At 43.1% G+C, this 57,671-nt stretch carries 50 protein-coding genes and 3 tRNA genes (2 of these 53 cut by a window edge); 10 read left to right on the top strand and 43 right to left on the bottom strand.

All coding sequences use genetic code 11. The annotated features are described in order from the left end of the window. A protein-coding gene (locus tag ACIGBM_RS04290; RefSeq protein ID WP_397476878.1) for an endonuclease/exonuclease/phosphatase family protein crosses the window boundary here: on the bottom strand, positions 1-802 show its 5' portion. It extends 329 nt beyond the left edge of the window; 802 of the gene's 1,131 nt are visible here — the first part of the coding sequence; the start codon lies at positions 800-802; the stop codon falls past the left edge of the window. A gap of 413 nt (positions 803-1,215) precedes the next feature. On the opposite strand from ACIGBM_RS04290, the gene asd reads away from it, so the two are divergent. Beyond that, positions 1,216-2,349 (top strand): aspartate-semialdehyde dehydrogenase, encoded by a 1,134-nt coding sequence (asd, locus tag ACIGBM_RS04285; RefSeq protein ID WP_397476877.1) that lies wholly within the window; start codon positions 1,216-1,218, stop codon positions 2,347-2,349. A gap of 64 nt (positions 2,350-2,413) precedes the next feature. Here the strand turns inward: asd and ACIGBM_RS04280 are convergent, their stop codons facing one another. After that, positions 2,414-3,007: an SOUL family heme-binding protein gene (locus ACIGBM_RS04280; protein WP_397476876.1), complete on the bottom strand. Its 594-nt coding sequence runs from the start codon at positions 3,005-3,007 to the stop codon at positions 2,414-2,416. Between the two features lie 417 nt (positions 3,008-3,424). Between ACIGBM_RS04280 and tgt the strand changes: the two genes are divergently transcribed. Beyond that, positions 3,425-4,576 (top strand): tRNA guanosine(34) transglycosylase Tgt, encoded by a 1,152-nt coding sequence (gene tgt, locus ACIGBM_RS04275; protein WP_057759140.1) that lies wholly within the window; start codon positions 3,425-3,427, stop codon positions 4,574-4,576. A gap of 142 nt (positions 4,577-4,718) precedes the next feature. Here the strand turns inward: tgt and ACIGBM_RS04270 are convergent, their stop codons facing one another. The 12 genes from ACIGBM_RS04270 to rimO form a co-directional block, all read right to left on the bottom strand. Beyond that, positions 4,719-6,071, bottom strand: coding sequence for a sodium-dependent transporter (locus tag ACIGBM_RS04270; RefSeq protein WP_397476875.1), 1,353 nt, complete (start codon positions 6,069-6,071; stop codon positions 4,719-4,721). A 301-nt stretch (positions 6,072-6,372) separates the two neighbouring features. Continuing rightward, positions 6,373-7,152 (bottom strand): acyl-ACP--UDP-N-acetylglucosamine O-acyltransferase, encoded by a 780-nt coding sequence (lpxA, locus tag ACIGBM_RS04265; RefSeq protein ID WP_057759135.1) that lies wholly within the window; start codon positions 7,150-7,152, stop codon positions 6,373-6,375. 173 nt (positions 7,153-7,325) lie between these two features. Further along, positions 7,326-7,862: a 3-hydroxyacyl-ACP dehydratase FabZ gene (fabZ, locus tag ACIGBM_RS04260; RefSeq protein ID WP_238068215.1), complete on the bottom strand. Its 537-nt coding sequence runs from the start codon at positions 7,860-7,862 to the stop codon at positions 7,326-7,328. Between the two features lie 52 nt (positions 7,863-7,914). Then, positions 7,915-8,931 (bottom strand): UDP-3-O-(3-hydroxymyristoyl)glucosamine N-acyltransferase, encoded by a 1,017-nt coding sequence (gene lpxD, locus ACIGBM_RS04255; protein WP_397476874.1) that lies wholly within the window; start codon positions 8,929-8,931, stop codon positions 7,915-7,917. A gap of 146 nt (positions 8,932-9,077) precedes the next feature. Continuing rightward, positions 9,078-11,477, bottom strand: a complete 2,400-nt coding sequence (gene bamA / locus ACIGBM_RS04250; RefSeq protein ID WP_296207503.1) for an outer membrane protein assembly factor BamA — start codon at positions 11,475-11,477, stop codon at positions 9,078-9,080. Positions 11,478-11,739: 262 nt separating this feature from the next. After that, complete coding sequence (gene rseP, locus ACIGBM_RS04245) at positions 11,740-13,116, bottom strand: RIP metalloprotease RseP (protein WP_397476873.1); 1,377 nt, start codon at positions 13,114-13,116, stop codon at positions 11,740-11,742. Positions 13,117-13,212: 96 nt separating this feature from the next. After that, on the bottom strand, positions 13,213-14,421 hold the full coding sequence (ispC, locus tag ACIGBM_RS04240) for a 1-deoxy-D-xylulose-5-phosphate reductoisomerase (protein ID WP_397476872.1): 1,209 nt from the start codon (positions 14,419-14,421) through the stop codon (positions 13,213-13,215). A 176-nt stretch (positions 14,422-14,597) separates the two neighbouring features. After that, positions 14,598-15,407 (bottom strand): phosphatidate cytidylyltransferase, encoded by an 810-nt coding sequence (locus ACIGBM_RS04235; RefSeq protein WP_397476871.1) that lies wholly within the window; start codon positions 15,405-15,407, stop codon positions 14,598-14,600. Positions 15,408-15,596: 189 nt separating this feature from the next. After that, a complete protein-coding gene (gene uppS, locus ACIGBM_RS04230; protein ID WP_397476870.1) occupies positions 15,597-16,355 on the bottom strand; it encodes a polyprenyl diphosphate synthase in 759 nt (252 codons plus the stop codon). Between the two features lie 389 nt (positions 16,356-16,744). Then, the gene (gene frr / locus ACIGBM_RS04225; RefSeq protein ID WP_057759123.1) at positions 16,745-17,299 is read right to left on the bottom strand and encodes a ribosome recycling factor; all 555 of its coding nucleotides are present in this window, start codon (positions 17,297-17,299) and stop codon (positions 16,745-16,747) included. 112 nt (positions 17,300-17,411) lie between these two features. Next, complete coding sequence (gene pyrH / locus ACIGBM_RS04220; protein WP_057759121.1) at positions 17,412-18,137, bottom strand: UMP kinase; 726 nt, start codon at positions 18,135-18,137, stop codon at positions 17,412-17,414. A gap of 172 nt (positions 18,138-18,309) precedes the next feature. Next, positions 18,310-19,896, bottom strand: a complete 1,587-nt coding sequence (gene rimO, locus ACIGBM_RS04215; protein WP_397476869.1) for a 30S ribosomal protein S12 methylthiotransferase RimO — start codon at positions 19,894-19,896, stop codon at positions 18,310-18,312. Positions 19,897-20,031: 135 nt separating this feature from the next. Between rimO and ACIGBM_RS04210 the strand changes: the two genes are divergently transcribed. The 3 genes from ACIGBM_RS04210 to ACIGBM_RS04200 all read left to right on the top strand — a co-directional run bounded on the left by ACIGBM_RS04210 (position 20,032) and on the right by ACIGBM_RS04200 (position 23,580). Beyond that, entirely contained in the window at positions 20,032-21,396 is a 1,365-nt protein-coding gene (locus ACIGBM_RS04210; RefSeq protein ID WP_397476868.1) for a nitrogen regulation protein NR(II), read from the top strand. Between the two features lie 99 nt (positions 21,397-21,495). Beyond that, positions 21,496-23,277 (top strand): sigma 54-interacting transcriptional regulator, encoded by a 1,782-nt coding sequence (locus ACIGBM_RS04205; RefSeq protein WP_397476867.1) that lies wholly within the window; start codon positions 21,496-21,498, stop codon positions 23,275-23,277. Positions 23,278-23,495: 218 nt separating this feature from the next. Continuing rightward, positions 23,496-23,580, top strand: a tRNA-Leu gene (locus ACIGBM_RS04200). Between the two features lie 212 nt (positions 23,581-23,792). Here the strand turns inward: ACIGBM_RS04200 and ACIGBM_RS04195 are convergent. The 3 genes from ACIGBM_RS04195 to ACIGBM_RS04185 form a co-directional block, all read right to left on the bottom strand. Further along, the gene (locus tag ACIGBM_RS04195) at positions 23,793-24,191 is read right to left on the bottom strand and encodes a ribbon-helix-helix domain-containing protein (RefSeq protein WP_341608875.1); all 399 of its coding nucleotides are present in this window, start codon (positions 24,189-24,191) and stop codon (positions 23,793-23,795) included. A gap of 30 nt (positions 24,192-24,221) precedes the next feature. Beyond that, on the bottom strand, positions 24,222-24,782 hold the full coding sequence (locus ACIGBM_RS04190; protein WP_397477113.1) for a DJ-1/PfpI family protein: 561 nt from the start codon (positions 24,780-24,782) through the stop codon (positions 24,222-24,224). Positions 24,783-24,950: 168 nt separating this feature from the next. Then, positions 24,951-25,976: a serine/threonine protein kinase gene (locus ACIGBM_RS04185; protein WP_397476866.1), complete on the bottom strand. Its 1,026-nt coding sequence runs from the start codon at positions 25,974-25,976 to the stop codon at positions 24,951-24,953. A 207-nt stretch (positions 25,977-26,183) separates the two neighbouring features. Between ACIGBM_RS04185 and ACIGBM_RS04180 the strand changes: the two genes are divergently transcribed. Beyond that, on the top strand, positions 26,184-27,155 hold the full coding sequence (locus tag ACIGBM_RS04180) for an ATP-binding protein (protein WP_397476865.1): 972 nt from the start codon (positions 26,184-26,186) through the stop codon (positions 27,153-27,155). 40 nt (positions 27,156-27,195) lie between these two features. Here ACIGBM_RS04180 and ACIGBM_RS04175 read toward each other — a convergent pair whose 3' ends face one another. The 7 genes from ACIGBM_RS04175 to ACIGBM_RS04145 form a co-directional block, all read right to left on the bottom strand. Then, positions 27,196-28,332 (bottom strand): ribonuclease Z, encoded by a 1,137-nt coding sequence (locus ACIGBM_RS04175; RefSeq protein WP_397476864.1) that lies wholly within the window; start codon positions 28,330-28,332, stop codon positions 27,196-27,198. A 102-nt stretch (positions 28,333-28,434) separates the two neighbouring features. Continuing rightward, entirely contained in the window at positions 28,435-28,746 is a 312-nt protein-coding gene (locus tag ACIGBM_RS04170) for a hypothetical protein (protein WP_397476863.1), read from the bottom strand. Between the two features lie 94 nt (positions 28,747-28,840). Further along, positions 28,841-29,509, bottom strand: coding sequence for a glutathione S-transferase (locus ACIGBM_RS04165; protein ID WP_102094352.1), 669 nt, complete (start codon positions 29,507-29,509; stop codon positions 28,841-28,843). A gap of 193 nt (positions 29,510-29,702) precedes the next feature. Further along, positions 29,703-30,773, bottom strand: coding sequence for an EamA family transporter RarD (gene rarD, locus ACIGBM_RS04160; RefSeq protein ID WP_397476862.1), 1,071 nt, complete (start codon positions 30,771-30,773; stop codon positions 29,703-29,705). A gap of 240 nt (positions 30,774-31,013) precedes the next feature. Next, positions 31,014-32,084: an EamA family transporter RarD gene (gene rarD / locus ACIGBM_RS04155; RefSeq protein ID WP_397476861.1), complete on the bottom strand. Its 1,071-nt coding sequence runs from the start codon at positions 32,082-32,084 to the stop codon at positions 31,014-31,016. Between the two features lie 176 nt (positions 32,085-32,260). Continuing rightward, entirely contained in the window at positions 32,261-35,053 is a 2,793-nt protein-coding gene (gyrA, locus tag ACIGBM_RS04150) for a DNA gyrase subunit A (RefSeq protein ID WP_397476860.1), read from the bottom strand. 304 nt (positions 35,054-35,357) lie between these two features. Then, a complete protein-coding gene (locus ACIGBM_RS04145) occupies positions 35,358-35,537 on the bottom strand; it encodes a hypothetical protein (RefSeq protein ID WP_397476859.1) in 180 nt (59 codons plus the stop codon). Between the two features lie 470 nt (positions 35,538-36,007). Here ACIGBM_RS04145 and ACIGBM_RS04140 point away from each other — a divergent pair, with 470 nt between their 5' ends. Next, positions 36,008-36,289, top strand: a complete 282-nt coding sequence (locus tag ACIGBM_RS04140; protein WP_101206189.1) for a hypothetical protein — start codon at positions 36,008-36,010, stop codon at positions 36,287-36,289. Positions 36,290-36,449: 160 nt separating this feature from the next. Beyond that, complete coding sequence (locus ACIGBM_RS04135; RefSeq protein ID WP_397476858.1) at positions 36,450-37,313, top strand: methyltransferase domain-containing protein; 864 nt, start codon at positions 36,450-36,452, stop codon at positions 37,311-37,313. 33 nt (positions 37,314-37,346) lie between these two features. Here ACIGBM_RS04135 and ACIGBM_RS04130 read toward each other — a convergent pair whose 3' ends face one another. The 7 genes from ACIGBM_RS04130 to ACIGBM_RS04100 form a co-directional block, all read right to left on the bottom strand. Beyond that, entirely contained in the window at positions 37,347-38,609 is a 1,263-nt protein-coding gene (locus tag ACIGBM_RS04130; RefSeq protein ID WP_397476857.1) for an ABC transporter ATP-binding protein, read from the bottom strand. A gap of 187 nt (positions 38,610-38,796) precedes the next feature. Further along, positions 38,797-40,473, bottom strand: coding sequence for an ABC transporter permease (locus tag ACIGBM_RS04125; protein WP_397476856.1), 1,677 nt, complete (start codon positions 40,471-40,473; stop codon positions 38,797-38,799). Between the two features lie 184 nt (positions 40,474-40,657). Next, entirely contained in the window at positions 40,658-41,782 is a 1,125-nt protein-coding gene (locus tag ACIGBM_RS04120; protein WP_397476855.1) for an extracellular solute-binding protein, read from the bottom strand. 264 nt (positions 41,783-42,046) lie between these two features. Beyond that, positions 42,047-42,769 (bottom strand): 16S rRNA (uracil(1498)-N(3))-methyltransferase, encoded by a 723-nt coding sequence (locus ACIGBM_RS04115; RefSeq protein WP_397476854.1) that lies wholly within the window; start codon positions 42,767-42,769, stop codon positions 42,047-42,049. Then, positions 42,766-44,322 (bottom strand): 3-deoxy-D-manno-octulosonic acid transferase, encoded by a 1,557-nt coding sequence (locus ACIGBM_RS04110; protein WP_397476853.1) that lies wholly within the window; start codon positions 44,320-44,322, stop codon positions 42,766-42,768. The genes ACIGBM_RS04115 and ACIGBM_RS04110 overlap by 4 nt, the downstream gene beginning before the upstream one ends. Positions 44,323-44,454: 132 nt before the next feature. Beyond that, positions 44,455-45,954 carry a tetratricopeptide repeat protein gene (locus ACIGBM_RS04105; protein ID WP_397476852.1) on the bottom strand — a complete coding sequence of 500 codons (1,500 nt, stop codon included), beginning with the start codon at positions 45,952-45,954 and terminating at the stop codon, positions 44,455-44,457. Between the two features lie 116 nt (positions 45,955-46,070). Continuing rightward, positions 46,071-47,708 (bottom strand): cardiolipin synthase, encoded by a 1,638-nt coding sequence (locus ACIGBM_RS04100; protein WP_397476851.1) that lies wholly within the window; start codon positions 47,706-47,708, stop codon positions 46,071-46,073. Positions 47,709-47,991: 283 nt separating this feature from the next. On the opposite strand from ACIGBM_RS04100, the gene ACIGBM_RS04095 reads away from it, so the two are divergent. Beyond that, positions 47,992-48,067 (top strand) — tRNA-Val (locus tag ACIGBM_RS04095). 37 nt (positions 48,068-48,104) lie between these two features. Continuing rightward, positions 48,105-48,181 (top strand) — tRNA-Asp (locus ACIGBM_RS04090). A 354-nt stretch (positions 48,182-48,535) separates the two neighbouring features. Here the strand turns inward: ACIGBM_RS04090 and ACIGBM_RS04085 are convergent. The 12 genes from ACIGBM_RS04085 to ACIGBM_RS04030 all read right to left on the bottom strand — a co-directional run. Continuing rightward, positions 48,536-49,042 carry a hypothetical protein gene (locus tag ACIGBM_RS04085; RefSeq protein WP_397476850.1) on the bottom strand — a complete coding sequence of 169 codons (507 nt, stop codon included), beginning with the start codon at positions 49,040-49,042 and terminating at the stop codon, positions 48,536-48,538. Positions 49,043-49,051: 9 nt separating this feature from the next. Further along, positions 49,052-49,282: a hypothetical protein gene (locus ACIGBM_RS04080; protein WP_201567075.1), complete on the bottom strand. Its 231-nt coding sequence runs from the start codon at positions 49,280-49,282 to the stop codon at positions 49,052-49,054. 54 nt (positions 49,283-49,336) lie between these two features. After that, entirely contained in the window at positions 49,337-50,038 is a 702-nt protein-coding gene (modB, locus tag ACIGBM_RS04075; protein ID WP_201567084.1) for a molybdate ABC transporter permease subunit, read from the bottom strand. A gap of 46 nt (positions 50,039-50,084) precedes the next feature. Continuing rightward, positions 50,085-50,957: a molybdate ABC transporter substrate-binding protein gene (gene modA / locus ACIGBM_RS04070; RefSeq protein WP_397476849.1), complete on the bottom strand. Its 873-nt coding sequence runs from the start codon at positions 50,955-50,957 to the stop codon at positions 50,085-50,087. Then, positions 50,950-51,441: a molybdenum cofactor biosynthesis protein MoaE gene (locus ACIGBM_RS04065; RefSeq protein ID WP_114700768.1), complete on the bottom strand. Its 492-nt coding sequence runs from the start codon at positions 51,439-51,441 to the stop codon at positions 50,950-50,952. Before ACIGBM_RS04065 ends, modA begins: the two co-directional genes overlap by 8 nt. Positions 51,442-51,518: 77 nt before the next feature. Beyond that, positions 51,519-51,800, bottom strand: a complete 282-nt coding sequence (locus tag ACIGBM_RS04060) for a MoaD/ThiS family protein (RefSeq protein ID WP_397476848.1) — start codon at positions 51,798-51,800, stop codon at positions 51,519-51,521. 93 nt (positions 51,801-51,893) lie between these two features. Next, the gene (gene moaC, locus ACIGBM_RS04055; RefSeq protein WP_397476847.1) at positions 51,894-52,400 is read right to left on the bottom strand and encodes a cyclic pyranopterin monophosphate synthase MoaC; all 507 of its coding nucleotides are present in this window, start codon (positions 52,398-52,400) and stop codon (positions 51,894-51,896) included. Between the two features lie 30 nt (positions 52,401-52,430). Further along, positions 52,431-53,183, bottom strand: coding sequence for a molybdenum cofactor guanylyltransferase (locus ACIGBM_RS04050; RefSeq protein ID WP_397476846.1), 753 nt, complete (start codon positions 53,181-53,183; stop codon positions 52,431-52,433). Between the two features lie 33 nt (positions 53,184-53,216). After that, a complete protein-coding gene (gene moaB / locus ACIGBM_RS04045) occupies positions 53,217-53,747 on the bottom strand; it encodes a molybdenum cofactor biosynthesis protein B (protein WP_114700764.1) in 531 nt (176 codons plus the stop codon). A 129-nt stretch (positions 53,748-53,876) separates the two neighbouring features. Further along, positions 53,877-54,989 (bottom strand): GTP 3',8-cyclase MoaA, encoded by a 1,113-nt coding sequence (gene moaA / locus ACIGBM_RS04040; RefSeq protein WP_397476845.1) that lies wholly within the window; start codon positions 54,987-54,989, stop codon positions 53,877-53,879. A 130-nt stretch (positions 54,990-55,119) separates the two neighbouring features. Further along, positions 55,120-56,415: a gephyrin-like molybdotransferase Glp gene (gene glp / locus ACIGBM_RS04035; protein WP_397476844.1), complete on the bottom strand. Its 1,296-nt coding sequence runs from the start codon at positions 56,413-56,415 to the stop codon at positions 55,120-55,122. A gap of 436 nt (positions 56,416-56,851) precedes the next feature. Then, positions 56,852-57,671, bottom strand: the 3' portion of a protein-coding gene (locus ACIGBM_RS04030) for a lytic murein transglycosylase (protein ID WP_397476843.1). The gene runs 479 nt beyond the window's last position; 820 of the gene's 1,299 nt are visible here — the last part of the coding sequence; its start codon lies off the right edge, out of view; its stop codon occupies positions 56,852-56,854.

The following is a 57,671-nucleotide window of genomic DNA, read 5'->3' as shown; positions in this document are numbered from 1 at the left end:
AGATACGTTGGAAACGACGAGTGGTTTTTGACCATGCGACATCATTGAGGTCACCTGCCAGTATCGCCGTTTGGTCGTTTTCTTTTATATGTTTACCCACCATGAGCAGCTCAGCATCACGCGTGGTGGACTTATCAGCTTCAGTTGGGCTAGGCGGCATTGGATGCAAGCAATATAACCAAATGACGCGGCCTCCTTGCAAACGTAACTGTGTATGGATAGAAGGTATATCATCTATCATCAAATACTTAACTTCAGGATCGATTAGCTCAAGCTTAGAATACAAGTGCATACCATATAGATTATCTAGTGGCACTTTCACGGTGTAGGGATAGTCAGACTCGACTTGCTGTAAGGCTTGCTCCCATTTCTTGTCACTCTCTAATGTAATTAAGATATCCGGCTGCTTTTGCTTAACCAAATCGACCAGTTTTTGCGTTTCATCATTGGGCGTCAATACGTTTGAGACCATGATTTTTATTTGATGCGCTTGCCCTTCTGGCTTATCTTTTGCCTTTTGAACTTCTTTTTTCCATAGCTTAGTATATGGCAGCACCATTCTCAGCTGAAATGCTAACGTACCACTCAGCACAACAAACAATATCCACTGCCCTAACTCCCACTTTGAGGAAAACACTAACATGCCAAACCAAGCGAGAATACCAAGCACCATTATTTGAATGCGTGGAAACTCAACACCGCGCACCCACCAGTTATCTAGCGGCAACCAGCCCCAGATTGTGACAAAGGCGATGAATCCTGCTAGACCTTGTAAGACGTAATATAATAGTGAGAGATCCATAAGTAGGTACTAACCGTTGATTAAAGTGTCGATAGAGCTGATGATGTATATTGGTTAAGCTGTAACTCACCTGACATCAAATAACTAACGTCGAGTAATTGCGTTTGAGACTTACTTTAGCATTTCAGAGGATTCTCGCCTACTGGTGAGTCTCAATTATGCGACAACTATCATAAAACGTTACAATATTGGCTCACTCAATGTAATGAGTGCTTTATTAAACATTATATTTTTGAGGTCGTCAGATAGCCAAGTACCTCTTCAATAGTAATAACTTAAAGTTATAGCCGACATAGTTAATAGTGTATGGAAAACGACCAAATAATAGCCGAAACGCCTTGCTTTTTCGCGCCATTCACGGCATTGTTATCGGTTGACGATGCAACAAATAATTGTAAATAGGATTGAACTTCATGAGTGATTTAACAGTAGGTTTGGTAGGCTGGCGCGGTATGGTAGGGTCAGTATTGATACAACGTATGCAGGAAGAAAATGACTTCAACGGTATCACACCGGTGTTTTTTTCTACCAGTAATGCTGGTGGTGATGCACCAAAATTCGATGGTATTGAAACCGGCCAACTAAAAGACGCTCATGATATTGAAGCACTTGCTGCCTGTGATGTCGTTATTACTTGCCAAGGTGGTGACTATACGTCAAAGGTCCATCAACCATTGCGTGATAGCGGTTGGAACGGCTATTGGGTTGATGCGGCAAGTACGCTGCGAATGAAAGATGACAGCATCATCATTCTTGATCCAGTCAATCGTAACGTTATTGATAGTGCCCTAGCCAATGGCAAAAAAGACTTTATCGGTGGTAACTGTACCGTATCATTGATGCTTATGGCTATCGGTGAGCTGTTTAATAAAGGTTGGGTCGAATGGGTCAGCGCGATGACATATCAAGCCGCTAGTGGCTCTGGCGCAAACAATATGCGCGAGCTCATCAATGGCATGGGTGTGTTACGTGATGCCGTCCAAGACGAATTGGCTGATCCTGCTAGTGCTATTCTTGAGATTGATAAAAAAATCGCTCAGACTCAGCGCTCAGCAGACTTCCCTACACAATACTTCGGTGTACCACTGGCAGGTAGCTTGATTCCTTACATCGATGCGCAGCTAGAAAACAAACAGTCAAAAGAGGAATGGAAAGGCGGCGTCGAGACCAATAAGATCTTGGGTAATGATGAAGCCAGTACGATTCCCATCGATGGTATGTGTGTACGCGTCGGCGCTATGCGTTGTCATGCGCAAGGCCTAACGATCAAGCTAAAAAAAGACATTCCATTAGAAGAAATCGAAGCCGCACTCAAAAACAGTGGCAACGAGTGGTTGGATTTGGTCGAAGATGACAAAGAAGCTACCATGAATCGCCTAACTCCAGTGGCAGTGACTGGCACCTTAACTGTTGCCCTAGGTCGCTTACGTAAGCTTAATATGGGCCCTGAGTATCTAGGTGCTTTTACCGTTGGTGATCAGTTGTTATGGGGCGCAGCAGAACCATTACGTCGTATGCTTAATATCATCCGTGAGCAAAACGTCTAACTCAGATACCTTAAATGAAGCACAAAAAAGACAGCGATTGCTGTCTTTTTTTATGGATCGATTACTAGTTAGATTGATACGCAATCATCACCTCATTACGACGTAAAAATGGTAGCGTCCAAGGCGGGTTATATCGTGCCAATTCAGGCTCACCTATAGGCGTCAAATTCTGGTCTTGCATCCATGTTTGCAGCGCTTCGGTTTTTTCCGCTACTTTGTCCTCTCCTGCGAGCCAAGAGAACTTAATCACACCGTACGTCTGTGCAGGCACTTCTATAATCTCAACGTTTAGATTGTTTGGCTTAGGCAACGTTTGCATTGTATATTTACTAGGCATCGTAAATTGTACGCGCCACTTACCATCGTCTTGTTGCATACTGACTGGTGCTGTCATGGCAATTTTTTGTGACTCATTATCACTTTCTTTGTTATCAGCTTGCATCGTGACAGGTGCCGTCATACTAATTTTACTACTGTCTCCACTTGGTGCTGTGTTATTACCAAAAATATAGTCCGCTAAAACCTTAAATCCTTCACGACTTGCTGAGTCTTGGTCACCACTCACCCACGTTTGCGCCACTAGCTGCTCATCATAACGACGCAACTCAAAGTCATCTACTTGGGTCAACACCGTATATTTCGGCTCTTCGGTAGCCATAGCCCCTCCTGATATCAATAATGAACCACTCAATAATAAGTAAGCTGTCTTTTTCATGTCATATCTCCAGCATCTAAAAGCATGATGTGGCAATGATTATTACCTCACCTGTATAACTTCTACTGTATCAACAGACCTTTAGTATTGTCTGTGTCTTTTGGCGTGCTATCTGTATTTTTTGGTTATGGTAAAGCGGTATTTACCAAAGTGTATATAGAGCGTATATCGATGACATCTAATAACTATAGTTAAAGAACGCTAAAATGTATGTGAGGCAGCCGATTGAAAATTGTACAAGTAGTACATTTAGGGAGAGTAACGCCGTAGCAGTTCAGTGATTCTCTGACTATATGTCCAAAAAACTGCTAACAATGCTATAATTAGCGCCATTTTCATAGCTTAAATAGCGGTTATCATATGCAATTTGTCTTACATAAAACGGCTAGCGGTGCAACGCGTGCACGCCGTGGTACGGTTCATCTCAATCATGGCGACGTGCAAACGCCTGCTTTTATGCCTGTTGGTACTTATGGTACGGTCAAAGGCATGCTGCCACGTGATATCGAAGCCATCGGTGCTGATATTATTCTAGGCAATACCTTCCACCTCTGGTTACGTCCGGGTACCGAAGTTATTGATAAATTTGGTGGCTTGCATAAGTTTATGCATTGGGACAAGCCTATCTTGACCGATTCGGGCGGTTTCCAAGTATTTAGCCTTGGCGCAATGCGTAAAATTACCGAAGAAGGCGTCAATTTTAAATCTCCTATCGATGGCGCAAAGGTATTTCTCTCACCAGAAAAATCTATGCAGATTCAGTACAGCTTGAACTCAGACATCGTCATGCAGTTTGATGAGTGTACGCCGTATCCAGCCACTCATGATGAAGCGAAAAAGTCGTTAGAGCTATCGTTACGTTGGGGACAGCGCTGTATCGATGAGCACAACAGACTGGGCAGTACCAACGCATTGTTCGGTATCGTGCAAGGCAGTATGTACCCTGATTTGCGTCAGCAATCACTCGAAGGCCTGTTAGAGATTGGCTTCGATGGTTACGCTATTGGTGGTCTTTCAGTTGGCGAACCTAAAGAAGAGATGATAGACGTCCTAGACTACCTGCCTGATGATATGCCAGCAGATAAGCCACGCTATCTTATGGGTGTTGGTAAGCCTGAGGATTTAGTTGAAGGCGTACGTCGCGGCGTAGATATGTTCGACTGTGTGATGCCAACGCGTAACGCGCGTAACGGCCATTACTTTGTGACGGGCGATGCAGATAATGCTGGTGTGGTACGTATCCGTAATAGCCAATATCGCAATGATGAAGGCCCATTAGATCCTGAATGTGACTGCTATACTTGCCAAAACTTTAGCCGTGCTTATCTGTACCATCTTAATAAGTGCAAAGAGATGCTAGGTGCTCAGTTAGCGACCATTCATAATTTGCGCTATTACCAACGTTTGATGCAAGGTATCAGAGATGCTATCGAGCAAGATAAATTTGATGAGTTTGTCAGCGAGTTTTATGCCAAACGCGGTCAAACGGTTCCTGAGTTAAACTTGCGTTAATCCTGTTTAATATTCACGACCATATAACGATATCTGTTGAAATAAAAAAGGGCTTAAGAATAATCTTAAGCCTTTTTTTCTGTGCTGCTTTTATCACTCAATGATTATCACTTAATGATTCAAATAGAATCTATTTTGACTACTATCCCATCAATGACGTCACAAATACTACAATAACAGCGATTGGTGCGATGAATTTCGCAACGATTTGCCACAGCTGCCATGTACCATTAGATAAACCAAGCTCTTGCTGAATGTTACGTTGATCCATTTTCCAACCAACAAATACAATTGCAGCCAGACCTGTTAGAGGCAATAGGAACTTACTAGTAAGCTTATCTAATGCATCAAAGATACCATTACCCATGATAGTAAAGTCAGACCATAGATTGAACGATAGCAATGCTGCAATACCTAACAACCAGATTACTGTACTTGCCACGATAGTCGATACAGTACGACTCATCGACGTACGCTCTTCTAACAGCTCAACGGTTGGCTCAAGTAACGAGATAGATGAAGTAATAGCGGCAAAGGTAATAAGCAAGAAGAACAATGCACCAATGATAGTACCCGCACCCATGCTACCGAAAGCAATTGGCAAGCTTACAAAGATAAGACCAGGACCTGATGCAGGATCTAGACCATTGCTAAAGATGATTGGGAAGATGGCAAGACCAGCAGCCAACGCAATAACCGTATCCAAAATAACAACGGTACGTGCTGTTTTTAGCAAGTTTACTTCACGGCCCAAGTAAGAGCCATAAGCGACCATGATACCCATACCAATTGATAGGGTGAAGAATGCATGGCCTAATGCTGCAAGCATAACATCAGCCGTTAGTTTGCTAAGATCTGGCGTAAATAGGTAAGCAACTGCTTCACCGAATCCACCGTTTATTACGTTGTAACCAACGATAACGAACAGAATCACACCCAATAATGGCATTAAAATCTTAGCTGTTTTTTCGATACCACTTGTCACACCAATACCAACGATGACAGCGGTTAAAATCATAAATACCGTATGCCAGATCGTCAATGTACCAGCTGATGCAAGCATAGCATCAAAGGTTGCAGCAACAGAGTCACTGTCTTGACCAGCAAAGCTACCTGTTGCAACTTTAGTGATATAGTTAAGCGCCCAACCACCGATCACACTATAGAACGATAGAATTAAGAAGCCACCCAAAACACCAGTAGCACCAATAATACCCCAACTACGTGACTTACCTTCATTCGCTGCTACGTCTGAAAAAGTATTGACTGGGTTTTTTTGACCACGTCGACCAATTAACCATTCAGCAACTAATATCGGAAAACCGACCAGCGCGATACAGAACAAATAAGCAATAACGAAAGCTGAACCACCGCTTTCGCCAACCATGTATGGAAATTTCCATATGTTTCCTAAACCAACTGCTGAGCCTACTGCTGCCAATACGAAGCCAAAGCTTGAGCTCCATTGGGCATGTTCTTGTTTATTGATAGCCATTTTTTCCGTCCTCGTGCTTCAATTAACGTTACTGATAATCTTCCCTGATCAACATAAATAGTCAGCCTTACCGTTAGACTATTTAGTAAACGCTTCGATGTGAAACGCCCAGCAACATTAAGAAAGAATTGATTACAATATCGTAAACGCTCAGTTTCTGCTAAGCGACCAAAAAAGTCAAGTGCTCATAAATATAAAAAGCCATAACAAATAGTTATGGCTTTCATCTAATTCGCCTTCATTCCATAAGAATTTATCTGATTAAAAGTATCAAACTCATCATTAATCGAGTTGTATTTTTTTAGCGCACAACACCGCGGCTGCTATTTTGTAAGGAATCAATAAGTAGCTGAATTTTTGGCTCTTTAGCCAATAGCTCACTATGTAGGACTTCCAACGCTTGTGCAGTAGTCAAACCTGATCTAAAAATCGTACGATACGCTTGACGTAATACATTAATAGTTTCTTTTGACCAACCTTTACGGCGCATGCCTTCGATATTGAGTCCATGAGCCTTTGCTGGATTGCCAGATACCATTGTAAATGCAGCCACATCTTTCAAAATAAGGCTGGCTCCGCCAATTAAGCTATAGTCATCTACTGTACAAAACTGATGTATACCTGAGTTACCACCGATGATGGTATGGTCGCCAATAGTCACATGCCCTGCCACACCAACATTGTTAGCCAGTACGTTATGATCCCCAATGACACAATCGTGTGCGACATGGGTGTTTACCATCAGTAGATTATGACTGCCGATTTTAGTCAGCTCGCCATCTTGCGCTGTACCGCGATGTAAGCTACAGGCTTCGCGAATCGTATTATGATCGCCGATTTCAAGCCAAGTACGCTCACCTGCATATTTCAAATCTTGAGGATCTTCACCAATACTTGCAAATTGATAAAACTCATTGTGTTGGCCAATACGAGTCAGCTTAGTCACTACGACATGTCTATGCAAGACGGTATGCGCACCAATTGATACTTCATCACCAACGATACAATAGGGCCCGATAATAGCAGTCTCGTCAATCTGCGCGGACGGTGAGATGAGTGCTGTAGGATGAATCTGACTCATAAGATGGGCCCTTGTATCATTTGATGCGAGTAAATAATAAAAAAGTATCGCTATTTCAGTCTTACTAACGAAGCTAATACCAGTTGCGTTGTTGAGTTTACATATAGCTGTTTATTGCAGTGATAGTGAGCGATTTCAATATCGCTCTTTGTACAGTATGGCTTATTAAAAACTTAAGCACCCTTCACATTAGCAGGTTTTTGCTGCTCTTGACGTGCAATCATAATTTGCGCACTAGCCGCCAATTCATCTTCGACATGGACAGTACAATCAAACTTATAGATACCATGTCTTTGCATCACGGTCTTTGCACGAATGATAAGCTGATCACCAGGAATCACACGGCGTTTAAAACGGACTTTATCCACACCTGCAAACAGATAGAGGTAACCGTCTTCTGCCGTTAGCCCTGCACTGATAAAACCAAGCACACCTGACACCTGTGCCATTGACTCCACCATCAATACCCCTGGCATAATCGGCTCATCAGGAAAGTGACCGTTAAAAAACTCTTCATTAATAGTCACGTTTTTGATACCAGTAATACACTCGCCTGGGGTACAAGCTACAATACGATCTACCAGCATAAAAGGGTAACGATGCGGTAAATAATGCTTAATCGTATGATACGTCAATGGTAGCGTAAGACCTTGCTCAGCCAAGCTTTTAACGTCTTCATCAGTTGGGATATCTATATTGTTATTGCTCATAATGACGCTTCCTTGCTGTGTTTTGAATATCTATTATTTGTTTGTGTTTGCATTAGTTATTGCCTAGCTGACGAAAACGTACAGCAGCACGTCGCCAATTAGCAGTTGGCATTGCAGCCGTACCAGATGAATATGAACCAGCGGTTTTAATGGATTTGGTGACCATGGTCATGCCAGACAAAACGACATCGTCTGTAATCTCAATATGCCCTGTGATACCGACAGCGCCGCCTATTATACAGCGCTTCCCTATCGTAGTACTACCCGCAATACCCGTTTGAGCAGCAATAGCAGTACCATCACCGATACGGACGTTATGGGCAACTTGTACCAAATTATCAATAATCACGTGATTACCAATAACAGTATCATCGATAGCGCCACGATCGATACACGTCTGGCTACCAACTCGCACATAATCACCAATAATGACACGGCCTAACTGGGCAATGCGCTCCCAACCTGTGTTACTAGGATCTTTAGTAGGAGCGAACCCGAACCCTTCAGATCCGATGCTTACCCCTGCATGCAATCTAACGTGATTGCCAATGACACACTCAGGCCCGACAACGACTTGCGACTTAATGACACAATCGGTACCGATACTAGTATTGGCCTCAACCACGACATGAGCATCAAGTGAGCTACGCGCCTCTATTTGTACATTGTCACCAATCACGCAAAAAGGGCCGATATTGACTTGCTCGCCAATAACAGCACTGTCTGCAATCACAGCACTAGGATGAATCCCGTTAGATAAAGAATGACGCGCAAACAGCTGACTGGCACTGGCATAAGCCAAATATGGATTTGAGACGACTAGCGCTATCGCTGAGGTAGGTACTTGATCACGATATGCTTCAATCACCAACACCGCACCTGCCTCACTGCTAGCCAAGCTAGAGATGTAGTGAGGATCTGCCAAAAAACTTAACTGCTGCTGACTGGCTGTCGTCAAACTACCGACGCTACTGAATGGTTGACACAATTGCTCAGTATCAATCTCAGCCTTATTAATAATAGGCTGACGCTGCTCAATTCGAGTAATGAGTTGCTCAATCGTTATCATAATGACTATTAATAAAATATGGTTATAAATGAAACGGTCGCCAAAATAACAATGCGTTTTGACGACCTACTAAGCTCTAATGATATTTCCGTCTATTTGAGACAATCTTTAAAACTGCTCAAATATATGAGAAAAATATCACTAATTTAGAATGTGTTACCAATCTGGAACTGGACTTTTTCAGTCTCATCACCCTCTTTGTCACCAAATGGTACCGCGTAGCTAAGTGAGATTGGACCAATTGGCGTATACCAAGTGATACCGGCACCAGCACTGTAGCGGAAGTCATTATCTTGAGTCAGTAATGGAACATCTGAATCATTAAAAGTGCGATCTTCTTTATCAGAGGTGTCAAAGACCTGACCACCTTCAGCAAACAATACTGGGCGTACTTGATCTGCCCAATCACCTTTAAACGGCATTGGTAAAATTAATTCAGCACCAAACGTTGCTAGCGCATTACCACCAACCTCTTCTGCAGTGAAGGTTTGGTTGTCTGGATCATTGACTGCATCAAGATAAACTTGTGATTTAGGTCCTAGAGTAGATGATTCATAACCACGTACTGAGCCATAACCACCAGCATAGAAGTTTTCATAGAACGGCAAATCATTACCATAACCAAGCTTAGTATAACCACGCGCGATCACGTCTTTATAAATAGGGTAATATATATTGCCGCTATAAGTTAGCTTTTGGTAGTTGGCATCGCCAAGACCAATGGTTGCATCAATCGCATGGCTCATCCCTTTGGTAGGAAATACTGGACGGTCTAGAGTGCTGTAGTCCCAACCAAATAATAGATTGTAAGTCTGATAATCATTCTTGAAGGTGGCAACACCATCAGTATCTACTTCCGGTGTTTTCGTACCGCCCTCGTCTAGAATCTCTTGAACATTAGATATCCCTAAGTAACGACCACCACGAACCTTTGTGTTGTCTACATTTAGACCCGCACTAAGACGTTTGGTTTCATCAATAGGATAACTATAGTTCAGCGTCGCACCATATGAATCTGTCACATAGTTACTAACGTTGTCGTCATCATATTTAGTTTTGCGATAATAACCACTGATACCTTGAGAGACACCGTTTTCTGTAAAGTACGGATCGGTATAACCTAGGCTATAAGAGTCCCGTGTTTCTGAACGAGAAAGCGCAGCCTTTACGCGGTTACCTGTACCCATAAAGTTGTTTTGGGTCAGATCCAATTGGAAAGTCACACCACCACTTTGTGAGTAACCCGCTGCAATCGTTGAGCTACCAGAAGGCTGCTCTTCAACCACATAATTTACATCAACTTGATCTGGCTGGTTGGGTACTGGCTTAACATCGACAGTAACATTTTTAAAGAAGCCAGTACGCATCAAACGCGTGCGGGATAACTGAATTTTGTCATTAGAAGACAGCGTACCTTCTAACTGACGCATCTCACGACGTAATACTTCGTCTTGCGTTTTGATATTACCCGTAAAGTTGATACGGCGAACATAAATAGGACGTGCAGGGTCGATATAATAATCGACATCGACCATTTTCGTATCGTCATTGATACGTGGTACTGGTCTGATTTGAGCTAGATAATAGCCTTCGTTACCATAGCGTCTTTTAAGAGAAGCAGTGGTTTCGTCCAGTTTTGCTTGCGAGTATTTTTCATTAGATGCAAAGCTAACCAGCTCTTTTAGCTCACTATTTTCAAAGGTGGGTTTACCTAAAAAGTTCACTTCGCCAAACTGATATTGCTCGCCTTCGCTTAGGCTAACTTCGATAAACACACTGCTCTTGTCTTCACTGATGTTCAGTACAGCATTATCGACTGAAAAACGCACATAACCATCGTTCTGATATAGCGCCTTTAAACTCTCTAAACTGGCGGCCAGTTTTTCTTGAGCGTAACGATCAGACTTAGATAATAGACGCGTCCATGAAGATTCTTTTACCGCGAAAACGTCTTTAATCTCTTCATCACTAAAGTGTTTGTTACCAATGATATTGATATCAACAACTTTAGCAGGCTTGCCTTCTACAAAGCGCACATCAAGTTTTACGCGGTTACCATCAAGGACCGTTTGATCTACTTCGATATTACTATTGTAGTAACCTTGGCTAATATATTGCTGTTGTAGCTCATTGGCCACGCCTTGCAAAGTAGACTGCTTAAGCACGTCACCAGCAGAGAGTCCAGCATTCTTCAGTCCCTGCTCAAGCCCTTCTTTTGGAATGAGCTTGTTACCTTCAAAGGTAACTTCAGCGATCGTTGGACGCTCAATGACGTCAAACCTTAGCTTGCCACCTTCGACACGGCTTTGAATATCAGCAAAGTTCTCAGTTGCATATAGCGCCTTAATACTGGCAGCTAAGCTACTATCATTCACCGTATCGCCTACCGTAACAGGTAAGACCGGATAGAGGCTATCAGGGGTTAGGCGTTGTAAGCCATTAAAACCGATGTCAGTTACTACAAATTCTGCAGCCTGTACTGGCATACTCATCATCGCTACAACTAACGGCAACCCAGCCGCGCTCATAATTAAAGGCGTACGCATAAACACTATCCGTCAATAAAAAAATTGCTTAAGTTAAGTTAAAAGGCACGTATTGTCTAACCCGTGCGCATAAGGTTATAAACCCATGCAAGGGTAACTCAGAACACTTTATATAAATTGCATCACAAAATAAACTAAAAATTACGATTAGTACAGAGGACACGACACAGAGTAGCATGCCTATCATAACAATAATCAGCCTATAATAGGCGTAAAACCATTAGTATATCGTGCTTTATCAGCCATATTGCTCATAAACCGATTAAAATAGCCGGCTGATGTCATTACCAATTGCTAACACCATGAAACCTGCCAGCAAGAGTAAACCGATATTTAGACCAACCATTTGCACACCTTCAGACAGTGGCTTACCACGAATCAACTCAATAAAGTGATAAACAATATGACCACCATCTAATACTGGAATCGGCAAAAGGTTTAAGACGGCAAGACTCAAGCTAATTAGCGCCGCTGTCGACAATACCATCTGCCAACTGATATCAAAGCTTTGTTTGGCGACTTTGGCAATGGTAATTGGCCCTGATAGATTGTCTAAACCAATCATACCTGACAGCATTTTTCCCATCGAACTTACGGTCATTACCGCGAGCTGCTCAGTCTTTTCAAATGACTTCACTAACGACTCACTAGGACCATAGACCACGGTGGTCTTATAATCATCAGGAATAACAATCTCAGTCTGATCCACCATTGCACCAATCTGTCCGTAATCATTGCCCAAGTTGTCTTTTTTGCCTTGAGGCATAATCTGCAACTGTACTGACTTAACATCACGCAACACCGTAAAGTTCAATAGCGTTTCAGGATTATCACGAATGATACGCGTGGCAGTAATCCAATCTTCGATTGACTCATTATTAATAGCAGCAATGCGGTCGCCAACCTTTAGACCTTGGCGGATAGCGGCACCATCGGGAGCCAAACCACCTACAATCGGAGCAATCTGCGGCTGCCACGGCAACATACCAAAGCTGGTCAATGCGTCTTTGCCTTGAGCCTCGCCTTGCATAAACTGCGTAACTGGTGCTTGATAGGTTTTAGTCGACTGATCGGTTTGGGCATCTGACTGCAAGGTGATGCTGACATTATCCGTCTCACCCATACGTCCTGCAAGGCGATAGTTAATACCTTCCCATGTCTGCACATCATGTCCATCAATCGCAACAATCTTATCACCGACTGGCAGCTGTGCCATCGCAGCAGGCGTATCTGGTAGTACCTGTCCAATCTTAGTCGCCAACTGCTCAGATGGGGTCATAAATAGTACCCAAAATAGCGCGATAGCGATGACAAAATTCATGATAGGGCCAGCTGCAACGATAGCAATTTTCTTGAGCGGATGTTGCCGATTAAACGCAAGGTGCTGCTCATCTTTTGCGACATTACCTTCACGCTCATCCAGCATCTTTACATAACCGCCAAGTGGCAATGCTGAGATACGATAGTCGATGCCGCTCTTTTTACTGGTCCAACCAAAAACTTTAGGACCAAAACCGATAGAGTACGTTAGCACTTTGACACCGCAAAGCCGCGCCACAATATAATGTCCCCACTCGTGTAAGGCAATAAGCGGGCCCAAGACAAATATGGCGGCAAGAAGTGTTAGTAAAAACGTCATGATTTTTTCTCAGTATTGTCTCTCAGCATTTTTATTAACATCTTCTCTAATATCGTTTATCAATGTTATATATCAGCTCAGAGACGCTTGCTACGATTATGTTAGCTTTGCTACCAACTTATCAGTCAAGTGGCGTGCAATCTTATCGATTGCCAATATGTCTTCTATGTCAGCGGTTTTGTTCAATGGTGGCAGCTGTATGTCATTTAAGGCCTGTTCGTTAATATTAGCAATGTCCGTCAAACGAATTTTACCATCGAGGAACGCCGCCACTGCAATTTCGTTTGCCGCATTGAGCACAATTGTGGCTTGCGTCCCTGCTTGCATAGCTTGGCGAGCCAAACGCAAACAGGCAAACTTTTGCAGATCTGGCTCGATAAACTCCAAACCACTAAGTGCAAATAAATCTAATGGCTGCGAGCCACTATCAATGCGATCAGGGTAGCTCAGCGCGTGCGCAATGGGCGTTTTCATGTCTGGACTGCCCAGCTGTGCTAAAAAGCTACCATCGCTATATTCTACCATCGAGTGAATGATACTTTGTGGATGAATAACCACATTTATCTTATCTTCAGGCAAATCAAATAAGTGGCAGGCTTCTATCAGCTCAAGCCCCTTGTTCATCATCGTGGCCGAATCGACAGATATCTTTTGACCCATTGACCAATTAGGGTGTTTGACCGCTTCTGCGACGCTTGCCTGCTGCATCTGCTCAAACGACTGCTGCAAAAATGGCCCACCAGAAGCTGTCAACCATAGTTTACGGACACCATGATTTGGCTGGTGAATTTGCGTATTGTCTTGCTGAATAGCGAGTGGCAAGCATTGAAAAATGGCATTGTGTTCAGAGTCTAGCGGCAGCAAAGTGGCTTTGTGCGTCTTGACCGCATCGATCATGACTTTACCTGCCATGACTAAGGCTTCTTTGTTTGCCAATAAAATACGTTTGCCTGCACGTGCTGCTGCCAATGTAGACGGCAACCCTGCCGCACCTACAATCGCTGCTACAACCGTATCAGTCTGTGAGTCAGTGGCAATATCTACCAATCCTGCCTCGCCCCCTACAACATCACTATCAATCCCTGCTGCTTTAAGCCTGTGAGCAAAATCATCTACGGCTGACGTCGGCACACTGACGCGTTTCGGCAAAAACTGCTGACAGAGCGCAAATAGCTTATCTAAGCGATGATAGCCTGACAAAGCATAGACTTCGTAGGTGTGCGGTTGCGCCGCTAATATTGCTAGAGTGCTATCGCCAATCGAGCCTGTCGCGCCTAGTACGGCGATGCGTTGCGTCATAACCATCAATGCCCATGATACTTAAAAGTAATAAAAATAGAATATCGTCTGTTAACTATAAAGCCACTGCTCTGATAACTTCACTTGTCATACCAATGCATTGCTCGCTGTCTGACTTATACCAATATTATGGTGGACTGACTACAGAACAGGTTTAAATAGAAAAGTGCTGCTATATAACCTTATACCACTATCAAACCAAGCTGCTGTATCGCCCAAAAACCAAGTGCAAATATCGGTGTTGCAGACAATAGTGAATCGATACGGTCAAGGATACCACCGTGACCGGGCAAGATAGTGCCTGAATCTTTTACATCAGCACGACGTTTGAGCATCGACTCAAACAAATCTCCAAGTACAGAGGCAAGAATAGTGATGGCCGATAACGCTACAAATGCGATTAACGGTATACCGGTCAGCTGTAATTTGAAGACGCTAATAGTTATCACAACTAGCAATCCTGTGACGAGGCCACCAGCCAACCCTTCCATGCTCTTATTGGGTGAGACATTGGGTGCCATTTTTCGGCGACCAAGCTTGCGTCCAACGAAATATGCGCCACTATCTGCACACCATACTAATAAGAACACATACAGCAGCCACCATGCCGACAGTTGCCAGAGATAGAACATCGCCGTGATAGATGCCGTCAAAATAACTGCGCCCATCATTGCCAATTGGTTGCCGTACCACCTTGTTTGTGTTGGGAAAACTCGAACCCAAGACAGTGCCATCAGCCATATTACTAATGAAGCCACCCACCAGAACAACCAAGTTACCTTGAACATCAGTGAGAATATAGTAAGCGCTAAAATCAATAGAACGAATACCACAGGCTGGCGCCATTTAGGCATCAATTTAGCCCACTCATGAGCGGCGATAATGACCCCAATGGCCAACAGTGGTGCAAATAAAATAGGTGTTTGGCTCGCAAACATTGCAATACCAACGATAATAACGAGAACAATTGCCGTCTTAATTCGTTGCCACATACTTATCGAGCCTTATAATAATGAAGAACAGATGGTCAAAAAATGCATTATAGCAGCTAACTAACGATGGCCTAGTGATAGCATTCAATACTAATTCAAGCCGTTTATCATTGCATAAACCAACCCTATTGACCAGTTATACAATACTAACTGAACTGAGCCGACTAAACTTATCTATCAACTCACTGCTCAGTGACCTTGCTGCTCTATCACTACCTGCTCGCTGGTTTTGCCAAAGCGACGTTGACGTTTTGCAAACTCTGCGATCATCGAAGCTAGCTCTTCTGCTGCAAAATTTGGCCATAATGTAGGAGTGAAAAACAGCTCAGCATAAGCGGATTGCCACAATAAGAAATTAGAAATACGATACTCGCCGCCCGTACGCACCAGCATATCTACTGCTGGGGTATCGGCTAATTGTACGTAGTTACCTAACAACTCTTCGCTGACATCTTCAGCTTTTAATTCGCCAGCTTGCACTTGCTGAGCCAGCTGTTGTGCTGCATTTGCAATATCCCACTGCCCACCGTAACTAATCGCAATCACTAGCGTCATCGCATCAAACTTCGCCGTTTTTTCTTCTGCGTCAGCCATTAGCGTTTGCAATGACTCACTAAGCTGGCTGCGATCACCAATGAAACGCAAGCGAATACGATACTCATTCATGCGCGGCATTTGCTCATAGATCGTCGATGTGAGCAGCTGCATCAACAGTGCCACTTCACTAGGCGGTCTCTGCCAATTTTCGCTAGAAAACGCAAATACGGTCAGCACTTCAATGCCTGTATTGACACAATACTCAACGATAGGATCGAGCGCGTCTTTGCCAGCCACATGCCCTTGACCGTGGCCCAAATCATTGGCCTTACCATAGCGATTATTACCATCCATAATGATGGCGATATGACGAGGAAGAATAGCGGGCGCCAAAACGGCTAAAGTGGACATAGGCGAACTTGCTTATTGTTGAGGTAAAATAATAATAACGTGTGCAACAGCGATTAAAAAGCGCCATTTATATAATTCACTAACTTATCATAATTGCGTCGTTAGTTTTTAGTGCTCAGAATGCGATGAATCCAGTTCAATCAATCGCACCTTTTGCGTACATTAGATATGGCTTCATATAGTTGATTCAGTTTAAAAGAGATACAGGCCAACCGAGTGCAGATGTAACTGTGATACTTCAAGCGAGGTTAACGTTGGCACTCTTTTATAAAGGACTGACTATATCAGTCTACACAATAATAAACAGCCAATAGCTATAAAGTATTGGCTGCTCAATTACAGATAATCTACCGAACTGATTCTTGCTACAAATAGCAAGTATATCAGTATTAAACTTCCATCAAATCGCTTTCTTTCTTACTCAAGCGAGCATCGATCGTTTCGATATATTTGTCAGTGATTTTTTGAATATCATCACTAGCACGGCGCTCGTCATCTTCTGAGATTTCTTTTTCTTTTGCCAAGTCTTTGATGTCATTCATCATGTCACGGCGAATATTACGGATAGAAACTCGGCTGCTCTCAGCTTCACCACGTGCAAGCTTTTGCATATCGCGACGAGTATCTTCTGTCAATGCTGGCATCGGCACACGAATCACATCAGCAGACATTGGGTTTAGACCCAAATCTGCTTCACGAATAGCCTTGTCTACTGCTTGTACCATCGTACGGTCAAACGGTTGAACCAGCAAGGTACGTGAATCTTCAACGTTCACGCTTGCCACTTGGTTCAATGGTGTATCAGAACCGTAGTAGCTGACCATCACACCTGACAACATACCTGGATGCGCACGACCAGTACGAACTTTACTGAAAGTGCTTTCAAGCGCTTCCAATGTTTTTTGCATGCGTGCTTCGCCGTCTTGCTTAATCTCTTTAATCATTGTGTATCCTTATTTATCGTTACCGACAAATTTTTTATTTGCTATTGGGATATTAATTATTTATTGCTAATCGTTAGCTATTTACTGACGTTAGTTGCCAGTATCGCATCAATTAATGAAAAACTCGTGTGCCTTCATTTTCACCCATGATGACATTCAATAATGCATTAGGCTTAGTCATGTCAAACACTTGCAGCGGTACGTTATGCTCACGGCACAGTGCAATAGCCGTTAGATCCATGACGCCTAGCTTTTGTTCTAGTACTTCATCAAAAGTCAGACCGTCATATTTGACTGCATCATCATGTAGACTCGGGTCTTTGTCATAAACGCCATCGACCTTAGTCGCTTTTAAAATCAAACCAGCTTCGATCTCGATACCGCGCAAACAAGCAGCGGTGTCAGTGGTGAAGAATGGGTTACCCGTACCTGCCACAAAGATACAAACTTCGCCATTTTTAAGGTAACGAATGGCATTACGACTGCTATAGCTTTCGGTGACTTCACCAATCGGTAACGCTGACATCAAGCGCGTTTTGATATTGCGACGCTCAAGCGCATCACGCATTGCCAGTCCGTTCATAACGGTCGCTAACATGCCCATCTGATCACCAGTAACACGACCAACGAGACCTTCTTTTTGTAACTGCGCACCGCGATATAAGTTACCACCGCCGACTACGATACCAACTTGGACACCAAGTCCACGCAAGTGAGCGATAGACAAGCTCATTTTATCAAGCACTTCGGTATCGATACCCATGTCTTTACTACCAGCTAAGGCTTCACCGGAGAGTTTCAGCAAGATACGAGCGTAACGCGGGTTTTTGTCAGACATGAGGTCACCTTGTTATCATGAAATTATAAAGAAAATTATCGGTAAAATACAAATCGAGTTTGCCCACAACGCTACACTTACAGCTAAGCGTATTAAAAAGGCTAAATTGCGCTAATTGTAGCAAAAACTGCCCGCCATTGGGCAATTTTCACTCGCATATCTTATTGGATATCTAGCCTTGGTAACTGGCGAATAGATCATATTCACTAGCATCATCGATAGTCACTGTTAAGAACTGCCCTACTTTGACTTGAGCGTTGATGTCATCAACATAGACATGACCATCAATTTCAGGTGCATCAGCATAGCTACGGCAAATAGCAATATTTTCATCGCTATCAATTTCATCGACCAATACCGTTAAGGTTTTGCCGACTTTTTCTTGTAGCTTTTGCGCTGAAATATCTTGCTGTAGCGCCATTAAACGCTCATAGCGAGACTGCTTAACGTCTTCAGGCACATGATCAGGCAAGTCATTAGCAACTGCGCCTTCTACTTCTGAATAAGTAAATGCACCCACGCGATCAAGACGTGCTTCAACTAACCAATCAAGCAAACACTGAAAATCTTCTTCTGTTTCGCCAGGGAAGCCAACCACAAAGGTTGAACGAATCACGATATCAGGACAGATATCACGCCACGCTTTGATACGGGCCAAGGTGTTTTCGCTATGCGCAGGGCGTTTCATCGCCTTTAGGATGCGATGACTGGCATGCTGGAACGGAATGTCTAGATAAGGCAGTAGTTTCTTTTCACCCATTAACTCAACGACTTTGTCTACATGTGGATACGGATAGACATAATGCAAGCGAACCCAAATGCCCAAATCGTTCAGTGCTTGGCATAAGTCATAAAACTTAGACTTGAGAGGCATGCCATTCCAAAAGCTGGTCTTGTACTTTAGGTCAAGGCCATATGCCGAGGTATCCTGCGAGATGATAAGCAATTCTTTCACGCCAGCTTTTTTGAGCGCCAGTGCTTCGTTCATTACATTGTCAATCGGGCGCGATACCAAATCACCGCGCAAGCTTGGGATAATGCAGAACGTACAACGGTGATTACAGCCTTCTGATATTTTTAGATAAGCATAATGGCTTGGGGTCAGTTTGATACCCGCTTCATTAATCAAATCTATTTTTGGATCATAGTTGGCGTCCTGACTGCGATTTGGTTTAGGCACATGCTGCGCTACTGCCGTAATCACTTCGTCATAGGCATGCGCGCCTGTCACTGCTAGTACAGCTGGATGCATCTCACGGATTTTGTCCGCTTCTTTGCCCAAACAGCCAGTGACAATTACTTTACCGTTTTTGCTAATGGCCTCGCCGATCGCATCAAGTGACTCTTGTACTGCTGATTCAATAAAGCCGCAAGTGTTTACCACGACCAAGTCGGCACCGTCATAATCACTGGCTACTTGATAGCCATCACGGCTTAGCTCAGTGATAATACGCTCACTATCCACCAATGCTTTTGGACAACCTAGTGACACAAAACCAATCTTTGGCGCTGCACTAACTGGCATCGTAGCAGTGGCATTGGCAGTCGTTACATCGCTGCTTTGGGCTACACTACGGTTCTGGTTGTGGTTGGCTTTATGATGGTAAGGCTGTTTAGTATCTGTTTGATTGGAATCTGCCTGACTCTGCGCTTCTACTATGGTAGGCGCGGCAGGATTGAAGATAGTGGCAGTGTCTTTTACGGCAGATAGAGGAGCTGCTGCTGTCGTATTCACTGACTCGGTAGAAGTTTTGGACATGGCTGACCTTGCTAGAGATAAATTGGCTGAGCGCATTGTACGTTTTTTTTGCAAAAATCACCAGTTTTGCCGCTCTATAGTCTTGATTTGTGGTTAAATATTATCTCAAGCATCTGACTTTTTTGGGCCCTACTGATGAACGCTGATTTTATAACCGCCAAAACAACCCCTGACCTCGCATTTATATCTCAGCATTTATTCACCGCTATTTTATGGGTCAACGATGAGCTATCAATCACACGGTTGAATGCTCAAGCCGAGCAGCTACTTGCCATTAGTAGCGGCAGACTGATCAATCAATCCATCTTGACACTACTAGCACCTGATGAGTTGAAGACTAAAGATACTGCATTGATCGATAATGATAGTGGTGATATAAATGAAAACGAGGCTTCGAGCGAGCCAGCATATTCGTTGACCGAGCGCTTTGTGCAAGCGCAGAACTATCAGCAGCCTTTTATCGATCATGACCACATCATAAAAACACCGCTAAATGGTAGTTTATCATTGTCAGTCGACTATAGTGTCACACCAGTCATCTATGAACAGCAGCCTTATTTTATTATCGAGATGTGGGGCAAAGATCGGCAAAGTCGTATCTCTGAGGAACAGCGCCAACAACAGCAGTATACAGTGGCCCGTCATATGCTACGCTCAGTGGCGCATGAAATAAAAAACCCTCTTGCTGGTATTCGCGGGGCAGCACAGCTGTTGCAACGGCAGTTTATTAAATTCAGTGACGCATCTACTACTAGCACCTCTAGTGTTGATAATGCTTTGACAACTACTAACATTGATACGCAGCATGATTTGCAAAAAATGAATCAAAAACTGCGCAATTATACGGACATTATTATTTCAGAAACTGATCGATTGACTCATCTTATTGGGCAGCTTCTGGGTTCCAATCAACTGCCAAACTGGCAAACGCTCAATATCCATGAGCCTTTAGAGCATGTCTTAACCTTAGTGACCAATCAGTATCCACAGGTAGTGTTACAGCGTGATTATGATTTATCATTGCCAGAGTTGTGTGCAGATAAGGATCAGCTGATTCAAGTGTTTTTAAACCTTATTAATAATGCTTGTGAATCGATGACTGAGTTCGAACAAACGCTACAACAGAATAAAATCTCAGAGTCTCAAGAATTCCCACAATCTGCCATACAAACTGAGGGCAATTCTGACTATCAACCGACATTGCATATCCAAACGCGGGTTGCTTTTCAGCATACGATTGTCGGGCAGCAGCACAAGCAAGTGATGCAAATTACTATTACTGATAATGGCTCAGGTATTGATCCAGCCTTGATTGGTCAAATATTTTTCCCAATGGTCACTAGCCGTGCAGCCGGTACAGGTCTTGGATTATCCATCGTCCAAGATATTATCAGTCATCATCATGGTATGATTGATGTGAGCTCGACAAAAGAACAAGAGGACAAGCAAACCCGATTTACGCTATACCTACCATTTACTCAACCCATCACTGAGACATAAAACAAATTATGAATTTATGAATTAAAGGCTGCTAAGTTTCCTAATGCCCAACTCCCAATCCCCAACTTACTATCAATAATTGCTGATTAGGCCCAATACATGACTGAATATAGCGACGACCTCCAACCTAAAAGCGATGATCAATCAACACAAACACAAATAGTAACTGTGAATAATGCACCCAGCGACCACCCTGCAACATTGTGGTTAATCGATGACGATGCAGCCCTACGTATGGTGTTGGCAGACACGTTTGAAGATGCTGGATTGACCGTTATCAGTTTTACTCAGGCACAAGCAGCATGGACTCGCCTTAATGATGTTTTAAAACAGCAAGAGTCAGCCGAGCAATTACCAGACGTTATATTGACCGATATTCGTATGCCAATGATGGATGGATTGTCTTTTAGTGACTGGGTTCATCAGCATTTCCCTAAAATGCCAATCGTAATTATGACGGCACATTCAGACCTGACCTCTGCTATCAATAGCTATCAGACTGGTGCTTTTGAATATCTACCCAAGCCTTTTGACTTAGATGATGCGGTTGCAACGATTTATAAAGCCATCAATTATCAGCCTAATTTAGAAACAACGACTGTTTCCCTTTTAGATGAATCCAATACCAATACAACGTCTGACACTTCCACCGAAGACCTGATGAAACCTAAAGCAGCACCTGCCAGTAAGCCAACCAAAGACAATAAGAACAAAGGTGCCGGCGAAGGCAAAAGTAATGGTAACCCTAGCGGCATCATTGGACAGTCACCAGCCATGCAAACGGTGTTTCGCGCTATTGGTAGGCTGGCACAATCTCCCATTTCCGTCTTAATTACTGGTGAGTCTGGAACAGGTAAAGAATTGGTTGCCAGTGCTTTACATCAACACTCCCCGCGTAAACAGCAACCGTTTATTGCGCTTAATATGGCAGCCATACCGCATGACTTGATCGAGTCTGAGCTATTCGGTCACGAAAAAGGCGCGTTCACTGGTGCAACGACAATGCGTCAAGGCCGTTTTGAGCAGGCAGATGGCGGTACTCTATTTTTAGACGAAATCGGTGACATGCCTTTTAGCACTCAGACACGGCTGTTACGCGTCCTAGCCAATGGTGAGTTTTATCGTGTTGGTGGTCAGCAGCCCATAAAGGTCGATGTACGTATCATCGCAGCCACTCATCAAAACTTAGAAGAGCTGGTAAAACAGAGCCGATTCCGCGAAGATTTGTTTTATCGCCTCAATGTTATTCGGTTACCCCTACCACCACTACGTACACGCCCTGAAGACATTCCTGCATTAGCCCTTTACTTTATGCAGTCTGCCGCAGAGCAAATGAGTACCACTCCGAAGCATCTCCATCCTGCCGCATTGCAAATCATGCAGACATTCGACTGGCGCGGTAATGTACGTCAATTAGAAAACGTCTGCTTGTGGCTCACGGTGATGGCCACTGGTGATACGGTGATGGCGACAGACTTGCCACCAGAGCTACTTGAAAACATCTCACCTAATACGGTGCTTTATGAAGAGCACGTCGCAGCAGAAGAAGAGGCTCAAAAGCATTTGGTACAAAATGGCGATGTATTAAATGGCAGTTCGTTAAACAGTCATCAAAATGGGCAAAGTAGCCCGTTGCCTAAAAACCAAAGTTGGCAGCAAGCATTGGCTGATTGGGCTGAGCAGTCGTTAAGCACGGGTGAAACTGATATTTTGCAAACAGCAACCCCTGAGTTTGAGCGCGTTTTATTAACAGCAGCACTCAATCATAGCGGCGGCAAAAAGATAGAGGCAGCGAGCTTACTTGGTTGGGGACGCAATACTCTGACGCGCAAATTGCAGCAGTTGGATATTTCTGCCCCTAGAGTACCAACTAAAGAATAAAGAAACGCATAAAACACGATAATAAATTATTATTAATATCAATTACTTAAAATTAATATCGAAAATAAATGATAAATAATTAAAAATAATTGCAAATAGGGGTTGCCAAACAATTAAAACTCTATATAATAGCCAACCACTGAGACGCACTACCGAATCAGTTAACTGTCTAGATAGCGTTTGAGTTTAATCGCTTTTGATGATAGAGTAACGAAAATGGGGCTGTGGCGGAATTGGTAGACGCACCAGATTTAGGTTCTGGCGCCGCAAGGTGTGAGAGTTCGAGTCTCTCCAGCCCCACCATTTTCGGATAGTACATCTTAGACCAAACATCAAAACCTGCTTATAGCAGGTTTTTTTACGTCTGGAATTTGATATTAAAACTATAAAATAACTCGCCAGATGTATTAATCTACTTTTATAACCTTTCTAAATCCTTCAATACTTCATCCATACTCTGATAGCGCCTCTCTACCCGCTGCATCTATGCTTTCATACACTTGCTATAGGCATAACTAATGAACAGAAGGATTTTTCTCACTATCATTGAATAATGCACTACGTTGATTTTTACGGAGAGTTTCACGTTGAATTATATTTTTTGCATCGACTTTTTCTAAAGGTAATCTTGTTTCGCGAGAAAGATCCCCATCAGCTATTAAAGATAAATAACGAGAACAACAGACTCTTAAAAAAGAGGTGAAATTACCAATGTCATGATCAGCATCGAGAGATTCAAGGTATAGCTTAGTGATCAGCTGATTAACCGTCATTTGATCCCGAAATGACAACTCTTCTAATATATCCCAAAAAAACACTTCTAAACGAATTGAGGTGACAACTCCCTGAATTCGAAGTGATTTGGTTTTAGAGCTCCACAAGCTGTCGTCAGCCCTGATAAAAAGTTGGCACATATAATATCCTCTCTCGATACTAATTTAAGCTTATAGCAAGGCAACAAATTGCTTCAGCATAGCTGGATGTGCAGGCCATGCAGGAGCCGTTACTAGTTGGCCATCTGTAATAGCGCCATCCATAGGTAACTCGACATACTCAGCGCCAGCCATTTCTATTTCTGGCTGACACGCAGGATAAGCAGATACTTTTTTACCTTTCAATACGCCAGCAGCCGTCAGCATTTGTGGCCCATGGCAAACTGAGGCAATCGGTTTATCAGTATTTGCGAAATGCTGAATCATTGCAATGACCTTAGCATTCAAGCGCAAGTATTCTGGCGCACGTCCACCTGGTAAATACAAGGCATCGTAATCTTCTACATTGATATCAGCAAAAGACGCATTAAGAACAAAGTTATGACCGCGTTTTTCGGTATAAGTTTGATCACCTTCGAAGTCGTGTATTGAGGTAGCAATGCTATCACCTGCCACTCTATCTGGGCAGACCGCATCAACGTCATGCCCCATCGCTAGTAGCGCTTGGAACGGAACCATGTTTTCATAGTCTTCAACAAAATCACCAGTTATGATAAGTACTTTAGCCATGATATTCTCACTGTATTGTAATAAAACACTGTAATGAAATACGGGAACCCAAATTAGTTTATAGCGACTTCGCTTAAAATGAGCCTGAATATCCATTCAAACATAAAAAACAACGACTGGGTAATATGTGAATACTACAAACAATCACTTTTTGAAAATAAAATCATAAACTTAGTGATTGTCTAATAACCTTAAATCTATCAATACCTTATCCAAATCTTGATACCGTCTCTCTACCCGCTTTGCCAAGGCCTTATCGACAATAGGTTGATAGCGACTATATTCTGATGACAACTTTGGAATCGGCTGTTGGCAGTGCTTGATTGCCCATGCTTTTAATTTATCATTGCTGTTGACGCTTACCTGAAACGGTCGCCTTCCCGCCAATATCTCAACTATCATTATCCCAAACGCATAGATATCACTGTGCACCGTTGCACCCTGACCTTGCCAACGCTCAGGTGCAAGATATGCCGGTGTACCAGCAGGACTTCCCTCTTTTATCTCATTAAAACGCTCTGCCAACGCAAAATCAGTCAATAATGGATGAGGCATTATGCTGCTATTATCCGCACTATTTGACAAGGAGCTATCGCAAGAAGTATCCAGCAGAATATTGCTAGGCTTAATATCATTGTGTAGCCAGCCAGCCTGATGCAAATTGCCTATCAAGTATGCAGACTTCATGATGAAATGATGCTTTTGTAACGCTATCAATGACAGATGTTTTGAAGCGGTCAGCTGACTCGCCAAGCTACCATTAGTGTAATAAGGCATGACCACTATAACTAGGTGTTGCAACTGCTTTAGTATTTGAACGTCCACGCAATGATGAGCCAATAGTGGCGGTGCGATAGCATTATCTTTGATTTTCGATGAAGCATTTACAGTAGCTAAAATATCCGCTTCATGAGTTAAATCGGAAACAATAGGATAAGCGCCATCACTCAACTGCCATTTAATCATCACGCTACCAAATTGTGGATGCTGGGCACGTGTTAAACCTTGAAAGTAAGTATTTTCGATATGTTGCGTTTTGACATCTTGCGTTTGTTCTATGCTTTGCTGAGCAATACGTTGATGCACTATCTCACTAAAATGCTGTGCATCCAGTTCTTGGGTAATAATGGGCAATAGCTGCATCGCCTGCGCTTGCAAAGCTTGCGTAATAGACGGATTACTGGCACTATTTTCCATGGTATTGTCTCTCATAATATAGTGAGATTATTGCCTTCCCATTCGTATCATTTCCAAAGATAATAATAACGCGAATAATGATTACAAGTACTACGATTAATAGGCACTAAGATTGTAGGCACTAAGATTGTAGGCACTGAAATTTCAGCAGCGTTAATTGTATTTTTGGGTATGGTATTAAAGACAACCTTAACTGCTAGAGCCACTATGTCACAACCAACTATCCCGACCATGCCATCTGATCAACCTACTTATGCCCTACCCGCACCTTTGTTAGACTTACTCAGTCAGTACTTACAAGAACGAGTCACACCAACTATTGAAATCGATCCGAGGCAGCTTGCTTATCGCTGGGTTGGTGGACGCACTGGTCACCTGCAGCCTTTGTCGGTCAACCTGTTTTTGAGCTTAGATGACTTGCATGGTATCGATACGCAAAAGTCGAAACTGGTACAGAATACCCGTCAGTTTATTAAAGGTTATCCTGCCAACCATGTATTGATGTCAGGCACCCGCGGTGCTGGTAAGTCATCATTGATTCGTGCCTTGCTACAAGCCCATCATAGTGAAGGCTTGCGTATTATTGAGGTTGCGCGCGATGATCTGCAAGTATTGGATAAGATTCGTGCTGCCATTAATGCCCTACCAACAGATTGTAATTGCCGCTATATCGTATACTGTGACGACCTCGCTTTTAATGGTCAAGACGAAAGCTATCGTGCGCTAAAGAGCGTGCTCGATGGCTCGCTAGACTCTGAGCAAGACAAACTACTGGTCTACGCCACCAGTAATCGCCGTCGCTTGCTACCGCAGATGATGAAAGACAATGTTGATATCTATAATGGGCAGACGGATGAAGTCAATCCCTATGAGGCCATTGATGAAACCGTATCATTATCAGATCGATTCGGTTTGTCCCTCACCTTCCATCCTATGGATCAGCAGACTTATCTGCATATTGTTCAACACTATCTAAATTTAGAGCAGCAAAAAATCTCAGCTGATATGGATAGTGATGCTAAGGACATTTTGGACAGTCAGTCTATGCCTGATAAGATTAGAAAGGATGCGCTACGTTGGGCCTCTGAACGTGGCGGTCGCTCAGGACGAGTTGCTTATCAATTTAGCCGATTTTGGAGTGGTGAAATACAATTGGCTATCGAAGACAGTAAGCGCTAGGTCATATTTAACGCTAAATCATATCTAAGCTTAACCATGTCTAATCACTGCGTGCAGAGCCTATATACTGCACGCGACTCTCTTCTTGACTGCCCTCTTGATTGCTTACCGACTCAATTGCACCATCAACCATATATTGGTCAAAATCTGCCGCCAGCCAGAGATTGCCTTTATAAATATTCTCAGCATCTAAACGAATATTTGCCATGTTTGGTGTCTTGCTATTAGGATTATCAAAACCCTGATAGCGAGCGCTAAAGTGCGTCAAAATTAGATTTTTGAGTCCAGCCGCTTGGGCAAATTCGCCGAGCAATTGGGCGCTACTATGCATCGGATCATAGTCTGGGTTTTTGGCTCGAATCTTAGTCAGTACCTCATGCGTATACGTCGCTTCATGCACCAATAAATCCGTATCTATAACGGCTTTGCGCAAACAGTTTGGCGTATCATTGTCTCCTGCCACCACCACTCGCGTCCGCTGTATCTCATCGTCGACATAGTCTACTGATTGCAATTGTCTACTATCCTCAGTCGTGACATCTTCGCCTTGCTGTAACTTGCCCCACAATGCACTGGCTGGAATACCATCTGCCACAAGCTTATCTGTATTAAGGATGCGGCGGCTAATAGTCTGAGTAATACCAAAGGCATGGGAAGCAACCCGATGTGATAGCCGCGTGATATCAATATCAAGCTGATGTTGGTCGCTTAAGCTAATACTGACCTTATTCATATCACCTTGCTCAGCTAACACCCCTTCAATCGCTATAAAATTGAGATCAAAGGGTAGATATAGCTCTGTAGTGGCAGTAATGGCTTCGAGCAATTTGGCAATCGCTTTTGGTGCAATCAAAGTTAATGGCTCACGGCGCCCTGACATAGCAGCGCTTGCTAATAGCCCTAGTAGACCGTAGCAATGGTCACCATGCACATGTGTGATGCAAATAGCAGCTAACTGATGTAATGAAAGCTTAGTATGTAGCAATTGCTGCTGCGTGCCTTCACCGCAATCAATCAGCACCCATGGACGAGATTTCTTACTCTGAGTGTTCTGTTGACGACCTCCTTGCTGTACGCCAAAGGTATGTGGATTCAGACACTCTATGGCCAATGCGGTCACATTACGCTGTTTGGTCGGTACACCTGCAGAGGTACCCAAAAAGGTTAGCTTTAGCATAACGATGCCTTTTATTTATCAGGAGTGCTTTCTGAGAAGTACGAGAGCATCTCTTCATCCTAAAACGATAACAGAAATCAAATAAACGAAGAGTATGCCTAGCTACGACAGTTGGCATATCATGGTCTTTTGACCTTCAACCATTTGTCCACCATTGGCGGTGCACTCATTTACCATATTTGACTCGTAAGATTTCCAGCCACCATAAAAGCTCGCTGCACATAGAATTACCACTAGAATTTTCTGTGACCACGATTTGATAGAGACTTGCTGGCTATTAATCTGTTGTCTATTATTTTCTTGCATACTAGTATCTTGCTTATTAAGTGATGTTTGAGTTGCTGACTGATTGTCATCTTTGTCTAGGCTACCTTGCTTCAAATGGTCTTTATTCGAGGTGTTTAGATCTGTCATAGTATTATCCTAAAAAAGGCTTTGTTTATTCATAAACAAAGCCTTTGGTCTATATGGCTACTTAAGCGTTGAGAGATGATTATACCAGTATCCTCTAAAAATTCAGACGGCCACCCTTTTTTTCTGCTCGCTTAAAGGCATCTCGTTCTTCGCAGCGTTTGAGCCAGTTCAAAAGATTGGTATATTTACTCTGATCTAAACCTGCACCAGCATTGGCACCCAAGACCGCAAGATGCATTTGAATATCAGCGGCGCTAAATTCACTGCCTGCAAACCAATGGTTTTCATGTAGATGACGCTCCATCATATCTAGCATCTTCTCCAAACCACTACTGATCATGTTCTTTTCAATCTGACCTTGGATTTTTTTGCTGATAGGTTTGATTAGCATTGGCGACTGAGACACCACTTTTGTGAATACCAAGCGCATGACCAACAGTGGCATCAATGAAGCCTCTGCAAAGTGTAGCCAAAACGTATAGGCTTCCCATGCTGCTTCGTTATTATCGTCAGGTTTGAACTGCTTTTCTTTGTCGTAATGCTTAATCAGATATTCAATGATAAACCCTGACTCAATCAGCACACGATCGTCCGCTTCTAATATCGGTGCATTACCAATTGGATGCACTTGCTTTAAGCTATCAGGAGCACGGTACGCTTTGTTGCGCTCATAGCAAGTCAGTTTATAATCGACGCCGAGCTCTTCCAACAGCCAAATAATACGAAACGAGCGCGAGTTTGCTAAATGATGAAGATGTAACATAAACCGTCCTAGTTATATATTGTAGTAAATCAGCCATAATATCTCAGATATAGCGCCATATGTTCACTCGATCGTGGCACTACTGCTCTCGATAATAGCGTAATTTCTACTTCTTTAATACTGTGAGTTGGCAGACATACTGGAAAACAATGCCTACCGAATCGATACTATCTAAACGGTGTACTCTTTGACATCAATCTAAATGTAATGCTTCAATCTTGCGCGTCATTTTATCTATCTTTTGCTGATATTTTTTGATCTGACGGAATCGATGCGCGATTAGCACGCCTTTGATACGGCGATTTTTCAGACGACGACGTGGTGGAAAACTGCCCACTTGTGGCTCATTGTAGCCATGTAAGCGGTCTTCACGTTTACGCGCCATATAGCCTAGCGCGCTATCAGCAATCATAATCAGCAATGCGATAAAAATCATGCTATACATCAGCATGGAGCCACCATCATGTAAGTTACGATCTAAAATTGCGATTGAGAAGATGAACAAGAATATTGGCTCAAGGTAGCATAAAGTCCCAAATAGTGAGACTGGCAGCTTCTGACTCGCCACCATCGTTAGTGACATCGCAGCGGTGCTGATAATGCCCAATAATGGCAGCAGATACCAAAGCTTGTGGTTGGTAATTGCTACTTCAAAACCACCATTCATATACAGCGCGACCAATACCACTGGCAACAACAATACAAGGTCTGAAATCAAACCAGTAATAGGCGGTACTGCAAGCTTACGGCGTAGTAGATAATAAGGAGGATAACCCAAGCAAACAAACAAAGTCGCCCAAGAAATAGCACCATACTCAAAAATATCGTAAGCGATACCGAGACCTGCACATGCAATGGCAGCCCACTGAAGCAAGCTCATATCTTCGTTGTAAAAGAACCTGCCGACAACAATCATAATCATCGGATATAGGAAGTAACCCAACGTGACCTCAAGCCCCAAGCCATTGACTGGCGCCCACATAAATATCCAGATTTGCGCGCCCAAAATCGGTGTAGGTAATATAAATAAAAACCACTCTTTTGCATTTTTTAGTGTTTTTAGATAATCAAAAATGTGCTGCCATTGCTTTAGCACGCTGACCAGCAGTACTAGACTAAAAAACATTGTCAGCACGCGCCACGAAGCGACTTGCGTACCTGATAATGGTTGCAGCAGTAGACCAAATAAGAACAGTAATGAGTATAAAAAATTTGCAGCGACAGCGGTGATTGTACCCTGCGAGGTTTGGTTAGTAGTCAGCATCACAACAGCCTTTAAAGATTGGGGCACATCCATGGCAATTTTTAAAAAAAACAAAAGCCTCAGACGAGAACGTCTGAGGCTTTTGCATATAAGGTCGTCGCGCAATCTAAGTTGAACGCTTTTGATGTGTTAGGCTTACATCATGGTCGGCATTATGTCAAAGTCAGAATGAATAAGCAATGCCGCTGTTCATCTAGTGTTTAAACTTCTGAATTGAGTAAATTTAATGCAGGTAAGTGCTTATTTTGCATCAAGTTGTTCGATTTTTTGCTGTATCTTATCCATCTTCTTTTGGTAACGGCGAATCTTACGAAAACGATGGGCTTTTAGCACGCCATCGATACGCTGATTGATAAAATGACGACGCGGTGGAAAGCCGCCAATCTGAAGCTCTCTATAGCCATGCAAGCGGTCATCACGCTGACGAACGAGGTAACCTTTTACGCTATCGGCCATCATGACCAGTAGCGCAAGCGTAATCATGCCATACATAAAGAGTGAACCACCTTCTTCAAGGCTTTGACTCAAAATAGTAATAGACAATACGAATAACAGCATTGGCTCGATATAACTTAATGCCCCAAACAGTGATACTGGCAACTTGCTACTGGCAATCATCGTCAGCGACATCGCAAGCGCACTAAAAGCACCAAGCAGCGGCAATAGATACCAGAACTTCACGTCTTGCGCCGCAACATCAAAACCACCCGTCATATAAAGCACGATCAGCACGACTGGTGTCAACAGCGTCAAATCAAACAATAACCCTGTAATAGGCGGTACAGAAAGGGTGCGCCGTAGCAGATAATACGGCGGATAACCCAAGCATACAAACAGTGTCACCCAAGAGACCGAACCATACTGGACAATATCGTAGCCGATGCCGAGCGCTGCAAATATCGCGGCAGCCCACTGCAAGATGCTCATATACTCATGATAAAAGAATCGACCAAGCACAATCATCACTAGCGGCAATAAAAAATAGCCCAACGTAACATCGAGACCAAACCCATTGACCGGCGCCCACATAAACAACCAAATCTGCCCACCTAGGATTGGCGCAGGCAGAATAAATATCAGCCATTCTTTGGGTGTCTTTAGCGTCTTTATATAATCAAAAACACGTTGCCACTGCTTAGTCAAACTGACCAATATCACCAAACTGAGCAACATCATGAGCACACGCCATGACGCTACCTGCGTCCCTGTTAAGGGCAGCATAAACAGTCCAAACAAAAACATCATCGAGAATAAAAAGCTCGATGATACCGAAGCAACCGTTCCCTGAAAAGTTTGATTGGTCGTAAGCATAACAACAGCCTTAAAAAATAGAACCTTATTTACAGTATTGAAAAAATGAGAGTTAAAAAACAAAAGCCTCCGACGATAACGTCAGAGGCTTTTTTCTAGAAAAATGCTAAGAGACTAGACTCAAAAGCTAATTACCAAGACTATTACTCGTCATCGTCTTATGCATAGTTAGTCTATTATAGATTGTCACTTGGTTCATGATCGTTTGCAATATCAATCGCATCATCGACGTCGGTAGTTGCAGTATCATCAGTTGTCGCATCAATATCTATCTGCTCTTGACCTTCTACTTCAAACGTACCGTCTTCTCTCATGGCATCAATAAGCTCGTCATCACTCTCTTCATGCTCAACACGCGCCATGGCAACCAGTTTTTCATCTTTTGACAGACGAATCAATGTTACGCCTTGCGTATTACGACCAGAGCTAGCAACATGTTCAACTGGGGTACGAACCAATGTGCCTTTATCAGAGATTAGAATAATATCGTCAGTAGAGTCAACTTTGGTCGCTCGTACTAGCGCGCCATTACGTTCACTGGTCTTGATAGCGATCACACCGCCACCGCCACGATTTTGTGTATTGAACTCATCGATAAAGGTACGTTTACCAAAGCCATTTTCACAAGCAATCAAGATTTCGCGTACATCGTCTTCGATAACGACTAATGACTTGATAAACTCATCAGTAGCCAGACGCATACCGCGGACGCCTTTTGCAGTACGGCCCATCGCACGTGCATCATTCTCATCAAAACGAATGGCTTTACCACTTGAAGCAAACAACATCACTTCTTGGCTACCATTAGTGATACGAGCGCTGACCAATTTATCACCGTCTTCTAATCCAACTGCAATCAAACCGTTCGATCTGATATTGGCGAACTGCTTCAGCTCTACCCGCTTCACTGTACCGTTGGCCGTGGCAAAGAATACAAAAGGCGGCTCTGCTTGGTTGCTATCTTCTACCGAATCGTCATCATTGCTTACTTCTGATACTTCACTTACTACTGATGTATCTTCTACGATTTTTGGAATTGGTAATATCGTCGTAACGGTTTCGTCGCTATTTAGACCAATTAGATTGACCAATGGACGACCACGAGCACCGCGACTGGCAATCGGCACTTCAAAACCACGTAAGCTAAAGACACGTCCACTATCAGTGAAACACAGTACCGTAGAATGCGTTGATGTCACGACTAAATGATCGATTACATCATCTTCTTTCATTGCCGTGGCAGACTTACCTTTACCGCCGCGTTTTTGTGCGACATAGTCATCAATCGGCTGAGTTTTGGCGTAGCCAGTACGCGATACCGTCATGACGACCGTTTGCTCAGGGATAAGGTCTTCGCGACTAAAGTCCATACGTGAATCGATGATATCGGTACGGCGCTCATCACCAAAGTTATCACGAATCTCGATCATCTCATTGGAGATAATAGCCATCAGCTTATCAAAATCACCAAGGATAGACTCTAAGTGTGCAATTTCACGTAATAGGTCTTGGTATTCTTCAGTCAATTTATCTTGCTCAAGACCCGTCAGACGATGCAGTTGCATATCTAAAATCGCATTGACCTGCTCAAGTGACAAGCGATAGCGCTCTTCGCCTTCGATCAGACCAAACGGCGCTTTAGGATCTTCGCCATCGATAAACTCAGGACGCACTGACTGACTACCAGCAGCGGTAAGCATCGCAACGACACTACCTGAACCCCACGTGTTATTTAATAAGCTTTCACGTGCTAGACCACGATTTGCTGACGCTTTAATCGTCGCGATAATCTCATCAATATTGGCTAGAGCGACCGTTAGACCTTCTAGCAAATGACCACGAACGCGGGCTTTGTTCAACTCATAAATCGTACGACGTGTCACCACTTCTTGACGATGACGAACAAATGCAGCGATAAGCTGACGCAAGGTCAATAGTTTTGGCTGACCATTATCGAGTGCCACCATATTGATACTAAAGCTAGACTCTAGCGGCGTTTGTAGAAATAGGTTATTAACAATAACTTCAGCCGTCTCACCGCGACGCAAGTCAATAGCGATACGCATACCGTCTTTATCTGACTCATCACGGATTTCGCTAATACCTTCGATTTTTTTATCACGTACCAGCTCTGCGATACGCTCGATCAACTTGGCTTTATTGGCCTGATAAGGTACTTCGGTAAATACGATGCGCTCACGATCACGGTTAACGCCAGAATTGCTCATCGGCTCGATATGATAACGACCACGAATATGCAAACGGCCTTTACCCGTACGATAAGCATCTAAAATGCCCGCGCGACCATAGATAATACCGCCCGTAGGAAAATCAGGACCTGAGATATGCGACATCAGCTCTTCAGCTGAAACTTGTGGGTTTTCAGCATAGGCCAGACAAGCATTGATCACTTCAGTCAAATTATGCGGGGCCATATTGGTCGCCATACCAACGGCAATACCCGTCGCACCATTGACCAATAGGTTAGGGATACGCGCTGGCATCACACTTGGCATGCGCTCAGAGCCGTCGTAGTTGTCTTCCCAATCGACCGTGTCTTTGTCCAAATCAGCGAGCATCTGGTGGGTCAGTTTGGTCATACGTACTTCGGTATAACGCATCGCTGCCGGAGGATCATCATCGATCGAGCCAAAGTTACCTTGACCATCAACCATTGGATAGCGCAAGCTGAAATCCTGCGCCATACGTACGATGGCATCATAGACTGCACTATCGCCATGTGGATGGTACTTACCGATAACATCACCGACCACACGTGCTGATTTTTTGTACGGTTTATTATAATCGTTTGATAGCACGTGCATGGCATACATCACGCGGCGGTGTACAGGTTTGAACCCATCACGCACATCAGGCAGCGCACGCGAGACGATCACGCTCATCGCATAATCCAAATACGACTGCTTTAGTTCATCTACGATGCCAATAGGACTGACCGATTCGCTCATATACACTCCTTCACTCACATTTTTTTCTAACGTTGACACATCGCTTATGGCACCCATAGATCATATAAAAATACTGCCACATAAATGGGCAGTCATGACCAAAATAGACACCATAAAAAAACACTGCTACACGTGCAAAACAACCAGAAAATTGTGATACGGTTTTTGTTAAAAACAATGTTTAATAAAAGAAGCTATTTTAGCACAAATTTGCTGATTTAGGGGGTTCTGACCACCATTAAAATCAAGCTAGGCGGTTCATTCGCAGTGGTATTTTGAATTATCCATACACTCTAAAATAATTCTAATGACAGGTTTTTTTTGATTGGCTGATTTTGCCATTTTTACAAACAAACTTACCATCTGCTGAGCAATGAGATACCCCGCCCATTTTACCTGAACAAGGCGTATTGCGAGCTTGGGCTTGGCTCATAGATGTAAAGGTAAATACTAGGGTGAGTAGCGCTGTGATGATTGTTTTCATTGTTTATTCTCCGTATCTGATGGATATTAAATAGAAAAATACTATACTTATTGGCTACAGCTCGACAAGATTTATTTTGACTAACTGAGTAGATACTTATATTTCTATCTACAATTCAACATGACATTTAATTTAACGCTAAAATCTTGAGCATAGGGCTCATACGTGGTTTGCATATAAGCTCTATTGACCAAACAACTAGGATGCTTAGAATATTTAGCCAATACAACAACACCTAAAACTGTCTCTGACGTGAACTGATTGTTTTTATGGTCATATTGTTTTCATAACCATAATGCTTTGTCATGAGCTAATAGCTTTCAAAGTCATATTACTCTCATGAGCACATTATGATTTAAACCACTTTGATGCAGCTATTTTTTGAGTGATACTGGACAAAAAAATTCTAACCGCTACACTACCTCATCTTTTATAGCACTTACATAACGACTTAACAGGCTCCTATTACTATGGATATCATTCTTGCAATTGTTTGGATTTTAGCAATGGTGCTATATAGCTTTTCGAGCGATTACGTTGCTAGCTTTCCTAACCATAACAATCGCGCTGTCCCTTATGTCCGTTGGGGAGCACTTTTAGTCGCTATGGCTTTATCAGCATACTTGTCAAAAGCCTACCAAGAAAACCTACAAGGCAATGGTATGTGGGTGTTTGTTATCGTTGTATTTGTCGTTATTGTATTAGCGAAGGTCGTTTTTAAATGGGTAATTAACAGACGTTTGAAACGCTAGTTAATACTAAATATTTTTTTATAGTCAAAGAAATCTAAAACAGCTACAAGGCAGCCGACCGCAGATTGTACTTATAATACCTCTAGGGAGGGTAATACCGTAGCGGTTTAGTAGTTCGCTGACTATACTGTAAACCTCTTAATTATTGATCTAAATACCTATGACAATTAAACATCAAGATAGCCAGCCTGACTCAAACCTTTCTATACCAGCAGAAAACGATCGAGCAGATCGTAGTTTCGATGCCATTGCCGATCATTTCGAAAAGAAAGTGTATGGTGGTTTAAAAGGCGAGATTCGATTGGCTGTGCTACGCCGTGATATTTTTGAATATAGCGCACAGATGAGTGAGGCACTTGGGCGACCGCTACGTATCTTAGATGTGGGTGCAGGGCTTGCACAAATTGCGATAGAACTTGCTGCTCAAGGTCATAGCGTAGTCATCAATGATATATCAGCAAATATGCTTGAGAAAGCAAAAGCGAGCGCAGAACACATCGAGCAAGAACTAGACATCACGTGGTATGTCTGCCCTTATCAGGCGCTTGAAGAAAAACTGGCTCAGAAAGAGACAGAAAAGTTTGATTTGATTATGTCGCACGCGCTACTTGAATGGTTAGCAGAACCAGCGGCGGTCATGGACTTTTTTGATAAGCACTTAATAGATGGTGGCGCGCTATCCGTCTGCTTTTATAATCCTGCAAGCTTTGATTATCGTAACCTTATCATGGGAAATTTTAACTTACTCGATAGCTTACTTGATGGTAACGATTACAAAGCGGACAATAAAAAAAGTCTCACTCCCAACCATCCCGTGGCCAAAGAAGAAGTCGAGTCGTGGCTCAAAGCGCATGATTATCAGACGGTACGTAGCAGTGGTCTACGAATATTTCATGACTATGCACCACTCAAACGTGGCGGTCATAACGACCCAGATGCAGTGATTAGAATGGAGTTACGCTACTCACAGTTAGAGCCGTACAAACGGCTTGGCCGTTACTTACATATTCTAGCTAAACGGTAAATTGAGACAACAGCTCAAGAATGGTAAATGCTACTAAACCTCTTCATCCATTCTTGATGACCTATCGTATTCTGACCAAGTAGTGGCATTGATGTCTTTTTCATCGAAGACTACGACATGCTCTAGCAAAGGCAGAATACCAATATGCGAGCCGATTGCATGATTATGATGGCTCGCAACCAAGGATAAGACCGTCTGTCCGTCGTCTAACTGCAGACGGTACAAATAGTTGGCACCGCGAAACACACGTCCGATAACCAAAGCTGTCTGCGTACTGTCATCATCATGAATGATGTCATCAGGGCGCACAAGTACTTTGATCGGTGTGCCATTTGGATAATCATATTCGCAGTACTGTGGTTGTCCTGATTCATCATAGACTTCCATGCGGCGATAGATATTCCCCAGTGCTGTCTCAACATGACCTTCTTTGATAATACCGTCTATCATAGCGCCTTCGCCTACGAATTCTGCAACAAAAGGACTGACAGGCTCATGATACAGCTCACTTGGCCTTGCCCACTGTACCAATCGTCCTTTATCCATTACCCCTACTTTATCCGCTAGTGCAAACGCTTCATTTTGATCGTGAGTGACCAAAATCGCTGTGGTATTGGTACGTTTGAGAATATCACGGACATTCATTGCCAATGACTCACGCAGTACCACATCTAGATTAGAGAACGGCTCGTCGAGTAGTAGTAGTTTTGGTTTTGGGGCGAGCGCTCTTGCAAGAGCCACACGCTGCTGCTGACCACCAGAGAGCTCATTAGGACGTTTGTCTGCATGCTCAGTCAATTCAACTAAGCTTAGCATCTCAGCCACCCGAGCTTTTTTGTCAGTAGCTGACCATTTATTGAGACCAAAGGCGATGTTCTTTGCCACGCTTAAATGACCAAAAAGAGCATAATCCTGAAACACCATGCCCATACCACGCTTGGCTGGCGCCACTGCAAATGATTGGCGAGCAGTCTTTTCTGTTAAGCGTTGATTGTTTAGATAGATAGTGCCGCCGCGACTTTGCTCCAGTCCCGCGATTGCTCGAAGCGCTGTTGTCTTCCCGCAGCCGCTATAACCTAAGAAGCAACCAATCTCTCCTTGCTCCAGCACCAACGATAGACCATTAACGACGATAGTATCGTCATAGCCTACGATGAGATTTTGCACACTAAAATAAGGATCTGTCGCGATATGTTTCTCAGTATTTTGTTGTGAGGTACTGCTTTGTTCTACAGTTTTATTCGGCTGAACTGGATTGATTCTATTTTGTGACAGTGGTGATTTTGCTACAGGCATATGATTAGCCCGAGCCTTTTCTGACTTAGAATTTGTGGAGTCGTTCATTGAATCAGTGTACATAGACGGTACCAGTTCGCTATTAGTAAGTAAAACCATCGATAAAACAGAGCAAATTATAATATAGCTGACACTACGAGTGTGCTGTTAAACTTAAATCAAATTATTGCTATTAGATTTGTCGTTACTAGCTGTGTTTGTCACTTTGACGCAGTAGTATCCAGACAGGAAGCAAGCCAACTAACACGATTAGCAAACTCGGCAATGCGGCTCGTCCCCACATACCTTCGCTCGTCATTTCAAACACTCGTACTGCAAGCGTATCCCAGCCTTGACGCCGTGTCATCAGTGTAATGGGCATCTCTTTCATTACTTCGACAAAGCCCATCAATAATGCAGTCAATACGCCAGGGCTAAGCACAGGTAGCATTACATGACGCCAACGCTGATAAGGACTGTCGCTCAGTAATTTTGCAGCCGCTTCTTGATTGACTGTCAATCTTTGCAATTGTCTGTCAACTGGCTGAAAACTCACCGTCATAAAACGTGTCGATAGCGCCAGTAGCATAACAATGACACTGCCAGAAAGCACTTGCTGTGAGGTGATACCAAAGGCAATCATTTGATTATCAAGCCATGCAATGGGTATAAATATCCCTACCGCCAACACAGTCCCCGGTACGACATAGCCCAAATTGGCTAAAGTGATCATTAGCTTAGTCGATTTATCAGGATACTGCCGTTTGATCCACGCAATGATAATGGCCAAAAAGGCAATAAACAGCGTGGTCATACTAGCAATCATGAGGCTGTTGGTGACAAAATCAATGTAACGCGCATCAAAATCTTGGCGGAAATTCAGTGCTGTCCAATAGATAAGCTGCAAAAAAGGTATTAAGAAGGCAACCAAAAAGATGAGCGTACACAGCAGTGTCATGGCCAGCTTAGCAGGTTTACTGGCGTCAAAGCGTTGGCTGCTACCTTGGGTAAGTGAGCTACCACGCTTCGCTTGCCAATACTGCTCAAACAATACCACAATAAATATCACACCAATGAGCAAGGCTGCTAGCTGAGCTGCTGTGGTCAAACTGAAAAAACCAAACCATGCTTTATAAATGGCGGTAGTAAAAGTATCGACATTGAATACGGATACTGCACCGAAATCTGCTAAGGTTTCCATACTAGCTAGCAACAAGCCGCCAATGATCCACGGTAATGCTTGCGGTAGCGCCAGACGAAAAAATACACGGCTACGACTCAAACCTAGCATCTGCCCCGCTTCTATCGCTCGCCTGCCTTGCGACAAAAATGCCTGACGCGCGAGCAAATATACATAAGGGTAAAACGCTAGCGATAATACCAAACCTGCGCCCCATACGTTCCTTATCGACGGTATGGCAGTACTGATACCAGAATCGCGTAAAGCTGTCTGTAGCGGCCCACTAAAATCAACAATCCCGATAGTGACAAATGCCAACACATAAGCAGGGATGGCAAGTGGCAACATCAATGCCCACGAAAAAAAACGCTGACCAGGGAAACGATACATACTAGTGACCCAAGCCAGAGCAGTACCAATAGTGCCTGAAACAACAGTCACCATAAGCAATAAAATCGCCGTGTTTTTGAGCACTTGCGGCAGTACATAATCTGCCATGTGTGTCCAAATCTCTGCCACTGGCTGTGTCCACGACAGTAGCACGATCAAAATCGGTACTAGCATAAACAACGAAATCAGCCCTAAGACTGATTTCGAGATAATACGTTTACGAAGGGCGTGGTCTTGGCTGACAGTCTGCTGGTCATTAACACCGTCATTGACAGTATCGTTTTGACTAACAGACGCATCTGGCGTTGTGATCATATTATCATTACCGTGTCATACGTATAGAGACCTTGTAAGCTTATACCAACCTCAAAATCGTCATTACCCAAATAATTCATCTGTAATGACTAACCTTTGAATCCATTCTTTAAAAGCTATGTTTTGAGAACTATTGTCTAAAAGTTATGATTTTACGATTGGTATCAGTATTACTGGCGATCCCTTATTTATAACCTGCTTTATCCATCATTTGGATAGCTTGAGTTTGTAGTTCACCGAATTTCTGTACATTGATATCATCTTTTTTGAACTCGCCCCATGATCTGAGCATGTCTGACTCATCGATACCTACTTTTACTGGGAATTCTTTGTCAGAGCTGGCATAAAGACCTTGTGCCTCATCAGATGACAACCATTCTATCAGTTTAAGCGTACCATCTGGATTGTCCGAACCTGCAACCACGCCAGCGCCTGAGATGTTTACGTGCGTACCAGTCGTATCTTGGTTTGCCCAGAATATCTTCACAGGGAAGTTTGGTTTTTCGTCCAATAGACGACCATAGTAGTAACTATTGGCAATACCCACTTCACACTGACCAGCAGCGATAGCTTCTAGCATCGCAACGTCATCACTGAATACATCAGTCGCTAGGTTATCAACCCACCCTTTAATAACCGCTTCGGTCTTCTCTTCGCCCAAATGCTCCATCATGCTAGCAACAAGCGATTGGTTATAAACTTTCTTAGAGGTACGTAAGCATAGTTTGCCTTTCCATTTTGGATCGGCCAAATCTGCATAAGTAGACAACTGGTCAGCAGTGACTTTGCTTGGGTCATAGAAGATAGTACGTGCACGTAGTGACAGACCTGTCCACTGACCTTTTGGATCGCGGTATTTTGCAGGGACGTTAGCTTCTAACACAGCAGATGATACTGGCTGCAATAGGCCTTGCTCTGCAGCTTGCCATAAGTTACCAGCATCAACGGTCAATAGCATATCAGCTGGAGTATTCTGACCTTCCGCTTTTAGACGCGCCATCAAAGGCCCAGTTTGGTCTGTAACCAGTTCAACTTTTACACCTGTTTGCTCAGTATAGCGATCTAACAATGGCTTAATCAGCTGCTCATTACGTGATGAGTAGATAGTAATTGTCTGACCATCAGCAGTCGTAGCTTCGTCAGTTGCTGCTTGCTGCTCAGCACCTGTTTCTGTTGACTCTACTTCTACGCTCTCTTCTGTGGTTGAAGAATTACTACAACCTGCCAGACCCAACATCATGCCAAATACGGCTGCAGGTAAGATAAGCTTCGTAGAGGTTAGATTAGCGCTGATAGCGTTCAATGACATGGTTTTCCCCATAGTAATGCTATAAAAAAAGTAAGACGGATGGTGAGACAAAATAACAGTTATGATAACGCTGACTTGCTAAGCGCTAGCAGTAATCAGGCCATAATATATCAAAGCAACATACTAATGGAAGTGAGATTAATTATCAATACATTTGTTTAACTGGAAAATATACCTGTGATGAGTCTTGAGCATTGATTTTTAAAAACTATTTTTTACTGGCTCTTTCAATAGTTTGGCCTAGCGACGCGCTTTAGTATCAATCTAAAGGAGCCATTGCCCTAAGATTGCATTGACCGCAGCTTCCGTTCGCAAGATACGAGAACCTATATGTACAGGCGTACAACCCTGCGCTGTCAGCAGTTCTATCTCATAGTCGATCCAGCCACCTTCAGCGCCTATGCAGACTAGATTTGGTAGCTGTCGTGATGGTTGCTGTTGTAAAAACTCAGAAAAAGACTGCTGACTATAAGGATGCGCGACAATCGCTCGACTGTTCATTAGGCTTGCAAGTGTGTCTTCAACAAATGGCTTAAAACGTTTTTGTAGCGTAATACTAGGAACAATCGTATCGATGCTCTGCTGTAAGCCTTCTAATACAAACTCGTCTATCCGCTCAAGCATGGGACTTTGCCAATAGCTTTTTTGGGTACGGTAGCTATTGATAAGAATGATATCGCGTACACCAAGCGCCGTCATATCCATGATCAATCGCCGTAGCACCTTAGGACGCGGTAACGCCAAAATGACAGTTAAATCTAATTTGGCTGGCGGTGCAGTATTCAGCTGGACGTTATCTAGCCGAATACTGTCAGCGGTAATATCCTCAATGACAGCAGTACCAAGATTGCCGCCGATCTGGCCAATTTTAAGCGTATCACTGACTTTTGCGCCCAGCACTTTAGTCACATGGCTGACTTGAGACAAGGCATCGATTTTTGCTGCGTTTGCTGAGAAATTTTCAGCGGGCAATAATATACAGTTCATAAGCTATCTTGGTTAGAAGACATCTCGATTGCGTCTTCAATCATAGTAAATTGGCGGGTCAATACCGCTTGCTGCTGTATCGTCATTTGCTCGCCAGCCTGCCCTGCCTCTGCAGCCAATGACAAATTGCTCAGCCAAGTCGCCAACTGCGTATAGATACTCACAGCGTCTTCACGGTTATAAGCTGTTTTCTTACGAGAAGTTTTTTTGTTCGCCTTTAACTGATCATCACTGACTATCTGTGCATCTGTACTACTTGCGCGATTTGACTCGATTTGACAATAAAAATCATTACTTGGCTGATATACAGCGCCTACGCTAGCCAGTTTATCTATCACGCTTTGGCAAGACTGAGTATAACGCCCCATCAGTACAGGCGTAGCCACACTTGCAGGCTCCACTGGATTATGCCCACCAATATCTACCAGCGAGCCGCCCACAAATGCTACATTTGCCAATGTATACCAAGTCATCATCTCACCCATGCTATCTGCTAGATAGACTTGCGTATCTGCATCAATCACGTCTCCATCACTGCGCCGAGCCATATTTAACCCAGTTTTCTGAATGAGATCTGCTACTTCGTCAAAACGCTCAGGATGCCTAGGCACGATAACAAGCAACGTATCTGCTAATGTCGCTTGAGACAGTAGTTGCTGCTGCAATGACAACGCTGCTGCCTCTTCGCCATCGTGAGTACTCGCAGCTACCCACACAGGACGATCTGCTATACCAAACTCTGCTCGCAGATCAGCTTTCTTATTATAAATACGGTTATCTTCTATCGCTTTGTCATCAGTTTTGGACGCATTGATTACCCACTTTAATGAGCCTGCTACGCGAATTTGGGCGCTACTAGCCCCTAGTTGCCTAAAGCGTTTAGCAGAGTCGCTGTCTTGCGCAATAATTAAGGAGAGGTTTTTCATCATACTGGCGCTGACTGCACCAATTTTTTGATAGCTCTGAAAAGAAGAAGCAGATAGTCGACCATTGACCAGAATACTTGGGATACGATGCTGAGATAATTTGGTCAAGATATTTGCCCATAGCTCTGTTTCTACAAACAGTGCAGCGATAGGCTGTACGTGCATCAAGAAAGTCTCGATAACAGCAGGACTGTCGACTGGCACATAGCTGTGACTCATCTGACCTTGAGCTATCTGTTCTGCAAAACGACTGGCGCCACGAGCAAAACCTGTCTGAGTCGTATTGGTCAACCATATCTGATAGCCATTAGCCAATAACATATCTAATAAAGGCGCAACCGTATTGGTTTCGCCTAATGAGACTGCATGGCACCAAATTACCCCTTTATCGCTATCAGCATTGACCACTGGACGCAGTGGATACTGCTTACCAAAACGCTGCTCGATTTCCTGCTGATAATTGTCGTTTTTATGAGATCGACGCCATACTTGCAGACGATATAGTGGCTTTAGCAGCCCAATAAGAGACTGATAATATAAAGGTGTCTCATATACCGCTCGACTAGGCGATGATACAGGGTCAATTGGATTTGCAGAGTGGTCAGACGAAGTATTAGATGATGGCATGGAACAGCCCAGATTAGTTATGAATCAAACAATAAAAGGGTAAATGTAGAGCGCGCCAATTCTACCTGAATTTAAGCTGTAACAATAAGCTTTTAAAAAGTTACTGAGTAAATAGTTATTAGATAACGATTGTTAGATAATGATTATTATCAATAAAGCGACTGCGATGATTGCGCCAATTAACAGCTGATAACGCTTGGTGCTATGCTGCTCTTGCTTCTGTGTGGTCAGCAGCACTTGTGCTTGCTGCCATTGCTGAACCAGATTGGCCGCTTCTGCATGACCATTATCTGCCGCTTGCTCTAACCAGTATTTACCGCTATCTATATCTTGGGATACCCCTACTCCTTGGTAGTACATTTTACTGAGTAGACGCTGAGCACGGCTGTCGTTTTTGCTAGCGGCTTGATTGGCCCATTCTACGCCAGATTTTTTTTGGTTATCACTGCCTGCTGTCAAACCTTCACCTAACAGTTCATACATGGCCAAACGTAGCATAGCAGCTGTATTACCATCTTCAGCAGCCGCTTGTAGTAATAGCAACGCTTTGTTTTTTGCCGTGTTGTGATCATCTGAAAATATAACTTGGTGACGAGGTTTGTTCTGCTTGGCAATATGCTGCTCGAACTGATCTAATACTTTGCGTGCTTGCTGATATTGCACATCACCAGTTGGTTGTGGCACCGTTATCTCATCTAACTCTACGAGCAGTTGCGTAAACATCTCTGGCGTTGATGTGTTTTTTACAGGTGACGCAGGCTTGACTGTTGGTTGTGATACTTTAGTCAGCTCAGGCTTTATTGGATTCTCAGACTCAGGAGGTACTACGTTTGCTTGCAACTCAGTTACAGTGTCAGGCATAGCAGATGGAGCTGCGAGACTTTCACTATTAGTTACAACTGTATTAGCTTGGTGATGCTCAGCTCCTATTGATACTTTCTCTGGCTTGTTAAGAGGAGCATTTAATTGACTAGTACCGACATGTGTATTTGAATCTGCGCTCGGAACGATGCTTTCAGTGATTTGATGATTGCTTGATTTATGCGTTGTTAATTCGGGCATTGGATTAACATCGTTGTTTAAAGTAGTTGGTAGTCTAAGGCTAACCGCTTGATATAGCCCACTATCTACTTGCCCGCCTTGTACTGCGTCAAACTGCCGATCAATATGACCAAACAGACGCAGTCCTATTGGCTCTAGTGCAAAAAACAAGCGTTCTTTGACCACGCTATCATCGTAACCAACCGCCATATGCTGATAAAAATCATCGGTGATCAACGTTAGCTCAGGGTAACGTTTACGCAGCTCAAACTGACCATACCAATGTGGCTTGTTTTGCCACTGCTGCGCCAATACACGACCGGCATAAAACGCCAAAAACATCATAAAATTACGATAGCGCTCATCGACCAACAGCGTCATCTCATCCCACATACCACTCTTGATCATATCTCGGCGCACTTGGGACAATAGCGTATCGATACGCTGTAAACTCTCAAGCGACTCGTCTAGCGTACAAGCGCGCAGCTCAGTTTCGTAGGCGATACCGCCCGCAATAGGACGCTCAGCCAAGAAATCTTGCCAGTAGCCTTCTGCAATATAGTCCAGTGGTGTTAAAGGTGATGCAGACATAGACGGACGTGACCTCTTTGCAGATAGATAAACAAAAAAAGTATAAGGTATAAAAGTGCTACGACTAAAATAATAGAACGGTACTGGTAGATTACCTTACCCTAAAAATTCAAGTGCTACAATAAAGGACTGAACAAGCGCACGACATTATCAAACAATCGTTGTGACCCGTGACGCTGTTGCCACTCATCACTATCTAGGATTCTGCAGTTTTCTAAATACACTTCCTGACAGTCCGCTACTTGGGCAACCATTTCTGGCGTATAAATCGCCAAACTGACTTCCATATTTAGATAAAAGCTGCGCATATCAATATTGACGGTGCCAAATAGACAGTAGTCATCATCGATAACCACTGTTTTTGCGTGTAGCAAACCACCTCTAAACAAGGCAATCGTTACTCCAGCATCCAACAACTCTTGATAATAAGCTTGAGAGGCATGCTGTACCAGAAACGAGTCTACTTTTTCAGGAACAATAATCGTCACATCAACACCGCGCTTAGCCGCTATCGTCAGCGCACCCGATAGGGACTCATCAGGGACAAAGTAAGGTGTAGTAATACGGATGCGCTTATTGGCACGATGAATCACAGTAACTAACGTATTATAAATCACATGAGCCGTTAGCTGCGGTGCTGAAGGTATTAGCTGCGCCAAGACTTTGTCCACGACAGGCATCTTTGGTACGACAATCGAAGTGGCACCTACATCTGGCTGCTCATGATCATCAATCGTATCCGCCAATACCTTCACTCGGCTATTTAGATCATTGATGGTCGGATGCATCACATATAACTTACGAGTGTAGTTATTAACCCGCTGATGCAGCTCAGCAAGATTGTCATTACTTTCAGCACCGATATCGGTAACAATCACCTTGGCCATCGCTGTATTAATACTAATCGAATGCTGGCTAGTCGTTCGTAGCGCCACATCAATCCATTGACCGACGTTTTTGTTTTGCTTAAAAAACCTTGGATCAACCAAATTGAAGCTACCGATATAGCCGATATGTTCATCGATAACCACCATTTTACGATGATTGCGCAAATCAGAACGTTTAAATAATGTCTTAAACAACCCTACTGGCAATGACTGATGGACATAAACCCCTGCTTTTTCTAATTTACGGTGCACGCTGCTATTAATAAAGCTAAAGCTGCCCACACTATCGGCCAATATATGACACTCTACGCCGCGCTGAGCCGCTACGGATAGCGCCTCTATGACTTCTAGCACCTGTCCTTTTGGATAAACAATATAAAATTCCATCAAGACAATACGCTGGGCGGCATGGATATCTTCAATCAAACGCTGAAAGATAGAAGCAGGATCCGTCAACAGCTGCATTTTATGATTGGGAAATACACCAAACCCGGTCCAGCGCGTTCCTATTTGGCTAACACCGCGGTAGTTGGCTGGTAATAAGTCTTGCCCTTTATCAAAAATCAGATGCTCACGCCTTGCCATATCATTCATCAAGATACTGGCTTGATCCACGCGTTCACGATAGCGCCGTCCAATCATCGGCTCACCGAGCAGAATGTAAGCCACAAAACCAAATACTGGCAACGTGTAAAGCACCGCGACCCAAGCAATAGACACACCAATATTGCGCTGCACAGAAACCACGCGCAGCGTCATTACTATCATAAGTACAATATGCAGCACCAGACCTAGACCCGCTAAGTCTCCCCAGGTCCAGCTCGTAAAAGTATCTTTAATAGTAAAAGTGTTTATATTGGCCTCCATCAACCGTGTTCAACGAATAAAGCATCCATAGTATAGTAGCTTTTCACCGCCAAACAACAAATAATGATAATAAGTGTATTTTTAGAAATGCTATATAATACATGGCTTTGAGTGCTATTTTTGATAGATTACAAGCGCGATTTATAATTATTTTCTAAAAACATTAAAATAATATTTGACACTCAACAGTAAATCTATATAATACACTCCCACAGCAACGGAGCTTAGTGACAAACTTAAGAGCTCAGTTGATGTTGAATAAATTGCCTAGCAATTGTTCGAAGGGTGATTAGCTCAGTTGGTAGAGCGTCTGCCTTACACGCAGAATGTCGGCGGTTCGAATCCGTCATCACCCACCACTTCTTAGCAAGTGGCTAAACAAGCTAAGAGACCTAAGCAGCGGTAGTTCAGTTGGTTAGAATACCGGCCTGTCACGCCGGGGGTCGCGGGTTCGAGTCCCGTCCGCTGCGCCATATTTAAAACGAATTTAAACCTTTGGGTTTAAGCAAGTTTCGCCTCAAGCATTAGATTGTTTGAGGTTTTTTTGTGTCTGTATATTCTGCTTGGACATTGTTTATGACGATAAATACTATTAGATAAAATAAGCAACGAAATTGTAAAAGATGTTGATAAAAAAAGAACTGAATCAGTTGTAATTGAACTGAAAGAAATAGTCGCCAAATCTAATCAACAGCTAACAAAAGAGCTCTACCAAAAACTGCTCACTTAACTAGAGTAGCCCAACAATTATATGTTAAAAAATTAATATGCTTGAAAGCCACCTTACTGCTGATCTTAATGATCAATATATAAATTTCACGAGAAATCTACTTTTTATATAGGCTGTGCATTGAGTTGTATAAAGATTCTACTAAATGAAAAATAGCATCTATATCATTCAGATATTTCCCTTTTTCATGTTGGAAAATATACCTACTTTCTACAAAAACTGATGCATAATCCAATAAATCTTTTTCTAGATTCCTACCTGTATCACTCTTATAGCTATCAATAAGATATCTAAATAATTCTGAATCTTTGGTGGAATAACCGTCAAATAATCTGTCTAGATTATGGCCATAATTGTTGGGATTTACTATTTTTCTATCCTCTAACTTACCTTGATTTTCCACAACTCCCACGTCAAAAGCTTTAAAAAAAAGCTCGGCTGAAATTCCTAATAAGGTCAAAAGCGGATAAATAGTATCGACACTATCAGGTTCTAAATCTTGATAGATTTTTGATGCAGTACGGAAATATTTATCTCCATGAAACAGGATTTCAGCATCATAATAAGCATATCTTATCTTTATTCTTTCTTCGAGATTTTCCATATCTTTACCCTAGAATATATTTGTTAAAAAGTATTCAGATATCATGTCAAAGCGATTTTGCTGATCTGTTTTGTCTAGCTCAATCGCTTTTAGTACCTCACCTCGTGCTTTGCATATCAAGACTAAGCGCCAAATTTCTAAAGCCAACTCGCGCTCATCAATACTCTCATCGTCGTCTTTTTCTGCAAACTCTTTATCACTTACTTTATCGACTAGAAGAAATGCTTTTAAACCCTTCAATCACGATAGCTACTGTGCTACCTAACACTTAACTCGCATATAAATATTTCAGTGCTATGGACGCTGGCTTATTCGGCTCACACTAGCGATTAACGCTACCATCACTACACCCATGATAATTAAAATACTAGACATCATATGCGCCGCCTCATAGTTGAGCGCTTCTACCTGCTCATATATAGCAATCGATACCACCTTAGTTTCGCCTGAGATGCTGCCGCCTATCATCAGTACAACCCCAAACTCTCCAATGGTATGAGCAAAGCTTACCAAACTACCCAAAATAATACCCACCCGCGCTTGCGGTAAAGCCACTTTCATAAAACGTCTCATACGACTTGGTTCTAGAAGATGAGCGACTTCTGTGACACTTTGTGGAATACGCAGAAACTGTGCATAGACAGGCTGTATATAAAAAGGTAACGAGTAAATAATAGAACCAATGACCAGACCTTCAAAGGTAAAAATTAGCGGGCTAATATTATGTTCACTCAACCATTTACCGATACCCACACTAGGACTAAGCAGTAACAGTAGATAAAAACCAATCACGGTAGGTGGTAGCACCAGAGGCATCGCAATGATGCCCATGAGCAGTACCTTAAGACGTCCTATTGCTTTTATACGGCTCGGCTTAGCCAACCAGTAAGCGATAGGCGTTGCAAATAGCAATAGACATAAGGTAGTCACGAAAGCGAGCTTGATGCTCACCCAAAATGGACTGAGCATATCTGACATAAGAGACTGGTCGATCATATAATGTCACTGCTCGTTCTATGATGAGAGGGATTAGTCTAACGTATTACTGGACGGCCAGATAGCCTGCTTGCAAGAAGTGCTGCTGCCCTGCTTTTGAGCGCAGGTAGTCGGTGAAGTCTGCTGCTGGGGCGGTGTTATTAACGATTATCCCATCTTGTAAGATAGCTGGATAAGACGCTGGTAATAAGGTAATAAACTGCTCAGGCTTGGCTTTAATCGCAACAAGCTGAGACTGTGCTACAAAACCATAGTCCACACTACCCGTATGCGCATATTGAAATGCCTGACCGATATTCTCTGACTGTATCAAACTTTTCTGAGCATTCAACCTATCATACATATTTTGTGATTGCAGATAGGCTTTTGCAGACGCACCATAGGGAGCAAGGTCAGGGTTCGCAATAGCTACCTTGGTGTCCTGAGTAAAGTCAGCACTGGTAAACACATCATCCAGCGACGTTGGCATAAAATCGTCTAAAGGTTTGGTGACACTATAGAGTGCCAATTGACCTCTGGTATACGTAAAAGGCTTGGTTAGTTTACGTTCTTCACTAATAACACCAGCTGAATTTTCATCAGCCAATTTAGCAGGAAAATCTTGATTGGCAGACAAGAATATATCATAAGGTGCCCCTGCTTTGATTTGCGCATATAATTTGCCAGAAGAGGCATAAGTAACTTCAATATCTGAGATACCTGAAATATTTTGGACAGATGAGCTGTTATCAGCCTGATAGCTATCAATGATATGAGGGAGTACATCAGATAAGTTAGCAGCCGCAGCGATACGCAATGTGTGAGATTGCTCAGTGATATCATCAGCAAGCGCCATATTGGCGTCTTTGTCTTGCGTACAAGCATTTAGTGACAATAGAAAACAAGCAGATACACAGACAGTAGCTAATGACTTAACCATTATTGCTGAGCCATTTAGACGAGTCGTCTTCGTAGTATTCTTGCTTCCACACAGGAATGTCCGCTTTGATGGTATCTAATATCCAGCGACAAGCATCAAATGCTGGATAACGGTGCGCTGACACTACCCCAACCCACACAGCCACGTCGCCAATCTCTAACGCACCAATTCGATGTATCGCAATAGCATGCGTAATTTCAAAACGCTTTTTGGCTTCTTCTATAATTGCGCGACCTTGATTGATGGCCAAATCTTCATAACCATAATAGGTAAGACGATCAACGCTCGTAGCGTTATTATGGTTGCGCACGCGCCCTTCAAAGCAAACGAAAGCGCCGCAGCTGTCATTATCTAACGTACTTTTTAGTCTATCTTCGTCTATAGCAATATCTAGTAGCGCAAAACCATCACGCTCAGCGATAAGGTAAGCGTCGTCAGCACTACGTTTGATGCTCATTGAATGATCGTGGACATTGTCGGTCATTTTTATTCTCTATTTATTATTTTTTCTTTATAGCTGCTAAATAGCCACTGACAAAATGGACACTAGTAAATGCTTGTCTAACCACCAGCGACTGGCGTGATGAAAACTACGCTATCACCATCATTTATCTGGTCAGTCCATTTAGCAAAGTAGTCATTTACTGCAACGCGTAGCTCCGACTGCGGACGGCTAAAGCGATGCTTTTGACTAAGCTGTTCATATAGTTCAGTCAATGACGTATCCTGCTGTACGCTTACTGTCTCTTGCTGACAATTGGCTTCGTCAGCCAAATTGGCAAAATACATGACATTAATATTCATCGTTGATTCGATATTAGTTGTCATATCGATAGCACTCATAAATCTCTCCATCTGATGCAAGCTTCCTTGCTTGGCACTTAGCATATCTTTATTGATTAATTAATTAACGACGCACTCTGCAATATTGTCACTTCAAGCATGACTGTAGTCTGACTTACCACCTGTCTTTTTAACCAGATGAATATCATCTATAACGATGTCATGCGATAGTGCTTTGGTCATATCATAGATAGTCAAACAGGCAACGCTGACCGCTGTTAGCGCTTCCATCTCAACCCCTGTCTTATGCGTAACCTTGACTACGGCACTGACTGTGATGCTACTGAGCGCGTCGTTGTACTTAAAGCTTAAGCCTATCTTGTCTAGCGGTAGTGGATGGCAAAGCGGTATAAGATCATGAGTGCGTTTGGCCGCCATGATACCAGCGATATGAGCTGTTTGCGTGATGCTTCCTTTTTTGGTCATGCCATCAGCCGCTTTAATCTGCGTATAAATCTCACTGGGAAAGCGTACTTGTCCAGTAGCATTGGCTTCTCGCGTCGTTGCTGTCTTGCCACTGACATCGACCATGGTAATATCACCATCACTGTCTAAGTGAGATAAAGTAGATTGCTGATTTATCTGAACGCTGTCACTCATTTATATAACCTTTCTTATGTGATATTTTTATTATTTTGGTAGAGCAGCACATGCCTGCTTAAAATCTTCAGGCGTATTAAAGTTGGTTAGATTTTGCCACTCTTTGGTAAATGGTACGGAGTGTACAAAAGGTTGAATAAACTGCACCACTCTACGCTGACTGTTATCTATATAGGCCTTCAAATCAGGCTCGATACTTAGCTGATACAGGCCTAACAATGGATATAAGTGACTGTCATCTTTTAAGCAAATTACTTTTTTATCGGCAGCACGGCTTATTTCACATTGTAATTTCTGCCACAAGTCAGTTGTTGGTATTAAGCTATCACAGCTGATAACCAGTAACCACGATGCTTGTACGGCTTTTGATACGCCTGAATCATTCAAATCGTTCAAATCACTCAATGTTTGTAAGGCTGATTCAATAGCGACCAAAGCGCCGCTAGTTTTGATCTGCTCATCATGCTTATTGGAGTCAACATCAGCACCATAATCAGCAATATGAATAATAGGCGCATTGGGTTTTTCTAAATGGACATCTAAACCAGTTTGAAAGCCGCGACCATTATCTGCAATCAATATAGGAACCTTTAGCTTGCTCGCATGACAAACATGATAGTCTAGCAGCTGCTCACCTGACGGTAGTGTCAACATAGCCTTAGCCGTTCCCATACGTCTAGATGCACCGCCTGCCAAGATAACCACACCTGCCAAACCATCCAGATTATTTGAGCAATCTGTTACTACGCTATTACCTTTCAGATTTGATTGTATATCACTCATAGCTCAATTATTTATAACTCAATTATTTATATCTCAATTATGGCTAGGATTTTGTGCCAAAAAATGCGGTACAAAATTGCACGGACGAGTACGACTGTCAAACTGATCTTTTAAGATATTTTCCCAACCCGTACGGCAAGCACCAGACGATCCTGGTAGACAGAATATACCCGTACCATTGGCCATGCCAGCAACTGCTCGCGATTGTACGGTAGACATACCGATTTCATCTTTTGAGATTAAACGGAACATTTCACCAAAGCCATCGATTGATTTGTCAAATAGTACACTCACAGCTTCAGGCATGCTATCTCTGATGAAGAACCCTGTGCCACCAGTTGTGATAACCGCATGAACGTCTGGACTAGCAATCCAGCCACTAATGACTGCGCGAATTTGGTAAATATCGTCGGTGATTAATTGACGATCTGCCAAATGATGCCCTGCTTCAGTCAAGCTATCTACTAAGTACTGGCCTGACGTATCTTCTGCCAGCGTACGGCTATCAGAAACGGTCAATACAGCAATATTAAGCGGTGTAAATTGTGCAGCAGGCTTACTCATAAATAATCCTTTATAGATGTCATTTTATAATTGTATTAAAAAGCAGTTGTATTAAAAAAATTTATGTAGAAAAACGATTGCACTGGAAGACAATCACTATCAGCGTCATGATTGCAGACTCAAAATTTTTTATCCGCCGATTATCGACAGATTGTGCATGATGCCACTGTTAGAGTTATGCAGATGATGATGCTCAGGCTTGATTGGCATAAAGCTATGTAAAGTGTTCACCAATCCTTGGATATCGTTTTGCTGTAAGTATGGACGGATGTCGTAGTTGCCTTGATCGAACAGACACAAATGCACCTTACCTTGGCTACTTACGCGCAAGCGGTTACAGGTATCACAGAAGTGCGCGGCATATGGGGCAATCATACCGATACGACCGATATACTCAGGGTGGCTGTACTCTACTGCTGGACCATCGGCACTACCGCGCTCGTGCGGCTGCCAGCCATTTTCTAACAAGTAATCAGTGATAATATCAGACTGAGCATGCTGAGCAAAAAACAAATCGCTATTGTCACTGGTCTGCATAAATTCAATAAAGCGATAGGTCACTTGTCTGTCTTTGACATAGTCGATCGCCGTGATTAAGTTCTCAAAAGCAGTCTCTGCCATCAAGACACTATTTATTTTGAGTTTGATATCAGTCGTTTCTAACAACGTATCCATGTCAGCCAATATCTGCGGCAAGGTATCAAAGCCTGTCATTTTATGAAAAGTAGCGGCATCAAAACTGTCCATACTGATATTGAGCTGATCAAGTCCAGCAGCTTGCCAATTGGCTATATGTTTACCCAATTTATAACCGTTACTGGTCATCGCAACTGTCTCAATACCGTCAGTCTGCTTAATCGTTTCGATAATTTTGACAACATCACGACGAATAGAGGGCTCACCACCCGTAATTCTAACTTTTTTGGTACCTACTTGAGCAAAGCCGCGTACCAAGGTGGCAATTTCAGAGATACTCAGCTCATCATCAGGGCGTTTACCTTGATAGCCATTTGGCAGGCAATACTCACAGCGAAAATTACAGAAGTCAGTAATAGATAGGCGCAAGTAAGTCAGACGCCGTGCAAACCCATCGGTTAGCGGCTGGTGATAGTCACTTGTCTGCTCAGTGGGCATGACCAAGGAAGACCCTATGTAGCCATCAGATAATGCCGGCGCCAAGCTCGGTGAATACAGTTGCGAGCTGTCTATTTTGTGTTTGTCATCTATGTTGTCATCAATCATATGTTACTGCCATCAGTACTACTTACTATAAGCACTACTTTATTATTCGTGTTTAGCATACCAGTGTAAGGTTATAGGGTTGCTCTTCAGCTCTGTGCGACCACCTTACAATAAATTGGCAAACGATGAATTAACGATGTAGCCAAGGAAACGGTTGTACAACGACGTCATTACCAGCTGCTACGTTCCCACTGTCTTTGTCCAATACAATAAAGCAATTGGCACGGCTCAGCTGTTTGATTCTATGTGACTGCTGTCTTGAGAAGCACTCAACTTGATAATGACCTGTATCGTCTCGTGACAATACGCCACGCTGAAAGTCTTTGCGGCCGGGAGATTTTCTGATATCACTGATGAGTTTGGCTTTAATAGCTAGCGGCATAGGCTGCTCTGACACACTAGCACCTGACATTTGCCACAATGCAGGTATCACAAACTGTAGCGTACCCACAACCGTAGAGAGCGGATTGCCCGGTAGGCCAAAATACAGTACTGGCTTATCGAGATTTTTATTCAATTCACCAAATACAAAAGGCTTACCAGGTTTCATCGCCACTTTGTAATGGTTAATCTGACCTAGCGTTTCGATCACAGTGGTCAAAAAATCATAGTCACCAACTGAGACACCTGCCGTCGATATCAGTACATCACAGTCCTGCATGGCATCATTGACTGCGATAGTTGTCTGCTCTAGGCTATCAGGGATAATGCCATAATCACGAATAGTGATAGGCAGATCTGACAGCAAGCTTTTGAGCGTTGGGGTATTAGAGTTATATATTTGGGCTAGACTTTGTAGCTCATTGCCAATAGCCACGAGCTCATCACCTGTTGCCAACACGCCTACAACGAGCGGCTGGAACACGTTAACTTGGCTAATACCAAGGTTGGCCAGTAAGCTAATATCTGCAGGATTTAGTCGTTTACCGGTTTTTAAAACGGCTTCCCCAGACTCAATCTCTTCGCCTTGTGAGCGGATATTATCGTCAACTTTGGCGGTTTGCGTGAGCGTAATGTTATAAGGTCGAGATTTATCAACGGTTGCTCTGATATCTGCAAAATTTGTATTCTCTTGCATAATGACCGTATCACAGCAATCTGGTACGACTGCACCAGTAAAGATCCGCACCCCTTGCCCCGTAGCTGTCTTACCAGTATAAGCACTGCCAGCTTGCGACTCACCAACGATTTCGATAGTACTGTTTTCCGATAATTCACTACCTTTGGCAATCGCATAGCCATCCATTGCAGATAGGTTCTGTCTCGGCACATCAAAGGGTGAAGTAATATCTTGAGCCAGTATATGGTTTAGGCTGCCCAGCAACTCTAGAGTGTTGACGGCTCTTTTTTGTAGCGGAAAATCAGTAATATGATAATTATCTATCCGTTGCTGTATCGCAGCTTGTAATTCTTCCATGGTAATCATAAGGTCACGCTCTTTCTATTGTTCTAATTATTTATAATCGAAACTGTTATTTAAAATGGTCGTTGAGAACTGTCACTAAAAACTATGAATAGTTGAGAACTGTCACTAAAAACTATGAATAAAAGTCACCGTTAAAAAACACATTATCTAGAGTCTATCATTCAAAGTATCAACTTTCTTGTATTAACCTTGTCCTGATAAGTTTTGAATAAAGCCAGATTGAACTGGTCTTAATATTTGATACTTATTGCATGGTCCATTGTGTTAAAGATGTCAGCAAAATCAGACATAGATTGAGACAAAAAAAGCACCTTGGCAAGGTGCTTTTTGTAGAACAAAGTAAATTATCGTTTGTTGGCTAGTGGCTAATTAATAATGGCTAAATACGATTAAAAAGAGCCACTTTTATAAAGTGTATAAATACCCTCAGCCTATCTCACCATCCAGCCAATGAAGACGCACTGTTTTGAGTGATGAATCCATCTGGCGTTTGGCCGTTATCTGCTTGCCAGCGCTGGAATGCCATACGAGTATTGGTACCCACGATACCATCAGCGCCTTTGGTATCGTAACCCATACTAGTCAAACGACGTTGTAGGTTAGTCACTTGCGTAGTCGATAACGGACGCTCATAACGAGGCCAAGATTTTTGCAACCCGCTTTGTCCATTAATCGTTTTGCCTAGCAGACTAACGCCCAATGCATAACTTGATGAATTGTTATAGACTTTGATCACATCAAAGTTTGGGCTTAACAGTAACACTGGACCGTCTTTACCAGCGGGCAACCAAAGCTCCATCTGAGTATTGGCATCTAAGTAAACGTCCGCTATCGTATCGACGCCCATCGCAGCCCATCTAGCGGCAGGTTGTTTACTACCAACCACTGAGTAATCAAACGAGGCTGGCACCGTTGCTTCATAAAAAGGCGCTAAGCCACGAACCCAACCTGAGTTACTAAGATAGTTGGCCGTCGAGGCTAGTGCATCACCAGTCGCCCAAGGATTGCGATGTCCATTGCCATCACCATCGACCCCTTGTTTGAGCCAAGTCTCAGGGATAAACTGTGTTTGTCCCATACCGCCTGCCCAAGAGCCATCTAACTGTGACCATGATACGTCACCACGTTGTAGCAAGGTCGCTAACGATAGCAACTGCGTTTCAGCGAACTCTTGACGACGACCATCATAGGCAAGGCTGGCAAGCGAACTTGGCAAATCACTATTGCCGGTTACAGCACCGTACGATGACTCCATG

Source organism: Psychrobacter sp. NPDC077938 (assembly GCF_044542635.1).
In the GTDB taxonomy this organism is placed as follows: Bacteria; Pseudomonadota; Gammaproteobacteria; order Pseudomonadales; family Moraxellaceae; genus Psychrobacter.
The sequence above is the reverse complement of the archived record's forward strand: the minus strand, read 5'-3'. Positions and strand labels throughout refer to the sequence as shown.

Coding starts and splice junctions, on each gene's coding strand:
- lpxD (WP_397476874.1), bottom strand. CDS start 8,931: ATGATAACGATTGAGCAACTCATTACTCGAATTGAGCAGCGTCAGCCT.
- asd (WP_397476877.1), top strand. CDS start 1,216: ATGAGTGATTTAACAGTAGGTTTGGTAGGCTGGCGCGGTATGGTAGGG.
- ACIGBM_RS04235 (WP_397476871.1), bottom strand. CDS start 15,407: ATGTGGCAACGAATTAAGACGGCAATTGTTCTCGTTATTATCGTTGGT.
- ACIGBM_RS04120 (WP_397476855.1), bottom strand. CDS start 41,782: ATGTCATTGAACGCTATCAGCGCTAATCTAACCTCTACGAAGCTTATC.
- ACIGBM_RS04085 (WP_397476850.1), bottom strand. CDS start 49,042: ATGGAAAATCTCGAAGAAAGAATAAAGATAAGATATGCTTATTATGAT.
- ACIGBM_RS04165 (WP_102094352.1), bottom strand. CDS start 29,509: ATGTTACATCTTCATCATTTAGCAAACTCGCGCTCGTTTCGTATTATT.
- moaA (WP_397476845.1), bottom strand. CDS start 54,989: ATGATTGATGACAACATAGATGACAAACACAAAATAGACAGCTCGCAA.
- ACIGBM_RS04270 (WP_397476875.1), bottom strand. CDS start 6,071: ATGGCTATCAATAAACAAGAACATGCCCAATGGAGCTCAAGCTTTGGC.
- ACIGBM_RS04185 (WP_397476866.1), bottom strand. CDS start 25,976: ATGGAAAATAGTGCCAGTAATCCGTCTATTACGCAAGCTTTGCAAGCG.
- ACIGBM_RS04170 (WP_397476863.1), bottom strand. CDS start 28,746: ATGACAGATCTAAACACCTCGAATAAAGACCATTTGAAGCAAGGTAGC.
- uppS (WP_397476870.1), bottom strand. CDS start 16,355: ATGTCCACTTTAGCCGTTTTGGCGCCCGCTATTCTTCCTCGTCATATC.
- fabZ (WP_238068215.1), bottom strand. CDS start 7,862: ATGAGCAATAACAATATAGATATCCCAACTGATGAAGACGTTAAAAGC.
- rarD (WP_397476861.1), bottom strand. CDS start 32,084: ATGCTTACGACCAATCAAACTTTTCAGGGAACGGTTGCTTCGGTATCA.
- moaB (WP_114700764.1), bottom strand. CDS start 53,747: ATGAGTAAGCCTGCTGCACAATTTACACCGCTTAATATTGCTGTATTG.
- ACIGBM_RS04180 (WP_397476865.1), top strand. CDS start 26,184: ATGTCACAACCAACTATCCCGACCATGCCATCTGATCAACCTACTTAT.
- ACIGBM_RS04280 (WP_397476876.1), bottom strand. CDS start 3,007: ATGGCTACCGAAGAGCCGAAATATACGGTGTTGACCCAAGTAGATGAC.
- frr (WP_057759123.1), bottom strand. CDS start 17,299: ATGATTAAAGAGATTAAGCAAGACGGCGAAGCACGCATGCAAAAAACA.
- ACIGBM_RS04060 (WP_397476848.1), bottom strand. CDS start 51,800: ATGAGTGCTATCGATATGACAACTAATATCGAATCAACGATGAATATT.
- modA (WP_397476849.1), bottom strand. CDS start 50,957: ATGGTTAAGTCATTAGCTACTGTCTGTGTATCTGCTTGTTTTCTATTG.
- gyrA (WP_397476860.1), bottom strand. CDS start 35,053: ATGAGCGAATCGGTCAGTCCTATTGGCATCGTAGATGAACTAAAGCAG.
- modB (WP_201567084.1), bottom strand. CDS start 50,038: ATGATCGACCAGTCTCTTATGTCAGATATGCTCAGTCCATTTTGGGTG.
- ACIGBM_RS04140 (WP_101206189.1), top strand. CDS start 36,008: ATGGATATCATTCTTGCAATTGTTTGGATTTTAGCAATGGTGCTATAT.
- ACIGBM_RS04105 (WP_397476852.1), bottom strand. CDS start 45,954: ATGTCTGCATCACCTTTAACACCACTGGACTATATTGCAGAAGGCTAC.
- ACIGBM_RS04125 (WP_397476856.1), bottom strand. CDS start 40,473: ATGATCACAACGCCAGATGCGTCTGTTAGTCAAAACGATACTGTCAAT.
- ACIGBM_RS04135 (WP_397476858.1), top strand. CDS start 36,450: ATGACAATTAAACATCAAGATAGCCAGCCTGACTCAAACCTTTCTATA.
- rarD (WP_397476862.1), bottom strand. CDS start 30,773: ATGCTGACTACTAACCAAACCTCGCAGGGTACAATCACCGCTGTCGCT.
- ACIGBM_RS04100 (WP_397476851.1), bottom strand. CDS start 47,708: ATGGAGGCCAATATAAACACTTTTACTATTAAAGATACTTTTACGAGC.
- moaC (WP_397476847.1), bottom strand. CDS start 52,400: ATGAGTGACAGCGTTCAGATAAATCAGCAATCTACTTTATCTCACTTA.
- ACIGBM_RS04210 (WP_397476868.1), top strand. CDS start 20,032: ATGAACGCTGATTTTATAACCGCCAAAACAACCCCTGACCTCGCATTT.
- ACIGBM_RS04205 (WP_397476867.1), top strand. CDS start 21,496: ATGACTGAATATAGCGACGACCTCCAACCTAAAAGCGATGATCAATCA.
- pyrH (WP_057759121.1), bottom strand. CDS start 18,137: ATGTCTGACAAAAACCCGCGTTACGCTCGTATCTTGCTGAAACTCTCC.
- bamA (WP_296207503.1), bottom strand. CDS start 11,477: ATGCGTACGCCTTTAATTATGAGCGCGGCTGGGTTGCCGTTAGTTGTA.
- ACIGBM_RS04145 (WP_397476859.1), bottom strand. CDS start 35,537: ATGAAAACAATCATCACAGCGCTACTCACCCTAGTATTTACCTTTACA.
- ACIGBM_RS04175 (WP_397476864.1), bottom strand. CDS start 28,332: ATGCTAAAGCTAACCTTTTTGGGTACCTCTGCAGGTGTACCGACCAAA.
- ACIGBM_RS04050 (WP_397476846.1), bottom strand. CDS start 53,183: ATGAGTGATATACAATCAAATCTGAAAGGTAATAGCGTAGTAACAGAT.
- ACIGBM_RS04130 (WP_397476857.1), bottom strand. CDS start 38,609: ATGCCTGTAGCAAAATCACCACTGTCACAAAATAGAATCAATCCAGTT.
- ACIGBM_RS04115 (WP_397476854.1), bottom strand. CDS start 42,769: ATGAACTGTATATTATTGCCCGCTGAAAATTTCTCAGCAAACGCAGCA.
- glp (WP_397476844.1), bottom strand. CDS start 56,415: ATGATTACCATGGAAGAATTACAAGCTGCGATACAGCAACGGATAGAT.
- tgt (WP_057759140.1), top strand. CDS start 3,425: ATGCAATTTGTCTTACATAAAACGGCTAGCGGTGCAACGCGTGCACGC.
- rimO (WP_397476869.1), bottom strand. CDS start 19,896: ATGTCCAAAACTTCTACCGAGTCAGTGAATACGACAGCAGCAGCTCCT.
- rseP (WP_397476873.1), bottom strand. CDS start 13,116: ATGACGTTTTTACTAACACTTCTTGCCGCCATATTTGTCTTGGGCCCG.
- ispC (WP_397476872.1), bottom strand. CDS start 14,421: ATGGTTATGACGCAACGCATCGCCGTACTAGGCGCGACAGGCTCGATT.
- ACIGBM_RS04110 (WP_397476853.1), bottom strand. CDS start 44,322: ATGCCATCATCTAATACTTCGTCTGACCACTCTGCAAATCCAATTGAC.
- ACIGBM_RS04195 (WP_341608875.1), bottom strand. CDS start 24,191: ATGTGCCAACTTTTTATCAGGGCTGACGACAGCTTGTGGAGCTCTAAA.
- lpxA (WP_057759135.1), bottom strand. CDS start 7,152: ATGAGTCAGATTCATCCTACAGCACTCATCTCACCGTCCGCGCAGATT.
- ACIGBM_RS04065 (WP_114700768.1), bottom strand. CDS start 51,441: ATGACCGACAATGTCCACGATCATTCAATGAGCATCAAACGTAGTGCT.